This window comes from Streptomyces sp. NPDC098781 (assembly GCF_044759995.1).
Lineage (GTDB): Bacteria > Actinomycetota > Actinomycetes > Streptomycetales > Streptomycetaceae > Streptomyces.
In genome coordinates this window covers 940,213-994,571 of the sequence record NZ_JBIWAK010000001.1, presented here as the reverse complement: position 1 = coordinate 994,571, position 54,359 = coordinate 940,213, and the positions used below count along the sequence as shown (strand labels likewise).

55 protein-coding genes and 3 pseudogenes (1 of these 58 running past the window's edge) are annotated in these 54,359 nt (G+C 70.7%); 28 read left to right on the top strand and 30 right to left on the bottom strand.

What is annotated here, in order from left to right; genetic code table 11:
• Both ACIQWG_RS04275 and ACIQWG_RS04270 read left to right on the top strand, forming a co-directional pair.
• Nucleotides 1-318 carry the 3' portion of a tyrosinase cofactor gene (locus ACIQWG_RS04275; RefSeq protein ID WP_404089993.1) on the top strand. It extends 54 nt beyond the left edge of the window, so 318 of the gene's 372 nt are visible here — the last part of the coding sequence; its start codon lies beyond the left edge, outside the window; the stop codon is at nt 316-318.
• A gap of 34 nt (nt 319-352) precedes the next feature.
• On the top strand, nt 353-1,177 hold the full coding sequence (locus ACIQWG_RS04270) for a tyrosinase family protein (RefSeq protein ID WP_404089991.1): 825 nt from the start codon (nt 353-355) through the stop codon (nt 1,175-1,177).
• Here the strand turns inward: ACIQWG_RS04270 and ACIQWG_RS04265 are convergent, their stop codons facing one another.
• Both ACIQWG_RS04265 and ACIQWG_RS04260 read right to left on the bottom strand, forming a co-directional pair.
• Entirely contained in the window at nt 1,178-1,876 is a 699-nt protein-coding gene (locus ACIQWG_RS04265) for a ribonuclease H (RefSeq protein WP_404089989.1), read from the bottom strand.
• Between the two features lie 36 nt (nt 1,877-1,912).
• Nucleotides 1,913-2,716: a VOC family protein gene (locus ACIQWG_RS04260; RefSeq protein WP_404089987.1), complete on the bottom strand. Its 804-nt coding sequence runs from the start codon at nt 2,714-2,716 to the stop codon at nt 1,913-1,915.
• Between the two features lie 150 nt (nt 2,717-2,866).
• Here ACIQWG_RS04260 and ACIQWG_RS04255 point away from each other — a divergent pair, with 150 nt between their 5' ends.
• The 5 genes from ACIQWG_RS04255 (at nt 2,867) to ACIQWG_RS04235 (ending at nt 8,619) form a co-directional block, all read left to right on the top strand.
• The gene (locus tag ACIQWG_RS04255) at nt 2,867-3,874 is read left to right on the top strand and encodes a zinc-binding alcohol dehydrogenase family protein (protein ID WP_404090796.1); all 1,008 of its coding nucleotides are present in this window, start codon (nt 2,867-2,869) and stop codon (nt 3,872-3,874) included.
• Between the two features lie 311 nt (nt 3,875-4,185).
• Nucleotides 4,186-5,616, top strand: a complete 1,431-nt coding sequence (locus tag ACIQWG_RS04250) for a family 2B encapsulin nanocompartment shell protein (RefSeq protein ID WP_404089985.1) — start codon at nt 4,186-4,188, stop codon at nt 5,614-5,616.
• A gap of 16 nt (nt 5,617-5,632) precedes the next feature.
• Entirely contained in the window at nt 5,633-6,682 is a 1,050-nt protein-coding gene (locus ACIQWG_RS04245) for a family 2 encapsulin nanocompartment cargo protein terpene cyclase (RefSeq protein ID WP_404089983.1), read from the top strand.
• A gap of 50 nt (nt 6,683-6,732) precedes the next feature.
• Nucleotides 6,733-7,611, top strand: coding sequence for a geranyl diphosphate 2-C-methyltransferase (locus tag ACIQWG_RS04240; protein WP_404089981.1), 879 nt, complete (start codon nt 6,733-6,735; stop codon nt 7,609-7,611).
• Nucleotides 7,612-7,728: 117 nt separating this feature from the next.
• The gene (locus ACIQWG_RS04235) at nt 7,729-8,619 is read left to right on the top strand and encodes an SGNH/GDSL hydrolase family protein (protein WP_404089979.1); all 891 of its coding nucleotides are present in this window, start codon (nt 7,729-7,731) and stop codon (nt 8,617-8,619) included.
• 10 nt (nt 8,620-8,629) lie between these two features.
• On the opposite strand, the gene ACIQWG_RS04230 is transcribed toward ACIQWG_RS04235, so the two are convergent.
• Complete coding sequence (locus tag ACIQWG_RS04230) at nt 8,630-9,112, bottom strand: VOC family protein (protein WP_404089977.1); 483 nt, start codon at nt 9,110-9,112, stop codon at nt 8,630-8,632.
• Between the two features lie 124 nt (nt 9,113-9,236).
• Between ACIQWG_RS04230 and ACIQWG_RS04225 the strand changes: the two genes are divergently transcribed.
• The 3 genes from ACIQWG_RS04225 (at nt 9,237) to ACIQWG_RS04215 (ending at nt 11,779) form a co-directional block, all read left to right on the top strand.
• Nucleotides 9,237-10,451 carry an epoxide hydrolase family protein gene (locus tag ACIQWG_RS04225; protein WP_404089975.1) on the top strand — a complete coding sequence of 405 codons (1,215 nt, stop codon included), beginning with the start codon at nt 9,237-9,239 and terminating at the stop codon, nt 10,449-10,451.
• Nucleotides 10,452-10,536: 85 nt separating this feature from the next.
• Nucleotides 10,537-11,175, top strand: coding sequence for a ClpP family protease (locus ACIQWG_RS04220; protein ID WP_404089973.1), 639 nt, complete (start codon nt 10,537-10,539; stop codon nt 11,173-11,175).
• Nucleotide 11,176: 1 nt separating this feature from the next.
• Complete coding sequence (locus ACIQWG_RS04215) at nt 11,177-11,779, top strand: ClpP family protease (RefSeq protein WP_404089971.1); 603 nt, start codon at nt 11,177-11,179, stop codon at nt 11,777-11,779.
• Nucleotides 11,780-11,794: 15 nt separating this feature from the next.
• On the opposite strand, the gene ACIQWG_RS04210 is transcribed toward ACIQWG_RS04215, so the two are convergent.
• From ACIQWG_RS04210 to ACIQWG_RS04200, 3 genes are all read right to left on the bottom strand, one after another.
• Nucleotides 11,795-12,268: a helix-turn-helix domain-containing protein gene (locus ACIQWG_RS04210; protein WP_404089969.1), complete on the bottom strand. Its 474-nt coding sequence runs from the start codon at nt 12,266-12,268 to the stop codon at nt 11,795-11,797.
• A 131-nt stretch (nt 12,269-12,399) separates the two neighbouring features.
• Complete coding sequence (locus tag ACIQWG_RS04205) at nt 12,400-12,855, bottom strand: ATP-binding protein (protein WP_404089967.1); 456 nt, start codon at nt 12,853-12,855, stop codon at nt 12,400-12,402.
• Nucleotides 12,856-12,954: 99 nt separating this feature from the next.
• Entirely contained in the window at nt 12,955-14,082 is a 1,128-nt protein-coding gene (locus ACIQWG_RS04200; protein ID WP_404089965.1) for a DUF6777 domain-containing protein, read from the bottom strand.
• Nucleotides 14,083-14,238: 156 nt separating this feature from the next.
• On the opposite strand from ACIQWG_RS04200, the gene ACIQWG_RS04195 reads away from it, so the two are divergent.
• Nucleotides 14,239-15,528 (top strand): streptophobe family protein, encoded by a 1,290-nt coding sequence (locus ACIQWG_RS04195; protein WP_404089964.1) that lies wholly within the window; start codon nt 14,239-14,241, stop codon nt 15,526-15,528.
• 36 nt (nt 15,529-15,564) lie between these two features.
• Here ACIQWG_RS04195 and ACIQWG_RS04190 read toward each other — a convergent pair whose 3' ends face one another.
• From ACIQWG_RS04190 to ACIQWG_RS04175, 4 genes are all read right to left on the bottom strand, one after another.
• Complete coding sequence (locus ACIQWG_RS04190) at nt 15,565-16,596, bottom strand: serine/threonine-protein kinase (RefSeq protein ID WP_404089962.1); 1,032 nt, start codon at nt 16,594-16,596, stop codon at nt 15,565-15,567.
• Nucleotides 16,586-17,131, bottom strand: coding sequence for a hypothetical protein (locus ACIQWG_RS04185; RefSeq protein ID WP_404089960.1), 546 nt, complete (start codon nt 17,129-17,131; stop codon nt 16,586-16,588). The genes ACIQWG_RS04190 and ACIQWG_RS04185 overlap by 11 nt, the downstream gene beginning before the upstream one ends.
• Nucleotides 17,132-17,140: 9 nt before the next feature.
• A complete protein-coding gene (locus ACIQWG_RS04180) occupies nt 17,141-19,486 on the bottom strand; it encodes an FHA domain-containing protein (RefSeq protein ID WP_404089958.1) in 2,346 nt (781 codons plus the stop codon).
• 70 nt (nt 19,487-19,556) lie between these two features.
• A complete protein-coding gene (locus tag ACIQWG_RS04175) occupies nt 19,557-19,967 on the bottom strand; it encodes a hypothetical protein (protein WP_404089956.1) in 411 nt (136 codons plus the stop codon).
• A gap of 348 nt (nt 19,968-20,315) precedes the next feature.
• Here ACIQWG_RS04175 and ACIQWG_RS04170 point away from each other — a divergent pair.
• Nucleotides 20,316-20,546, top strand: a pseudogene (locus tag ACIQWG_RS04170) (nuclear transport factor 2 family protein); the annotation flags it as partial.
• Between the two features lie 366 nt (nt 20,547-20,912).
• Here ACIQWG_RS04170 and ACIQWG_RS04165 read toward each other — a convergent pair.
• The 3 genes from ACIQWG_RS04165 to ACIQWG_RS04155 form a co-directional block, all read right to left on the bottom strand.
• On the bottom strand, nt 20,913-21,764 hold the full coding sequence (locus ACIQWG_RS04165; RefSeq protein ID WP_404089955.1) for an alpha/beta fold hydrolase: 852 nt from the start codon (nt 21,762-21,764) through the stop codon (nt 20,913-20,915).
• 113 nt (nt 21,765-21,877) lie between these two features.
• Nucleotides 21,878-22,441 (bottom strand): TetR family transcriptional regulator, encoded by a 564-nt coding sequence (locus ACIQWG_RS04160; RefSeq protein ID WP_404089953.1) that lies wholly within the window; start codon nt 22,439-22,441, stop codon nt 21,878-21,880.
• Nucleotides 22,442-23,340: 899 nt separating this feature from the next.
• Nucleotides 23,341-24,024, bottom strand: a complete 684-nt coding sequence (locus tag ACIQWG_RS04155) for a VanZ family protein (RefSeq protein WP_404089951.1) — start codon at nt 24,022-24,024, stop codon at nt 23,341-23,343.
• Nucleotides 24,025-24,588: 564 nt separating this feature from the next.
• Here ACIQWG_RS04155 and ACIQWG_RS04150 point away from each other — a divergent pair.
• Both ACIQWG_RS04150 and ACIQWG_RS04145 read left to right on the top strand, forming a co-directional pair.
• Nucleotides 24,589-25,785 carry a sensor histidine kinase gene (locus ACIQWG_RS04150; protein WP_404089949.1) on the top strand — a complete coding sequence of 399 codons (1,197 nt, stop codon included), beginning with the start codon at nt 24,589-24,591 and terminating at the stop codon, nt 25,783-25,785.
• Nucleotides 25,782-26,435, top strand: coding sequence for a response regulator (locus ACIQWG_RS04145; protein ID WP_404089947.1), 654 nt, complete (start codon nt 25,782-25,784; stop codon nt 26,433-26,435). Before ACIQWG_RS04150 ends, ACIQWG_RS04145 begins: the two co-directional genes overlap by 4 nt.
• Nucleotides 26,436-26,732: 297 nt before the next feature.
• Here ACIQWG_RS04145 and ACIQWG_RS04140 read toward each other — a convergent pair whose 3' ends face one another.
• Nucleotides 26,733-27,305 (bottom strand): TetR family transcriptional regulator C-terminal domain-containing protein, encoded by a 573-nt coding sequence (locus ACIQWG_RS04140; RefSeq protein WP_404089946.1) that lies wholly within the window; start codon nt 27,303-27,305, stop codon nt 26,733-26,735.
• Nucleotides 27,306-27,533: 228 nt separating this feature from the next.
• On the opposite strand from ACIQWG_RS04140, the gene ACIQWG_RS04135 reads away from it, so the two are divergent.
• The 4 genes and pseudogenes from ACIQWG_RS04135 (at nt 27,534) to ACIQWG_RS04120 (ending at nt 29,702) form a co-directional block, all read left to right on the top strand.
• Nucleotides 27,534-28,253 (top strand): hypothetical protein, encoded by a 720-nt coding sequence (locus ACIQWG_RS04135; RefSeq protein ID WP_404089944.1) that lies wholly within the window; start codon nt 27,534-27,536, stop codon nt 28,251-28,253.
• Between the two features lie 607 nt (nt 28,254-28,860).
• Complete coding sequence (locus ACIQWG_RS04130) at nt 28,861-29,091, top strand: hypothetical protein (protein ID WP_404089942.1); 231 nt, start codon at nt 28,861-28,863, stop codon at nt 29,089-29,091.
• Nucleotides 29,092-29,234: 143 nt separating this feature from the next.
• Nucleotides 29,235-29,342 (top strand): annotated as a pseudogene (locus tag ACIQWG_RS04125) (nuclear transport factor 2 family protein); the annotation flags it as partial.
• A 72-nt stretch (nt 29,343-29,414) separates the two neighbouring features.
• On the top strand, nt 29,415-29,702 hold the full coding sequence (locus ACIQWG_RS04120) for a DUF1905 domain-containing protein (RefSeq protein WP_404089940.1): 288 nt from the start codon (nt 29,415-29,417) through the stop codon (nt 29,700-29,702).
• Here the strand turns inward: ACIQWG_RS04120 and mgrA are convergent.
• Nucleotides 29,692-30,684, bottom strand: a complete 993-nt coding sequence (mgrA, locus tag ACIQWG_RS04115) for an L-glyceraldehyde 3-phosphate reductase (RefSeq protein ID WP_404089938.1) — start codon at nt 30,682-30,684, stop codon at nt 29,692-29,694. The two genes, ACIQWG_RS04120 and mgrA, sit on opposite strands and share 11 nt — an antisense overlap.
• Nucleotides 30,685-30,821: 137 nt before the next feature.
• Between mgrA and ACIQWG_RS04110 the strand changes: the two genes are divergently transcribed.
• Both ACIQWG_RS04110 and ACIQWG_RS04105 read left to right on the top strand, forming a co-directional pair.
• The gene (locus tag ACIQWG_RS04110; protein ID WP_404089936.1) at nt 30,822-31,709 is read left to right on the top strand and encodes a LysR substrate-binding domain-containing protein; all 888 of its coding nucleotides are present in this window, start codon (nt 30,822-30,824) and stop codon (nt 31,707-31,709) included.
• Nucleotides 31,710-31,734: 25 nt separating this feature from the next.
• Nucleotides 31,735-32,238, top strand: a complete 504-nt coding sequence (locus ACIQWG_RS04105) for a DUF664 domain-containing protein (RefSeq protein WP_404089934.1) — start codon at nt 31,735-31,737, stop codon at nt 32,236-32,238.
• 29 nt (nt 32,239-32,267) lie between these two features.
• On the opposite strand, the gene ACIQWG_RS04100 is transcribed toward ACIQWG_RS04105, so the two are convergent.
• Nucleotides 32,268-33,338: an adenosine deaminase gene (locus tag ACIQWG_RS04100; protein WP_404089932.1), complete on the bottom strand. Its 1,071-nt coding sequence runs from the start codon at nt 33,336-33,338 to the stop codon at nt 32,268-32,270.
• A 48-nt stretch (nt 33,339-33,386) separates the two neighbouring features.
• Nucleotides 33,387-33,773, bottom strand: a complete 387-nt coding sequence (locus ACIQWG_RS04095) for a VOC family protein (protein WP_404089930.1) — start codon at nt 33,771-33,773, stop codon at nt 33,387-33,389.
• Nucleotides 33,774-33,907: 134 nt separating this feature from the next.
• On the opposite strand from ACIQWG_RS04095, the gene ACIQWG_RS04090 reads away from it, so the two are divergent.
• Nucleotides 33,908-34,366 (top strand): pyridoxamine 5'-phosphate oxidase family protein, encoded by a 459-nt coding sequence (locus ACIQWG_RS04090; RefSeq protein WP_404089928.1) that lies wholly within the window; start codon nt 33,908-33,910, stop codon nt 34,364-34,366.
• Nucleotides 34,367-34,485: 119 nt separating this feature from the next.
• Nucleotides 34,486-35,472: a sphingomyelin phosphodiesterase gene (gene sph, locus ACIQWG_RS04085; RefSeq protein WP_404089926.1), complete on the top strand. Its 987-nt coding sequence runs from the start codon at nt 34,486-34,488 to the stop codon at nt 35,470-35,472.
• Nucleotides 35,473-35,491: 19 nt separating this feature from the next.
• Here sph and ACIQWG_RS04080 read toward each other — a convergent pair whose 3' ends face one another.
• The 10 genes from ACIQWG_RS04080 to ACIQWG_RS04035 all read right to left on the bottom strand — a co-directional run bounded on the left by ACIQWG_RS04080 (nt 35,492) and on the right by ACIQWG_RS04035 (nt 45,918).
• Nucleotides 35,492-36,397, bottom strand: a complete 906-nt coding sequence (locus tag ACIQWG_RS04080; RefSeq protein ID WP_404089924.1) for an aldo/keto reductase — start codon at nt 36,395-36,397, stop codon at nt 35,492-35,494.
• Between the two features lie 37 nt (nt 36,398-36,434).
• Nucleotides 36,435-37,145, bottom strand: a complete 711-nt coding sequence (locus ACIQWG_RS04075; protein WP_404089923.1) for a chitinase — start codon at nt 37,143-37,145, stop codon at nt 36,435-36,437.
• A 255-nt stretch (nt 37,146-37,400) separates the two neighbouring features.
• Entirely contained in the window at nt 37,401-40,148 is a 2,748-nt protein-coding gene (locus ACIQWG_RS04070) for a fumarate reductase/succinate dehydrogenase flavoprotein subunit (protein WP_404089921.1), read from the bottom strand.
• 13 nt (nt 40,149-40,161) lie between these two features.
• Nucleotides 40,162-40,959 carry an ABC transporter ATP-binding protein gene (locus tag ACIQWG_RS04065; protein WP_404089919.1) on the bottom strand — a complete coding sequence of 266 codons (798 nt, stop codon included), beginning with the start codon at nt 40,957-40,959 and terminating at the stop codon, nt 40,162-40,164.
• Nucleotides 40,956-41,783, bottom strand: a complete 828-nt coding sequence (locus ACIQWG_RS04060) for an ABC transporter permease (RefSeq protein WP_404089917.1) — start codon at nt 41,781-41,783, stop codon at nt 40,956-40,958. The genes ACIQWG_RS04065 and ACIQWG_RS04060 overlap by 4 nt, the downstream gene beginning before the upstream one ends.
• Nucleotides 41,780-43,150 carry an ABC transporter substrate-binding protein gene (locus ACIQWG_RS04055; protein WP_404089915.1) on the bottom strand — a complete coding sequence of 457 codons (1,371 nt, stop codon included), beginning with the start codon at nt 43,148-43,150 and terminating at the stop codon, nt 41,780-41,782. The genes ACIQWG_RS04060 and ACIQWG_RS04055 overlap by 4 nt, the downstream gene beginning before the upstream one ends.
• A 28-nt stretch (nt 43,151-43,178) precedes the next feature.
• Nucleotides 43,179-43,406 (bottom strand): ferredoxin family protein, encoded by a 228-nt coding sequence (locus ACIQWG_RS04050; protein WP_356692750.1) that lies wholly within the window; start codon nt 43,404-43,406, stop codon nt 43,179-43,181.
• A gap of 62 nt (nt 43,407-43,468) precedes the next feature.
• A complete protein-coding gene (locus ACIQWG_RS04045) occupies nt 43,469-44,239 on the bottom strand; it encodes a GntR family transcriptional regulator (protein WP_404089913.1) in 771 nt (256 codons plus the stop codon).
• A 132-nt stretch (nt 44,240-44,371) separates the two neighbouring features.
• On the bottom strand, nt 44,372-45,565 hold the full coding sequence (locus tag ACIQWG_RS04040; RefSeq protein ID WP_404089911.1) for an RNA polymerase sigma factor: 1,194 nt from the start codon (nt 45,563-45,565) through the stop codon (nt 44,372-44,374).
• Entirely contained in the window at nt 45,562-45,918 is a 357-nt protein-coding gene (locus tag ACIQWG_RS04035; RefSeq protein ID WP_404089908.1) for a YciI family protein, read from the bottom strand. Before ACIQWG_RS04035 ends, ACIQWG_RS04040 begins: the two co-directional genes overlap by 4 nt.
• Nucleotides 45,919-46,168: 250 nt before the next feature.
• Between ACIQWG_RS04035 and ACIQWG_RS04030 the strand changes: the two are divergent.
• From ACIQWG_RS04030 to ACIQWG_RS04020, 3 genes and pseudogenes are all read left to right on the top strand, one after another.
• Nucleotides 46,169-47,210 (top strand): annotated as a pseudogene (locus ACIQWG_RS04030) (acyl-CoA dehydrogenase family protein).
• A 444-nt stretch (nt 47,211-47,654) separates the two neighbouring features.
• Nucleotides 47,655-49,181, top strand: coding sequence for an SDR family oxidoreductase (locus ACIQWG_RS04025; protein WP_404089906.1), 1,527 nt, complete (start codon nt 47,655-47,657; stop codon nt 49,179-49,181).
• A gap of 126 nt (nt 49,182-49,307) precedes the next feature.
• A complete protein-coding gene (locus ACIQWG_RS04020; protein WP_404089904.1) occupies nt 49,308-49,748 on the top strand; it encodes an SPW repeat protein in 441 nt (146 codons plus the stop codon).
• A 112-nt stretch (nt 49,749-49,860) separates the two neighbouring features.
• Here ACIQWG_RS04020 and ACIQWG_RS04015 read toward each other — a convergent pair whose 3' ends face one another.
• Nucleotides 49,861-50,628, bottom strand: coding sequence for an ArsR/SmtB family transcription factor (locus ACIQWG_RS04015; protein WP_404090794.1), 768 nt, complete (start codon nt 50,626-50,628; stop codon nt 49,861-49,863).
• A gap of 203 nt (nt 50,629-50,831) precedes the next feature.
• On the opposite strand from ACIQWG_RS04015, the gene ACIQWG_RS04010 reads away from it, so the two are divergent.
• Nucleotides 50,832-51,422 carry a hypothetical protein gene (locus ACIQWG_RS04010; protein WP_404089902.1) on the top strand — a complete coding sequence of 197 codons (591 nt, stop codon included), beginning with the start codon at nt 50,832-50,834 and terminating at the stop codon, nt 51,420-51,422.
• A gap of 30 nt (nt 51,423-51,452) precedes the next feature.
• On the opposite strand, the gene ACIQWG_RS04005 is transcribed toward ACIQWG_RS04010, so the two are convergent.
• Nucleotides 51,453-52,193, bottom strand: coding sequence for a phosphotransferase family protein (locus ACIQWG_RS04005; protein ID WP_404089901.1), 741 nt, complete (start codon nt 52,191-52,193; stop codon nt 51,453-51,455).
• A 70-nt stretch (nt 52,194-52,263) separates the two neighbouring features.
• Between ACIQWG_RS04005 and ACIQWG_RS04000 the strand changes: the two genes are divergently transcribed.
• On the top strand, nt 52,264-52,839 hold the full coding sequence (locus ACIQWG_RS04000; RefSeq protein WP_404089899.1) for an AAA family ATPase: 576 nt from the start codon (nt 52,264-52,266) through the stop codon (nt 52,837-52,839).
• A 70-nt stretch (nt 52,840-52,909) separates the two neighbouring features.
• A complete protein-coding gene (locus ACIQWG_RS03995) occupies nt 52,910-53,173 on the top strand; it encodes a GlsB/YeaQ/YmgE family stress response membrane protein (RefSeq protein WP_404089897.1) in 264 nt (87 codons plus the stop codon).
• Nucleotides 53,174-53,377: 204 nt separating this feature from the next.
• Here ACIQWG_RS03995 and ACIQWG_RS03990 read toward each other — a convergent pair whose 3' ends face one another.
• On the bottom strand, nt 53,378-54,337 hold the full coding sequence (locus ACIQWG_RS03990) for an NAD-dependent epimerase/dehydratase family protein (protein WP_404089895.1): 960 nt from the start codon (nt 54,335-54,337) through the stop codon (nt 53,378-53,380).
• Nucleotides 54,338-54,359 lie beyond the last annotated feature (22 nt).

The following is a 54,359-nucleotide window of genomic DNA, read 5'->3' as shown; positions in this document are numbered from 1 at the left end:
GCGGCCGGAGTCCAGCCGGCCATCGCCGCCACCCTCTCCGGCACCGGGCACGACCATCACGGCCCGTCGTCCTTCGACGAGGTCTACAAGGGCCGCCGGATACAGGGCCGGCCCGCCTCGGGCGGCGGACACGAGCATCACGGCGGCGGCTACGCCGTCTTCGTCGACGGGGTCGAGCTGCATGTGATGCGCAACGCCGACGGCAGCTGGATCAGCGTCGTCAGCCACTACGAACCGGTGCCCGACCCGCGCGCCGTCGCCCGCGCGGCCGTGGACGAGCTCCAGGGCGCGGCCCTGCTGCCCTTCCCCGCCAACTGATCAGCCGTACCAGCACTTTGGAGCACGTCCGACCATGACCGTCCGCAAGAACCAGGCCGCCCTGACCGCCGACGAGAAGCGCCGATTCGTCGCCGCTCTGTTGGAGTTGAAGCGCAGCGGCCGTTACGACACCTTCGTCACCACGCACAACGCCTTCATCGTCGGTGACACCGACAACGGCGAGCGCACCGGCCACCGTTCACCGTCGTTCCTGCCCTGGCACCGCAGATTCCTGCTCGACTTCGAGAGAGCGTTGCAGGAGGTGGACGCGTCGGTCGCGCTGCCGTACTGGGACTGGAGCACCGACCGCTCGATACGGTCCTCGCTGTGGGCGCCCGACTTCCTCGGCGGCACCGGGCGCAGCCGCGACGGACAGGTGATGGACGGGCCGTTCGCGGCGTCGGCCGGCAACTGGCCGATCAACGTGCGCGTCGACGGCCGTACCTTCCTGCGCCGCTCGCTCGGCACCGCCGTGCAGGAGCTGCCGACCCGGGCCGAGGTGGAGTCGGTGCTGGCGATGCCGACCTATGACATGGCGCCCTGGAACAGCGGGTCGGACGGCTTCCGCAACCACCTCGAAGGCTGGCGCGGCGTCAATCTGCACAACCGCGTTCATGTCTGGGTCGGCGGGCAGATGGCGACCGGTGTGTCGCCGAACGACCCGGTGTTCTGGATGCACCACGCCTACATCGACAAGCTCTGGGCGGACTGGCAGCAGCGGCACCCCGGCTCCGCGTACGTACCGGCCGCCGGGACACCGAACGTGATCGACCTCAACGACACGATGAAGCCGTGGAACGACGTGCGGCCGGCGGATCTGCTGGACCACACCGCGCACTACACCTTCGACGCGGCCTGATCAGGCGTCGGCCGTACGGCACTCCGGGTGGCCCCAGCCCTGGGCGTTCTTGGCGATGGACTCGCCGGCCGCGTAGCCGCGACCGCAGAGGCAGCGGCCGGGGAACTTGGCCTTGATGGTGCGCGAGGAGCTGCCGTTCTTCCGGGACGCGGACGCCGGGGACCGGCGGCGCGGCACCTTGGCCTGCGGGGTGTCCGGGGAGGGCGGCGGCTCGGGCGAGCCGAGTTCGCTGCCCGCGGACTCCTGCACGATGGCCGCCTGACTGGCTGCGCGGTCGGCGAAGTCGTTCAGCGGGTCGCCGTCGACCTGGTGGGCGGGGACGTAGCGGAACTCGACCGCGCGACCGTCGAGCAGCTCGTCGATGCGCACGACCAGGTCCTGGTTGGCCACCGGCTTGCCGGCGGACGTCTTCCAGCCGTTGCGCTTCCAGCCCGGCAGCCAGGTGGTGACGGCCTTCATGGCGTACTGCGAGTCCATCCGGATCTCCAGCGGTACGCCCGGGTCGGTCGAGGTGAGCAGGCGCTCGAGGGCGGTGAGCTCCGCGACGTTGTTGGTGGCCCGGCCGAGCGGGCCCGCCTCCCAGCGGGCCGGGGTCTCCGTCTCGTCGGCGACGACCCAGGCCCAGCCCGCCGGCCCGGGGTTTCCCTTCGAAGCCCCGTCGCACGCGGCCACAACACGTTCACGCATGGGTCCGATCATGCCATGGACGTGCCGGGTGCCAGGTCGCGGAGTCGGTCAGCTGACGTCGCTGAGCTTGGGCATCTCGCCCTCGGTGGTGGTGGTGTCGATCACCGAGAAGTTGGCGCCCTGTGGGTCGCTCAGCGCGGCGAACCGGCCGAACGGACTGGTCATGGGTCCGAAGCGGAGCACGCCGCCGAGCTTGGTGGCCTTGGCGACCGCGTCGTCGCAGTCCGGGACGTTGAAGTAGACGTTGATCCACGGCGGGATGTCGTACGGGAAGTCCTCGGTCATCAGCATCCGGCCCAGGACCACGTTCCCCTCGCCCAGCGTGTAGAGGCGGAAGTCCATGGTGTCGTCTTCCATCTGCTGCTGTCCGAAGCCGAAGACGGCGGGGAAGAAGGTGTCGGACGTGTTCGGTTCGCGGGTGAAGATCTCCGACCAGGCGAAGGCGCCGGGCTGGTCCATCGTCGTCTCGAAGCCCTGGTGCGTGCCGCTCTGCCACACACCGAAGACCACACCGCCGGGGTCGCGGGCCAGGCACATGCTGCCGAACTCGCCGACCGCCATCGGCTCCATCAGGATCTCGCCACCGTTCTCCCGGATGCTGGCGGCGGTGGCGGCGGCGTCGGAGGAGGCGAAGTACAGGCACCACTGCGACTGGCCCTCCTGGCCCGGCATGGGCGGGACGACCGCGGCGGCGGCCTTGCCGTTCGCATAGGCCTGGGTGTAGTTGCCGTACTCCGTCGACTCCTCGCCGAACGTCCAGCCCAGGACGTCGGCGTAGAAGGTCTTGGCCCCCTCGATGTCGGTGAACATCGCGTCGGCCCAGATGGGGGTTCCCTCAGGTGTTGCGGCCATGGCTGCGGCCCTCTCCCGGATCGCTGGGTTGTCCGGATTCTTACGCTAGTCACCGGGACGACGGGTCGCGCGCCGAATGTCCGGTTACGTTCCAGACTGGGTGGGACGGCGACCGGTCGACGGACGGGGCTCGGCATGGCGGACGGGACGATGCGCGCGTGGTCGGTGGTCGAGCCCGGGCCGGTCGAGTCGGGACCGCTGCGGCTGGTCGAGAAGCCGGTGCCGGTGCCCGGGGACGACGAACTGCTGGTGCGGGTGCGGGCGTGCGGGGTGTGCCGTACGGATCTGCATGTCGCCGAGGGTGATCTGCCGGTCCACCGGGCGGGCGTGACACCGGGGCACGAGGTGGTCGGGGTGGTCGCCGGTGCCGGGCCGGCGGTGGAGGGCTTCGACGTCGGGGAGCGGGTCGGGGTGGCGTGGCTGCGGCGGACCGACGGGGTGTGCGGCTACTGCGAGCGGGGCGCGGAGAACCTCTGCCCGGCCTCGTCGTACACCGGCTGGGACGCCGACGGCGGATACGCCGAGTACACGACCGTCCCGGCCGCGTTCGCCTACCGGCTGCCGGGTGTCCTCGACGACGTGACGCTCGCGCCGCTGCTGTGCGCCGGGATCATCGGCCATCGCGCGCTGCGGCGGGCGGCGCTCCCCGCGGGCGGGCGGCTGGGGCTGTACGGCTTCGGGGGCAGCGCTCATCTGTGCGCCCAGGTGGCGCTGGCCGAGGGCGCCACCGTGCACGTGCTCACCCGCGGGGCGGCCGCGCGGAAGCTGGCGCTCGACCTGGGTGCCGCATCGGCGCGCGACGCGTACGACGCTCCGCCGGAGCCGCTGGACAGCGCGATCCTTTTCGCGCCGGCCGGTGAGCTGGTGCCGGTCGCGCTGCGCGCCCTGGACCGGGGCGGGACGCTGGCGATCGCCGGGATCCATCTGAGCGACATCCCGGCGCTGACGTACGAGCGCGAGCTGTTCTACGAGAAGCAGCTGCGCAGCGTCACCTCCAACACGCGCGCGGACGGGCGTGAGTTCCTGGCGCTCGCCGCCGAGCACCGGGTGCGCGCCACGACGCACACCTATCCGATGTCGCGGGCGGACGAGGCGCTGCGGGATCTCAAGGCGGGGCGGTTCGACGGGGCTGCCGTGCTGGTGAACGACCTGTCCTGAGCCGCCCCCCGGCGCCCGACGGCACGGGCGGAGCACGGCTCGCGCTCCCGTGCGCCCGCCCGTCGGGATGATCGCGACCGGCGTGAGACGGCACGGCCGTGCGCCCTCAGCTTCCAGGGAGGGTTTGCGCCACCCAGGTGGTGAAACCGCCCCCTTCGCGCCGTACCGGGCCCACCACCGGCGCTGTTTGGCTTGTCTCTGCGGCGCGTACGACCCACCCGTGCCACCAGACCGCCGTCATCGCGCCCAGAGGCTGCCGTCGTCAACGACCACTCCGCTCACACCTCTGATCACCCTCCAGGGAGGGATAAGTGTCCGTACCCGAGAGTGCCACCGACTCCGCCCCCGACGACTTTGCCCCCGACGCCCCGCTCACCAGTCTCAGCACCCAGGCGGCACGACAGCTCGCCACCACCACCAAGTCCGAACCCCAGATGCAGGCCATCTCCTCGCGATGGCTGCTGAAGATGCTGCCCTGGGTGGACGTCAAGGGCGGTACCTACCGCGTCAACCGGCGACTGCAACTGCGCGTGGGCCGGGGCCGGGTGCAGTTCGACCAGAACGGCGCCGACGACATCAAGGTCATCCCCCAGACGCTCACCGAACTGCCGGTGCTGCGCGGCTACTCCGACATCGAGGTGCTCAGGGAGGTCGCCGGCCGTTTCCGGGTGCGCGAGGTCCGCGCCGGGCAGGTGCTGGTCGCGGCCGGCCAGCCGATCACGGAGGCCTACCTCGTCGCGCACGGCCGGTTCACCCGGTTCACCGAGGGCAAGTACGGCGAGGAGGAGATCCTCGGCGTCGTCACCGACGGCGACCAGATCGGCGACGAGGCCATCGGTCAGCCCGACCCGCTGTGGCTGAGCTCCATCCGGGCCGAGACCGCCGGTGTGCTGCTGGTGCTCCCGTGGACCGTGGTCCAGGAGATCACCGAGCGGTCGCCCTCGCTCGCGGCGCACCTGGAGGCGTACGCCGAACGGCAGGCGCTGCCCATGAACCGCAAGGGCGAGGCCGACGTCCCCGTGCAGGCGGGCCACATCGGTGAGCCGACCATCACCGGCGGCTACGTCGACTACGAACTCGCCCCGCGCGAGTACGAGTTGTCCCTGACCCAGACCGTGCTGCGGGTGCACACCCGGGTCGCCGACCTCTTCAACAACCCGATGAACCAGACCGAGCAGCAACTGCGGCTGACCATCGAGGAGATCCGCGAACGCCAGGAGTGGGAGCTGGTCAACAACCGGGAGTTCGGGCTGCTGCACAGCGCCGACTACGGGCAGCGGATCAGCACCTTCACCGGGCCGCCGACCCCGGACGACATGGACGAACTGCTGTCCATGCGCCGCAAGACCAAGCTGTTCATCGCCCATCCGAAGGCCATCGCGGCCTTCTTCCGGCAGTGCAACCGGCGCGGCCTGGTGCCCGGCACCGCGAATGTCGACGGGCACGAGATTCCCGCCTGGCGCGGGGTCCCGATCTTCCCGTGCAACAAGATCCCGATCAGCCCGCAGCACACCAGCAGCATCATCGCGCTGCGCACCGGCGAGGGCGACCAGGGGGCGATCGGGCTGTACCAGACCGGCATCCCCGAGGAGCACCAGCCCGGTCTGAACGTGCGGTTCATGGGCATCGACGCCAACTCGATCATCCGCTACCTCGTCACCGCCTACTACTCGATGGCGATCCTGGTCCCCGACGCGGTCGGGGTCCTGGAGAACGCCCAGATCGGCCGGACGGCCGAGTGACCGCTTGGAGCACCCGATGAGTACGACGGCCTCCTCGCCGTCCCTGCCCGGACCACCGAACCTCGCCCGGACCCTCCGGACCCGGCGCGGCGGAGCGATCCCCGGGCTCAAGTACCGGCAGGTCGCCCCGGCCGACCCGGAGAAGGCCGCGGAGGTCGACCGCAGGCTGGAGGAGTGGGCCGGCGGCCTCGACCTGTTCCCACCGGCCTGGTCGGGGGACTTCTCGGGGTTCCAGTTCGGCCGGGCGGTCGTGCTCCAGCATCCGGCGGCGGCCGACCTGGAACGGCTGACCGTGGCCGGGAAGCTGCTGCTCGCCGAGAACATCGTCGACTCCTGCTACTGCGAGGAGGACGAGGGCAGGGGAGCCTCGCGCAGCGGCCTCGGCGGGCGGCTGATCATGGCCCAGTCGGCGCTGGACCCGTACCACGGCCCCGCCGAGTTCCAGGAGCAGTGGGCGCACGGGATACAGGGGGACGGCCCGCTGCGCTCGTACCACTGGGCGCTCAAGGACTACTCCGGTGTCGCCACGCCCAGTCAGACCGACCGTCTCGTGCACGATCTCGCCCGGCTGCACATGGGCTATCTCGCCGAGGCGGCCTGGAGCGAGACGCGGTACGTCCCGCATGTGTGGGAGTACCTGGTGATGCGGCAGTTCAACAACTTCCGTCCGTGTCTGTCGATCGTCGACGCCGTCGACGGCTACGAACTGCCCGAGGCGCTGTACGCCCGCCCCGAGATCCAGCGCATCACGGCACTGGCCTGCAACGCCACCACGATCGTCAACGACCTGTACTCGTTCACCAAGGAACTGGCCTCCGACCCCACCCACCTCAATCTGCCGCAGGTCATCGCCGCCAACGAGCGCTGCGGCCTGAAGGCCGCCTATCTGAAGGCCGTCGAGATCCACAACCGGATCATGGAGGCGTTCGAGGAGGAGTCGGTGCTGCTCTCGGCCGGCTCACCGCTCGTCGAGCGCTACGCCCGCGGCCTGGACGACTGGGTGGCCGGCAACCACGAGTGGCACGCCACCAACAGCCACCGCTACCACCTGCCCAACTACTGGTAGAGCGCGATCGAATGACAGAACGTCACACGCACCAACGCGAGGAGTCACCGTTGACCATCGCCCCCGAAGCCCGCACCAAGGCGAAGTCGGTGCCGACCCAGTCCACGTACCAGACCCGCGTGGCGGACTACTGGAACGCCGAGGAGAACCCGGTCAACCTCGAGCTCGGCAAGCTCGACGACCTGTACCACCACCACTACGGCATCGGGGACGCCGACCGCTCGGTGCTCGACGAGCCCGACCCCGAGCTGCGCCGGGAGCGCGTCACCGCCGAACTTCACCGGCTGGAGCACGCCCAGGCCGAACTCCTCGCCGGCCGTCTGGGCCCCCTGTCCCCCGCCGACCGGGTCTTCGACGCCGGCTGCGGGCGCGGCGGCGGCAGTGTGGTGGCGCATCTGCGGTACGGCTGCCATGCCGACGGGGTCACCATCTCCGAGAAGCAGGCGGAATTCGCCAACGCGCAGGCCCGCAAGCGGGGTATCGACGACCGGGTGCGCTACCACCACCGGAACATGCTGGACACCGGTCTGGCGTCCGGGGCGTACGCGGCCTCCTGGAACAACGAGTCCACCATGTACGTCGAGCTGGACCTGCTGTTCGCCGAGCACGCCCGGCTGCTGCGCCGAGGCGGCCGCTATGTGGTGATCACGGGCTGCTACAACGACACGTACGGGCGTGCCTCTCGCGAGGTGTCCCTGATCAACGCCCACTACATCTGCGACATCCATCCGCGTTCGGAGTACTTCCGCGCGATGGCCCGCAACCGGCTGGTCCCGGTCCAGGTGCAGGATCTGACGGAAGCGGCGCTCCCCTACTGGGAGTTGCGGCGCGAGGCCGACCACCTGGTGACCGGCATCGAGGACACGTTCATCGACGCCTACCGCAACGGCAGCTTCCAGTACCTGATGATCGCGGCGGACCGCGTCTGACGGTGATCGGGCGCGCGTCGGCCACGGGTGTTCCGTGGCCGACGCGTGTCTTCCGCCTCGCGCCCGGCCGTGCTTGCCTGGGGAGCCGTTTTCGGTGTCCGGGGCGGGAGTCGCCGTATGCGCAGAGCGTGGATCGTGGGAGTACTGCTGTCCGCCGTGCTGCTCGGCGGATGCGGGGATCCGGTGTCGGGTCCGCCGGCCGAGCCGCCGACGGAGGTGCCGAGCGCCTCCGTCACCACACGGCAGCAGGCTCCCGCCTCGCGAAGTCCCCGCCCCGCGAAGGCACCCACCGTGCTGTATCTCGGGGACTCGCTCGCGATGGAGGCGCAGCAGGTGCTCGGGCAGGAGCTGCGCCGGGAGCTGCGGGCGACGTACCGGAGCGCGCCGTACTCGGGCACGACCCTGTGCGACTACCTGGAGGGCACGGGCAAACGGTCCCTGGTCCCGGCCGCGGACAAGGCGGCGACCCTGGTGCGCACGGTGCGCCCCGACTTCGTGGTGCTCCAGTTCTGGGGCAACGCGTGGGGTTACACGCCGTGCATGGACGGGATCACCCATGGCGCCTCCCCGAAGCGGTACTTCGAGCGGTACGCGGCGGACATGAGGCGGCTCACCGACCAGATCTCCGCCGCCGGGGACGCCCGGATCGTCTGGGTGCTCCAGGGGCCGGACCCGATCACTCCCGACCGGGTCCGACGGGTCAACGACCTGTACGAGGAGGGGGCCGCCGCCTCCGGTGATCTGGTCGCCGACGCGGGCGCGGCGCTGAGCGCGGCCGGGGCCCGCTACTCCTGGGTCCAGTACCTGCCGTGCACGGCGTACGAGCGCGCGCACGGCGAGTACTGCACCCAGCCGGGACGCGACCGCACCGCTCTGCACCGCGACGACGACTATCTGCACTTCTGTCTGGCGCCCACGACCTCCACGCCCAAGCCGTGTCCGGTCCGCTCCCCCGGCATCCGGCGGATCGCCCTGGAGATCACCCGGGCGATCCGCGGCAACGCGTGAGGCGTGGGGCTCACTCGCCCGCGTACGCCTTCTCCAGGGCGGCGATGTCGAACTTGTGCATCGCCATGAACGCCTTGGTCACACGGGCGGCCTTCTCGGGGTCCGGGTCGGTGACCATCTCGTCGAGCCGGTCCGGGACGACCTGCCAGGACACGCCGTACCTGTCCCTGAGCCAGCCGCACGGGCCGGGCTCGCCGCCGTTCTCGGTGAGCTTGTTCCAGTAGTGGTCGATCTCCTCCTGGTTCTCGCAGAAGATCATGAAGGAGGTCGCCTCGGTGAACTTGAACTGGGGCCCGCCGTTCAGCCCGAGGAACTTCTGGCCGTTGGCCGTGAACTCGACGGTCATCACGCTGCCGGCGGGCTGCATCGCCCCTTCGGGATAGCGCGCGACCTTGCCGACGCTGGAGTTCTTGAAGACCGAGACATAGAAGTGGGCGGCCTCCTCGGCCTGGCCGTCGAACCACAGACACGTGGTGAAACCGTCGCTTGCCATGACTACCTCCGGGAGCGTGGATCCGCTGTCATCCGTGTCGACCGATCCTCGCCCCGGAACTCATCGGTCGCAGGGCCCACTAATCCAGGTGGCCGCTACACCGTTCGGAACTAGCATCGCGGTCATGACCTCCTCGCCCGCCGGCCACGGCCTCCACCCCTTCCACATCGACATCCCCCAGAGCGACCTCGACGACCTGCACGACCGTCTCGACCGGACCCGGTGGCCCGACGAGCTGCCGGGGGTGGGATGGGCGTACGGCGTACCGTCGGACTACCTTCGCGAGCTGGTGAACCACTGGCGGCACACGTACGACTGGCGAGCGGCGGAGGCCCGGCTGAACGAGTGGCCGCAGTTCACAACCGAGATCGACGGCGCGCGCGTGCACTTCGCGCACATCCGCTCCCCCGAGCCCGACGCCACGCCCCTGATCATCACGCACGGCTGGCCGGGGTCCATAGTCGAATTCCTGGACGTCGTCGGTCCCCTGACGGACCCTGCCGCGCACGGTGGCGACCCGGCGGACGCCTTCCACGTGGTACTGCCGAGCATTCCGGGCTTCGGGTTCTCCGGGCCGACCCGGGAGACCGGCTGGGAGGCACGCCGGATCGCGGACGCGTGGGCCGAGCTGATGACGCGCCTCGGCTACGAGCGGTTCGGTGCCCAGGGCGGCGACTGGGGCGCGGGCATCTCACGCGAGCTGGGCCGCGTCCACCCTGACCGGGTGATCGGCATCCACCTCAATCTGCTGCCCGGGGCTCAGGCGGCCACCGAGCCGACTCCGGAGGAGCTGAAGGCGCTGAGCGCCGAGGAGGCCGAACGGGTGCTCGCCTCCTGGCGCCGGTGGGCTCGGTGGCTCCGCGACAGCACGGGCTACTTCCACGTGCAGTCCACCCGCCCGCAGACCCTGTCGTACGCGCTCACGGACTCGCCGGTCGGCCAACTCGCCTGGATCGTGGAGAAGTTCCAGGAGTGGACGGACTCCGAGCACCTGCCCGAGGAGGCCGTCGACCGGGATCGGATGCTCACGAACGTGATGCTGTACTGGTTGACGGGCACGGCCGGTTCGTCCGCCCGGGTCTACTACGAGCGCGCCCACGCCGAGGGAGACCGGGTCGCCGCGCCCCACGAACCCTCCACCGCCCCGACCGCGGTGGCGTCCTTCCCCGGCGACCCGCAGATCCCGCTGCGGCACAAGGCGGAGCGGACGGAGAACATCGTCCGCTGGACGGAGCTCGACCGCGGCGGGCACTTCGCGGCGATGGAGGAGCCGGATCTCCTGGTCGACGATGTGCGGGCGTTCTTCCGCCAGCTGCGGGAGGCCTCTGCCGTCAGCTGATCTGCCACGGGCAGAGAGATGCGCCTTCGGGGTCCCGCGAGGTCAACAGTGGAGTCACCGGCATCCATCACCACGAGGAGACCCGATGACTCCACTCTCGACGCTCCAGCCCCGGGCCGAGGAGGGCGACGCCCCGCCGACCCGGTTCGACGACCATCTCGCCGCCCAACTGCTGGGCCAGCGGATCGTGTTCCTCGGGACCGAGGTCACCGAGGCGTCCGCGAACCGGATCTGCGCCCAGCTGCTCCTGCTGTCGGCAGAGGATCCACGCACCGACATCAGCCTGTACATCAACAGCCCGGGCGGGTCCGTGTACGCGGGTCTCGCGATCTACGACACGATGCGGCTCATCCCGAACGACGTCTCGACGCTCGCCATGGGTTTCGCGGCCAGCATGGGCCAGTTCCTGCTCTGCGGCGGCGCGCCCGGCAAGCGGTACGCCCTGCCGAACGCGCGGATCATGATGCACCAGGGGTCCGCGGGCATCGGTGGCACCGCCGCCGACATCGAGATCCAAGCGGAGAACCTGGAGCACAGCAAGCGGACCATGGAGCGGCTCCTCGCCGAGAACACCGGCCAGACCGCGGAGACCATCTCGCGGGACGGTGACCGTGACCGCTGGTTCACGGCCGAGGAGGCCAGGGAGTACGGCATGGTGGACGAGGTCGTCCAGTCCCTCGCGGACGTGCGCCCGGCCGCCTCGAAGCGACGGATGGGGCTGTGACATGGGGAACTACACGATTCCGTACGTCGTCGAGCGGACCACGCACGGCGAGCGCTCCTCCGATGTGTTCAGCCGGCTGCTGTCGGAGCGGATCATCTTCCTGGGCACCGAGATCGACGACGGCGTCGCCAACGTCGTCATCGCCCAGCTCCTCCATCTGGAGTCCTCGGCGCCGGAGAACGAGATCGCGATCTACATCAACTCCCCCGGCGGCTCGTTCACTTCGCTCATGGCGATCTACGACACCATGACGTACGTGCAGGCGCCGATCTCGACGTTCTGCGTGGGCCAGGCGGCCTCGACGGCCGCCGTGCTGCTGGCCGGGGGCGATCCGGGGCGACGGTTCGTGCTGGAGCACGCGCGGGTGCTGCTCGGTCAGCCCGCCTCGGGCGGCAGCCGGGGCAGCATCTCCGATCTCGCCCTCCAGGCCCAGGAGATGGCCCGGATCCGCTCGCAGGTCGAGGAGGTGCTGGCCCGGCACACCGATCACGACATCGCGACGCTGCGCGCGGACATGGACCGCGACAAGGTGTTCACCGCGCCGGAGGCGGTGGCGTACGGGCTGGCCGACGAGGTGGTGAGCCGGCGCCTCGTGCGGGTCTGAGGCGCCGGCGCGGACTCACGCCGCCAGGCACATCCCGTCGTACGAAGAACCCGCCCGGCCGCGGCTGCCGCCCGGCACCCGGCGGGCGGTGACCCGGACGATCTCGCCCTGCGCCAGCGACAGCAGGTCACCGAGGCCGAGCCCCAGGGCGTGGGCGGCGGCCGCGAGCACCTCCGAGGAGGCCTCCTTGCGGCCGCGCTCCACCTCCGAGAGGTACGGCATGGAGATCCGGGCCGCGTCGGCCACGTCCTTCAGCGTCCGCTCCTGGGCGAGGCGTTCACGGCGCAGGACGTCGCCGACCAGGTCGCGCCAGAGGGGTTCCTTGGGCGCGGCTTGCGGCGTCCGCGGGGCTCCGGGCGGTGTGACGGGTGCGGCGGTCGTGGGGCGTTCGGACGGGGGGCTGGTCCTCCCGGGGCGCGTGGCCGGCGGGCGGGCGGCCGGTGGGCGCAGGGGGATGACGCGGGCTTCGTTCGGCGCTTGTTCGCTCACGTCCCCAGCCTAGGAGCGCGCGGCGCGAGGGGAAGGGGTCGGCGTTCCGCCCTGGGGGAAATCCACTGGAGCGCGGCGCCTCGACCACCGAGCACCGCGCGCGGGCCGCTGTCCTCGGGCAGGCCCGTGGGTCATTCGTCGCCCAGCCACATCACGGCCCGGACCCGCTTGCCGACCGGTACCCGCTCCACGGCCACCTCGGCCGCGAGCGCGTGCACGATCTCTAGGCCGTGCCGGCCGACCCGCTCCGGGTCCTTGGGGTAGCGGCGGGGCAGGGCGGAGCTGCTGTCGTACACGCAGACCGTCACCGCGTCGTCCGTGCCCTCCAGGTCCAGGATGTACGGGCCGTTGCTGTGCCGGTCGGCGTTGGTGACCAGTTCGCTGACCACCAGGAGCACCTTGTCCTCGGCGGGTTCGCCGATCGTGGCGCACCACTCGGTCCTGAGCCGGCCCAGGAACAGCGCGGCGAAGGACCGCGCCTCGGCGATGCATCCCGGTTCACCGCTGTAGTGCGCTGCCCGCCTCAGCGGTTCCACGGGCACGTCGAAACCAGTAGGAATCACTGCCCCGTCCACGTGCTCGATCATGCGTTTCTCTCTCGGAAGCCGGCACTGGCCGGATGCTGCTGCACCAGTCCTGTTACCCAGAGCCGGGACTTGCAGTCCAAGTGCAGGTGGCGCTGTACGTCACAGATCCGGTGACTGCGGCGCGGGCTCGCTGGGCGCCGACTCCGATGTGGTGGCGGGGTCCTCGTCCGGGGGTGGCGGGGCGGTCGTCCCGGACGGCTCGGGTTCGGTGGTCGTGGGTTCCGCGGGCGTGGTCTGGGTGGATTCCTCCGGAGTCGTCGGGGTGCTCGGCGGCGTCGGGGTCGACTCGCGCGCCGAGGGGGACGGCGGCTTCGGCCGGTCGGTCGGCCGGTCCTTGTCGCCGTCGTCGCCGCGCGCGCGGGCGATCCAGCCGTCGCCCTCGTCGTCGAAGATGACGAAGACGTTGATGACCGTCTTCGAGGGCACCACCACCACGACGTCCGAGGCGCGGTACGACGGCCAGGAGTCACCCGTCAGCTTCGGTGTGCCCTTCAGGGCGACCGGCGGGGTCAGCGGGTTGCCGCAGGCGCAGCGCACCCGGGGCACCCCCCGGTCGTCCACGAGGACCGCGGTGCCGGCCTGGAGGACGGCCTGGTAGCTGGTCGCGGCGCCGTCGACGTAGCCGTGGTTGGTGACGCGGGTGTCCAGGCGCAGTTGGACCGGGGTGAGCGAGCGGAGGTAGGAGGGGACGTCGGACGCCCCGACGCGGGCGACCGAGGCGAAGGCCCGGTTCTTCTCCGGGGCCGACCGGAGGTGGTCGACCTGCTTCTCCACGTCGCAGGCCGATACGTCACGACTGCCGCCGTACAGGCCGGGCGCGCCGCCGTCGACCCCGCGTACCGCGTTGGCGGGTGCCGACTCGGTGGCCGCGGACGGTGTGGCGGGCGCGGCGGAGCTGTCCTCGGCGGTGGAGTCGGTGAACGGGTCGGGACCGGTCTTGTCCGCGGCCTGGAGGAAGACCTCTCCGCCCGCGCCGGTGCCGCCGTCGCCGTCGCCGCGTGAGAGAACGACCGCCAGGACCACCGCGGCCACCACGACGGCGGCCAGCACCGCGATCCGGGGTGCCGACCGCCACCAGGGGCGGCGGGGTTCCGGGCCGGGCGGTTGCGCGCCGCCACCGCTGGGCGGGGGCTGCGAGGGCGGGCCGGAGGGCGGTTGGGAGGGGCCCGACAGGGGGCCCGAGGGCGGTCCTGTGGGGCCGCCGGACGACGGAGGTTCGACGCTCACGAAGCCTTCTTCCCGAAGCGGATCTGCCGCTTTTGCTGGTATCTGCGGCTTTTCGCAACGCTCCCATTCTCTGTTCCGATCCGGCACCACCCGCAAGCCGACGCGGACGGACCTCCCGGCAGGCGCGGCACCGGGGGGCTGCCTAGCGTGGGCAGGGTGAGCGCGCAGCCCCCTTCCCCTTCGGCCGTGGCCGCCCATGGCTGGGTGCAGGCGGTCGTGGTGGTGCTGGCCGGGGTGGTCGCCATGGGGGTGGTCTCCGCGCTGGGACTGTGGGCGGCCGGGGCGGCGGACCTCCCGGACGGCGCGTTCCCCCGGGTCGTGGCGGCGACGGTGGTCACGGCCGTCGGCGGCACGGTCGAGCTCTCGGGGAGCGTGGGAGGGCTGGCCGAGTCCGATGCCGGGCTGACCGTGATCCCGCTGTCCGTCACGCTCACGGGAGCCCTGGTGCTGGCCGCCGGCTTCCTGTGGCCGCTGCGGCACCGGGCGGTCGCCGGCGCCGCGGAGCTGGCGGGGTGGGCCGGGAGGATCGCCGTACTGTGGCTGGCCGCCCTGCTGGCGCTGGCCTTCTCCGCCCGGCAGACGTTCCGCCTGTCGCTCGGCGACCTCGGACAGGAAGAGCTGGGCGACCTCGGCGACCTGTTCGGCATCTCCCCCGAGGTCGGCTTCACCACGGACGTCCCCGGGACCGTGCTCTTCGGCCTGCTGTGGCTGGCCGGCGTGTTCGTGCTGGCCCTGCTGGTCTCGCGCGGGGCCCCGCTGCCGGGCCGGCTGCTGCGCTTCCAGGAGTCGGTCCGTCCGGCCGCCTACGCCATGGTGGCGCTGTTGCTGGCGTACGTCGTCCTGGGTGTCGTCATCGGGCTGGTCGTCGCGGCGACGCGCGGGCATACGGCCGAGACGTTCGCGGTGATCCTCCTCGGGCTGCCGAACCTGGTGTGGCCGGCCCTGACGATCGGTCTCGGCGCGACCTGGAACGGCCGGGTGGACGGCCCGTTCGGGCTGCCCATGCCGCATGTGCTCGATGAGGTCCTGCGCGGCAAGGAGGTCACCGAGCTGAATCTGGGCACGCTCGCCGAGCACGACGGGCGGGTGTGGTGGCTGGTCGTCGTGGACGCGGTACTGCTGCTGGCCGCCGCGTTCGTGATGGCGAGGCGATCACCGGCTCGGATCCGGGCCTGGCAGCACGCCGTGCACATGGCGGTCGCCCTGGCGCTCACGGTGCTGATGATCTGCCTGCTCGGCCGGATCTCCGCGCACTACGGCCTGTCGGTCCTGGGCATCGGCGACCTCGGCGGAGACCTGGGCGGCGAACTGTTCTTCGACCCCGAGACGTGGTCGGCCCTGGGACTCGCGCTGTTGTGGGGGCTGGTCACCGGGTTCCTGGGCGGGCTGGCGGCGCGACGGGTCCGGCACCGGGGTGAGGTGCCGGCGGGGTCGGTGGGTCGCTGAGCGGGGGGCCGTTCACGGGAGCGTACGGAACACCCCTCACCGCCGGAACACAGGCTCCGCCCAGCGCGGCGGCGGCTTCGGCGCGTTCCTCGCGGAGCGCCCCGGTGTGCCCGGTTCCTGACGCGCGGACTCTTCCCGCAGTGCCGCGACCTTCAGGTCGACCTCCGTCGGCGCGTGACCCTGCCCCGTGCCGCCCGCCACGGCAGCCCGCAGTTCGGTGACGAAGCCGAGGCAGGAGTCCTGGCGCTGGTCGGGGCTCTTGGCGAGGGCCTTGTCGAAGACGGCGTCGACGGGTGCGGCGAGGTCCGGGCGGGCGTCGGTCAGGGGTGGGGGCTCGTCGTACTGGTGGGCCCACAGCAGGGCCATGTCCTCCTCGCGGCGGAACGGCGGATGGCCGGCCAGGCACTCGTAGAGCACACAGGCGAGCCCGTAGACGTCGCAGCGCGCGTCGACCGGCTTGCCGGAGATCTGCTCGGGAGCCACGTAGTCGAGGGTGCCGACGAACTGGCCGACGGTGGTGAAGCCGGTCAGGGACAGGGACTTCTTCGTCAGGCCGAAGTCGGTGAGGTAGACGTGCTCGGGGTGGTCGCTGTCGGTGCCGCGCGCGACGAGGATGTTGCCGGGCTTGACGTCCCGGTGCACCAGCCCGTGTTCGTGCGCCGCGTCGAGCGCGGAGGCGACCTGCGCCGCGATGCGCAGCACGGTTCCCGGCGCCAACGGGCCCTGCCGGTCGAGGAGATGACGCAGGTCCCGGCCGGCCACGTAGCGCATCGCGATGTACAGGACGCCGTCCGTCTCGCCGGCCTCGAAGACCGGCACGATGTGCGGGTGGTCGATCGCGGCGGCCGCCCGGGACTCGTGGGTGAAGCGGCGCCGGAAGGTGTCGTTGCGGGCGAGTTCGGGGGCGAGGAGCTTCAGGGCGACGGTGCGGTCCAGGCGCAGGTCCCGGGCGCGGTAGACGACGGCCATGCCGCCGCGGCCGATCTCGCGCTCGATCCGGTAGCCCGCGACCTGCCGGCCGACGAGTTCGGAGGGCCGGCCCGAGAACAGGCCGGTGTCACGGGCCATCGGGTGTCACGACCTGGGTCGAGGTGTGGTCGGGCTCGTCCTCGGCGCGCGGCCCCTCGTCCGTCGCATAGGTACTCAGCCGGGTGCCGTCGGCGTACACCCACCGCCCGTGCTCGGCGTCGTACAGCCACACCGACTCCCCGTCGACGACGACCCCGATCCGCAGCCCCTGCGTACGGGCGCGGAACGCCTCGCCGTCCAGGCCGCCGGCCGCGAGGTCCTCGACCGCGGAGCGGTAGCCGGCGAGTGCCCGCTCGGCGCGGGCCAGCAGGGGACGCGGGTCGGCGGTGCGGGCGAGCGGGCCGGAGGCGGTGGTGGGCGGGTCCTCGGGTACGGCGACCAGGAAGCGGCCGTCGACCCAGGCCGACCAGCCGTTGGCGCACAGGATGTGCCCCCAGTCGCCACGCCGTTCGACCAGTTGAACCGGCAGCAGCGGGTCGAGGGGCACGGTGGGCCGGGCGGGGTCGGGAGCCTCCCAGGCGGGCATGCCATGCCCGGGGACGACGTGGGTGGGCCGGAAGCCGGGGGAAGTCATCGTCCGGGCCTACTTCCGCATCACGGCGGGTTCGCCCCGACGCAGCAGCCGCGAGACGAGGAACCCGAAGACCAGGCAGAGCACGACCAGCATGGCCACGTTGAGCAGCCACACCCCGACCGAGTGCTCGAACAGCGGATCCTCGGTCAGGTCGCCCGGCACGATCCGGACCAGCCCGACGGTGCCGGCCATCGCGCCGAGCGCCCACCGCGAGGGAACCAGCCAGGCCACCTGTTCGAGGCCGGGGACGCCGTGCAGTTTGAGCAGGGCTCCGCAGAAGACGACCTGGACGATGGCGAGCAGCACCAGCAGCGGCATGGTCACCTCCTCCTTGCGCACCAGCGCGGAGACGACCAGGCCGAGCATCATCGCGGTGAAGGCCAGCAGAGCCACGGCGACGGCGATTTCGACGAGCGGCGGCAGCAGCACGCCGTCGCCGCCGGGAGCGTCGAGATCGACGCCGAGCAGGGCGACCAGGGTGAGCACGACGGCCTGGGCCACGGTGATCGTGCCGAGGACGATCACCTTGGACAGCAGATACGCCGATCTGGACAGGCCGACGGCCCGCTCCCGTTGGTAGATGACGCGCTCCTTGACGATCTCGCGCACGGCGTTCGCCGAGCCCGTCAGGACGCCGCCGACACACAGGATCAGCAGCGCGTTCATCGCCGAGTCCCGGGTCAGCTCGCCGCCCGCGAGGGCGCGGGCCATCGCGCCCATGACGAAGGGCAGGGCGATCATGATGATCAGGAAGGTGCGGTCGGCGCTCAGCGCGGCGGCGTACCGGCGCACCAGTGTGCGCAGCTGGGCACCCCGGCCGCGGGGGCGGGGCGGGCGGCCGACCGCGACCGGGCCGGAGCCGGACCGGCGCGGCTGCGCGGTCGCGTCGGCGATGTACTGCTGGTGGTAGAGCGAGGCGCGGTAGTCGCCGGCCCAGTCGCGTTCCTGGTCGCGCTCGAAGGCCTCGAAGGCCTCCGGCCAGTGCGCGAAGCCGAAGAAGGGCAGGGCCTCGTCGGGCGGCCCGTAGTAGGCGATACGACCGCCGGGCGCCAGCACGAGGAGACGGTCGCAGACGTCGAGGCTGAGCACGCTGTGGGTGACGACGATGACGGTGCGGCCGTCGTCGGCCAGGCCGCGCAGCATGTGCATCACCGAGCGGTCCATGCCGGGGTCGAGCCCGGAGGTCGGCTCGTCGAGGAACAGCAGCGAGGGTTTGGTCAGGAGTTCCAGGGCGACGCTGACGCGTTTGCGCTGCCCGCCGGACAGGCTGTGCACGTGCTGCCCGGCCCGCTGCTGAAGGCCCAGCTCCTGGATGACCTCGTCGACCCGGGCCCGACGTTCGGCCTTGGCGGTGTCCTGGGGGAAGCGCAGTTCGGCGGCATACGACAGGGCGCTGCGGACGGTGAGTTGGGCGTGCAGGATGTCGTCCTGCGGGACCAGGCCGATGCGCTGGCGCAGTTCGGCGTAGTCGCGGTAGAGGTCACGGCCGTCGTAGAGCACGGTGCCGTGGTCGGCGGGGCGCTGTCCGGTGAGGGCGTTCAGCAGGGTGGACTTGCCGGCGCCGCTCGGGCCGACGACGGCGAGCAGGCATTTCTCCCCCACGGGGAAGGACACGTGGTCCAGGAGGGTCTTGCGGCCGTGGTCGACGGTGACGGCGAGGTCCTGCACCTCCAGGGAGATCTCGCCGGTGTCGACGTACTCCTGGAGCTGGTCCCCGACCAGGCAGAACGCGGAGTGGCCGATGCCGACGATGTCGCCGGGGCCGATCGGGGCTGCGGTGACCGGGCGGCCGTTGAGGTAGGTGCCGTTGTGGCTGCCGAGGTCGGCGATCTCGTATGTGCCGTCGGCCAGGGCGCGCAGCTCGGCGTGGTGGCGGGAGACGACGAGGTCGTCGATGACCAGGTCGTTGCCGGCGGCACGGCCGATGCGCACGGTGCGGGTGGGCAGTGGCCGGACGTTGGTGGGCTGCCGGAAGGTGCCGGTGTGTCCCGGCATGGAGACGGCCGAGGGGCGTTCGGGCTCCCGGGTCGGGGCCGGGCGGTCGAGCAGGACCGCGCGCGGGCCGTCGGTGGGGTTGCCGAAGCGGATGACGGTGCCGGGGCCGACGTCCCACTGCTGGACGGGGTGGCCGTCGGTGTAGGTGCCGTTCGTGCTGTCGGCGTCGGCGATGATCCAGCGGCCGGCCTCGGGGCGGAGGACCGCGTGGTGCCAGGAGACGCGGGAGTCGTCGATGACGATGTCGCTGAGCGGATCGCGGCCGACGGAGTAGTCGCGGCCCGGGGTCATCACGGTCGAGCCCGACTCGGTCTCCAGGACGAGTACGGGCGCAGTCGGTGCGACCGAACGCTCCGCCATGCCAGGATTCTATCGATCTGCCCCTGTATGCGCCTGCCTGCGCGAGGGCGCCGGCCGTCCGGACGGGAGGTCAGGCGACGGGTACGACCAGCCCCGGGACGGTCCGCTGCATGCGCAGTGCGTCCACCGACTCGGCGAGCAGTTCGTATTCGGTGGTGTCGTCGCTCACAGCGATGCGCACCAGCCGTCCGGCCGCCAACTCGTCGGCGACCAGTTCCTGCTGGCCGACGTCGCCGCACCAGGTGCGCAGCACTGCGGGGACGTCGGGCACGGTGTCGGCGACCGGGACGAGCGAGCTCGGGGGAAAGTGCTCGGCCTCCGGTCGCGGGTCTAATCGCTCGGCGATCCAGGACGCCCGGTCGCGCAACCACCACAGGGCGAGGGCCAGGGTGGGTGCCCGGTAGGTCCCGAGGGGGACTCCGATGCGCCGCCCGCCGCAGACGCCGTACGCGGTGACATGGCAAAGGAACTCGTCGTGCACGTAGCCTCCCCCGTGGTGCCGTGTTCGCCTGTCGGCGGACCTCGCTTTCGGTGCGGCTCGTGAGCGGTGCGTAAGGGCGTCGTCGCCCCATGTGAAGCGCCCTCGTAGTGAGTATGTTCACTACTGAAACACTGTCACCATGACTTTCCGGCCAGTCTCCTGGCATATTCACAGCATCTGATGGCCGAAATGGGCCGGGTACACGTCAAGCAACGTGGTGAGCGACTCATGACCTCGGGCGTAATCGAGATTTCCGGCGCGGGCGGGCATCGTTGCGGGTGCCGGGTCGCCGCGAGGGGGCTCCGGATCCGCAGCAGTGGTGACGACCTTGATGGAGGCCGATCGCCCGTGTCCGCGAACACCGATCGATACGAGAGCGCCGTCGCCCGCTACTTCGAGGCCTGGAACGCCGGCGAGCCGGAGGAGCTGTCGAAGGCGGTCGCGGCCGCCCGGGCCGGGGGCGGCACCTACACCGACCCGCTCTCGGACGTCGCAGGTCATGCGCAGATCGAGGCGGTGATCGCGGCCGCCCATGAGCAGTTCCCCGGATTTGTCTTCCGGCTGACGGGCGCAAGTGATTACGCCGTAATCACGCCGCGGTCGGGTACCTCGGCTCTGCGGGACACCACCAACCCTCTCGACTGACCAGCACCTCACCCACCGCCATCCCGCGCCCCGGGGGCACCCCGAGGCGCGGTGCACCAGCCGACCCATGCCGGTCGAGGGGACCTCTGGTGGCACGCCGAGGACGGGCAGCGGAACCTCAGCGAGGACTGGTTCGAGAAGCACGAAGTGAGCGCGTACCACTGGACGCAGGACGGCGTCCCGCTTGCCCTCCCGGAGGCCGACCTCCGACGCGACAGCTGGGCTTTCAACCCGCCCATCGCCATCTCTGCTCGATCGCCTACCCGTGCAGTGGCCCGGAAATGCTCACCAGTCGCCCGGCTACTGACGACCGAGGAAGGTGTTGACGTCGGCGGCGAACTCCTTGTGGTGCTGGAAAAGGAATCCGTGAGCAGCATCGGAGTAGATCTTGATCTGGGCGTCGGGCAGCAGGCCGGCCAGCAGATGAGAGTACTTCGGCGGGATCATCGGGTCGCTGTCCCCGTTGGCGACGAGCACCGGCTGCGTGATCCCCTGGAGCCGCTGAAGCCTGGCATGGTCGGGGATGCCCCAGTGAGTCACCGCGTCGTACTGGGCGAGGCGGGTCTGCCACGTGGTGGGCTCGTCATGCCCATCGGTTCGCCCGCCGAAGATGCGGCCGGCTGCGGCCTGACCAGCCTCCTGTCCTGCGGGGGTGCTCGTGAAGAAGACCCTCATGTAGCCCTCCGGCGACGGCTCCTGCCCGCCGACCGCTGCGATGACGTCCGGGTGCCAGCCGTGGATTCCCGTAGCACCCTGCGGCGCTGCGGAGGCCAGGATGATTCGGTTGACCAGGTCAGGGCGGTGAAGTGCGATCTCCTGGGCAACGAAGCTGCCGAGGGAGAAGCCGAGCAGGTCGACCTTGTCCAGGCCCATCGCGTCGACGAACTCGATGGCGTCGGCGGCCATCGCGGCGACCGTGTTCGGGGTACGCCCGCTGCTGGCACCCACGCCGGTGTTGTCGAATGTGATCACTCGGCGCTCCTGCGCCAGCGCGTCGATGAGCGCGGGGTCCCAGTTGTCCAGGTTGCCGCGGAAGTGCTGCAGCAGAAGCAGGGGCAGCGCGGCGGTGCTTGAGCCGACGCTGCGATAGGCGTAGTCCACGCCGTTGTCCGCACTGACAGTCTGCGTCTGGATTGTCGAGTAGGTGGCCATGGGATCTCCACGTGTGAGTTTCGGTGCTTTGCGGCAGCCGGACCGCGCCGCTTTTAGATTACATCTAGCATCTAAAGGGCGTCCAGGTGCCACGCCAGGTGGCGACGCCCTGATCAATCGCGCACAGACAGGGCCTGGCGCGCGGCGTGAAGGAATGCGTCGGACAGCGACGAGCCGTGAGTGGCCCGAGCAAGGAGAAGGGCACCGACCATGGTGGCCAAGCAGACCAGACCATCCTCTTCACCTTCTACGGCGAGCCACTCGGCGAAGTCACGCACGCCATCGGCGTAAACCCGATGCACCGCGGCATCTCCCCCGTCGCGGGCAATGTCCACAGCAAGCCCCGCAGTGGGGCAGCCATCGGCGGCAGCGTCGCGGTGCTCGTCCGACAGATACCAGTCGATCAGGGCCTGGCGGGCGGCGCCGCGCCGCCCCGCATGCGCATCGTCCTGTTGCGCCCGGATCCCCTCCTGCTCGGTGAATGCCCGGGCGGCGGCCTCTGCGACCAGCGCCTCCTTGGAGGCGAACTGCTTGTAGAACCCACCATGAGTCAACCCGACAGCCTTCATCACATCGGCGACGCTGACGTCCGTCCCCTGCTCCCTGAACAGCCGGGAAGCTGCAGCCACCACGCGCTCGCGGTTCTCCTGTGCCTGCGCCTTGGATACGCGCCCCATTGAGAGCTCCCACCCGCTTTAGATGACAAGTGTCACCTATTCTAGGCCGTCAGGGCCGCTGGGCGGATCCCCCAGTCACCTGAGGCGTCGTCGGTCAGCCGGCCGCGCAGGTCGGCGACGCTTCTCGTGCGTCCAGCAGAGCAGGAGGTGACACCGTGACGTAGCGGTGGACCTGCTGTTCGGAGGCTTCTCGTCGCATGCCGGCGGAAGTCCGGCCGGATAGCTGTCGGCAGGCCGGCAGCGTCGGTGGGAAACGTCTGGCGTCGAAGCCAGCATCAGAGGCCCTTCAACTGGGAGCGGCGATACAGGGCCGAAGCATCACGGATGCCTGCGGCGTCGTTGTTCAGCCACCCATTCGGCTAGAGCGAGGGCATGAGCCCCTCGAAAAGAGCATGAACGTGCAGCCGTAGGGACTCACCGACGTATGGGGCACGGAACGCATCGGGGGTGACGACGGAAACCGGGCAGGCCCGCCCCGGCCCGGTGGCGTGCAGATACTCGCCATTGGAGGCAGAGCGTCCCATCCCTGTACCCCACTCGTGCGTTCCGGTGCTCTCGTCCTCCAATTCGGCTGCCTCCTCGTGTGATTGCCTCGCGCACGTGTAGTGCAATGCCAGCCGTCCGTCCGCAGCGCCGGCGACACTGCGGCCAGCGGACACCGGCCCCGAGTGCGTCGAGGTGCGGTAGCAGCTGCCAGTGACTGCATGCCCGAAGGGCAGTGGGCAGCCGGAGGACCACTGCCCTCCAGGCAGGGGATCGGCGCCATCCGTTACCTGATCGTGGGCCCATCACCTGGCTGGCCATACCCGCGGACTCTCCCGCGGGGATTCGCGCCTACACCTTCTGGCGGCACACGCGGGACAAGGACACGCACGGACGCGCGGTCCATGCTTGTGAGCTCACCTCGGCTGGACCTGGCTGTGGGTCACCGCACCGAGGCTTTGTACTCCGGTCGCCAGAACGGAACCGGGCAGCGCCAGGCGTTGCAGGAGGTCTTTCAGGAAGGAGACCTTGGACGCCTGCCGGACGATCCAATACCCCAGCATGCAGCCGAGGGCATTGACGATCACGTCGTTGACATCGGCTCCGCGGTAGTTGTTGAAGAGAACACATCCGAGTACCTGCGCCACCTCGATGGCGAGACTGAACGCGGCTCCGAGGGCGAGGGCTCGCCGCGCGGAAGTGACCTTTCCTGACAGGATTGGGAGCGCCATCCCCAGCGGAACGGTCAGGATCACGTTGGGTATGGCACTCGAGTCCAGGGTGACCAACGGCAGCCAGTTGACCTGGTTGTACCAGACCATGTGATCCGCGTACTTGCCATACATGATCTGGAAGGGGAAGAACGTGAAGCCAAGTACACCTGCGATGTAGATCGCCGTCAGCATCCGGACAGGCACGTACTTCCAGTCCCACCGCGGCCCCGCCTTGCCGCGCGCCGCCCGCAGGGCGAGGAAGGCAAGAAACAAGGCAATCAGGGGCGCGAACACTGGTATCGCCTCAAATCGCAAGTTGACATCGCCCATGTTTGATTCCTCCAGAGTTGTGTGTGACTGCGCCAGCGCCGCCAGGTGGCCGAGCACGCAATCTCCAACGCTTGCGACGCGGGTTTCGCCGGTCGCGTGCTCCCGCCGGGGATGGATGACGAACCGATGACCGGCGCAGATGACCCTTCCGCAACGACGTCGGGAAGCGGATCCGGCGAAAGGAAGATCCTGCGGTGGCCGCTACGACTTTCGGCCGACTGACAGACAGGCTCTCCGTCACGCGAAGGAATGGCCGGTGCCGCGGGTAGCGGGTAACGGGTAACAGCAAGACGGCAAAGGTGGTGCAGCAAAGCGCCGCTCGGGTTCGGAGGCGGGCCCCGATGGGCCGCTCAAACGTGCTGGCGGAGTGGACGTCTGCCAGAGCCGGTCAGAGCCGGCCTTCCGTACCAGCCGGGGCGCCTGCGCGCGACGCACCGCGAGCAGCATCGTGAACTCGGTGAAAATGACCGATGCCGATCATGACATGCTGCCGGTATGACGGAGAGCGGAAGCACCCGTTGGGCGACAAGTCTGCTGGACCGCCCCGCGCACCAAATCCCGCGAAAGACCCATCCAGGGCGGCCGGACAAAGGCCGAGCAGTTTCTGTCGCCGTCCGTCACATGTGGGCACGGACGCGGCCCCTGCTGCCCTGGGCGGCATGGCTGCTCTGGCTGACGGCACTCCTTGCGGAGCTGCGGTACGACTACGGGGCCAATCTGATCGGCTCCCACGGGATGGCCTTCGCCAAGCTGCTCGTCGCTCTGTTCGCCGTGGCCGCAGTCTTCGTCTCCCCCTGGCTCGGTGCCCGGGTGCTGCCAGTGGTCGGAGCACTGGCGGCGGCGGCGTCACTGGTTGTCTCGGCCGTCCTGCGCGGCGGAAGCGAAGACGGGAGCGCCTCCAGCACTGCCCACGGATTCGCCGAGCCGTTCGCGCTGTTGTGGCTGTTGATGCTCATCCCCCTGCGTGGACGGCGGTGGTGGATGTCGTGGGCTGCCCCTCCCCTCATGTGGGCGGCCATCGTGCTCCGGCCGATCGCGGTCCGTGTCGGAGACATGAGCCTCATCATCGCTCTGTTCTTCGCTGTCGGAGCGACGACGGTTCTCGGTGCCGGCGTCGTTTGGCGTCTGATCCGGGTGGATCGGCGGCGCCGGGCGGAGTCACTGCGCATTGAGCAGCGCACGGAGTTCGCGCGCGACCTGCACGACTTCGTCGCCCACCATGTGACCGGCATCGTCGTCCAGGCACAGGGCGCGCTGGCGATCGCCGGGCGACGGCCGGAACTCGTGCGGCCCTCGCTGGAACGGATCGAGCAGGCTGGAGCGGAGGCTCTGACCTCCATGCGGCACATGGTGGGGATGCTGCGCGACACCGGCGGCGGAGAAAAGGAACCGGCTCTCGCACCACTTGCGGGCATCCCCGAGATCCGTGTGCTCGTCGCGGGTTTCTCGGCAGTCGGCGGCGCGCGAGCTCGGCTCGAGCTGGAGGGCAGCTTCGACGATCTGCCCGTGGAGATCACCACCACCGCACACCGCGTGGTCATGGAAGCGCTGACCAACGTGCGTAAACACGCGCACGGTTGCACCAAGGTGCAGGTGTGCGTGGCCCGGTCCGCGGGCGCGGTCACAGTAGGGATCAGCGACGACGGACGGCCGCGCGGGAGCAGCCACGGCTCCGCCGGCGGCTTCGGGCTGAAAGGCCTCGCCGAACGAGTGCGTCTGATCGGCGGCAGTATCCAGGCGGGCCCGGAGGTAGGCGGTGGTTGGGCTGTCGAAGCCACTCTCCCGGCCACCCCAGTTCCGATCGGAGCGCCCCGATGACCATCCGCGTACTGATAGCCGACGACCAAGCCATGGTTCGTGCCGGGTTCGCGATGATCCTCGCCGCCGAGGACGACATCGAGGTCGTCGCCGAGGCCGCGGACGGCCTGCAGGCAGTGGAACTTGCGGAGCGGCACCGCCCCGACATCGTGCTGATGGACATCCGGATGCCCCGCCTCGACGGCCTCGAAGCGCTGCGCCGCCTGGCCCGCCCCGGTGTCGTCAACCCGCCCAAAGTCGTCATCGCTACCACATTCGATGACGACGAGTACGTCTACCGCGCCCTGCGCGACGGCGCCAGCGGATTCCTCATCAAAGACTCCGGTCCCGCCCTGCTGGTCGAGGCCGTCCGGGCGGCGGCTTCGGGTGAGGCGCTGGTCAGCCCCTCCATCACGGTACGGCTGCTGCGCACCCTCAATAGTGCGGCGACCACCCGCCGAACCGCGCACTCCGCACTGTCGACCCGCGAACTGGACTTGGTTCGTTTGGTGGCCCAGGGACTGACCAACGCGGAAGTCGCCACCGAACTGTCGATCACCGTGGGCACGGTCAAGACCCACCTGGGCAACGTGCAGACCAAGCTGTCCGCCCGGAACCGCGTGGAGATCGCCGCCTGGGCATGGGAAACCGGACTCATGAACCGGCACTGACCGCGACTTGTCATGCAACAGCGCTACAGTCCGGCGGCGAGTGCGTGCGCACATCACTGGCGCCGTCACCTACGAGCCTGACCTGCTGGTTCCCTGTCGTGGCCGCAGTTCCGCCGGTCCCCTCACCGCTGGCCTCGGCCCAGGAGGAGAACGCCGAGGCAGAGCACGGCAGCGGCCTGCTCATCGTGGAAGTGGTGGCCAGCACGTGCCAACGGCCGCAGCACGACAGGCTTGGTGGACCTGCGTGTCCCGGGCATGTGAACGGCCTGCCTGCATCCAGCGCTGATGGCCGGTCGTTCAGCGCAGGACGACGCCGAAGACGACGGTGAAGAAGGACTCGAACGCCTTCGACGACTTGTCGGAGCGCGCCGAGACAAGCGCTCCCTCCCAGGCGCCGAGGATGAACCGCGCGATGGTGTCGGCCTCCATGGCCTTGGTGACCTCGCCCGCCTGCTGGGCTTCGGCGATCGCCCCGCTCAGGGCGTTGCACCACTGCTGCAAGCTGTCCTGTACGGCCTTCCGAACAACCTCGCTGTGGTCGGCGATCTCGGTGGCCAGATCACCGATGAGACAGCCCCGGCTGAACCCGTAGGCGAGACTCTCGTCGCGCAGGGCTTCAAAATGCTGACGCAACCGGACGAGGGGCGGCACGCTCGTGTCGCCGAGGGCCGTCAGCCCACGGGTGGCCCCGTACCGCTCCACGGCGACGACAGCCAGGGCTTCCTTGCTCTCGAAATGGTTGTAGAAGGAGCCCTTGGGCGCGCCTGCCGCGCCGGTGATGTCCTTCACCCCGGCCGCGGTGAAACCGAAGATGTGGAACTGCTCGACCGCCGCATTGACGATGTTCTCACGCAGGCTGGCTCTGGCCATCTTAACTCCCAAGGTAATACGACCAACCGTCTCATCATAGCCTGCGACCCTCTAGATCACAGGAGACCTTGCACCGTGTTCCCGCGCAGGGACCACGGCGAGCGCGCGAGTCGGTTCGGCGGCGCCAGTTCACCACTTGCGCATTTCAAGACGACCGGTCATTATCGAGCATCGGATACCCGAGGCCGCCACCGAGAGGCGACGGCGTACACCAGAGAGGACCACGTCATGAGTGATCTCACGGCCCATGTCATCAGGGCGCACGGCGGTCTGGACCGCTATGCCCAGTACGAGTCGGCCACCGTCGACTTCCGCTCCGGAGGGGTGCTCTGGGCCCTGAAAGGCAAGGAGGGAATACTCGACCGTGCTGCCGTCCGAGTCGACCTTCATCGGCAGCACGCAAGTCACTACCCCTTCACCGCACCAGGGCTTCGCTCCTCCTTCACGGCCGACCGGGTGGCCGTGGAGAGTGACGACGGCGAGGTGCAGGCTGAGCGACTGGCTCCCCGGGACGCGTTCGCCGGGCACACGCTCGAGACCCCTTGGGACGACCTGCACGTCGCCTACTTCGCCGGTTACGCGATGTGGACGTACCTGACGTCCCCGTTCACCTTCGGTTCTCCCGGCTTCCGGACCGAGGAACTGCCGCCCGTCGTTGAGGGTGACGAGCAGTGGAATCGGCTCAAGGTCACCTTCCCCGACGAAATCGCCACGCACAGCCGGGAGCAAGTCTTCTACTTCGACCAGGAAGGACTGCTCCGCAGGCACGACTACACCGCAGAGGTCATCAATGCTGGACCGGCCGCGCACTACGCCTTCGACCACAGGGAGTTCGGCGGGATCACACTTCCCACCAGGCGACGCGTCTACCCACTGGGAGAGGACGGGGTGGTGCAGCGCGACATCGAACTCATCACCATCGACATCGAAGACGTCAAGTTCGCCTGATGTCGACATCTGGTCGAGCGGCGTCCATGCTGCCATGCCCCAACGAACGTCAGGCCGGGCTTGGGCAGGCGCGCTGATCACGCTGGCCTGGGCCGCACGGAGAACGCAGCGGCATACATCAAGGAAATAGCCAGCGGTGGCGTGGACTACGCCGTCGACACAACCGGAAGTCGGCTGTCATCCGGTCCCTGCTGGGCCGGCTCGGATCCCGTGGGCACGCAGCTCCGGGTCTGGCCGTGCCGGACACCGAAGCGGCCATCGACATCGGCAGCCTCATAATCGCGGCCGCCGAGATCAGCATGGTCATCAAGGGGCGACGTGGTCCCGCACGCATTCATCTACGACCATCTAGATCGACCAGGGCGGCACAGTCCCCCCGCGCCGTCCGCATACGCAGCGTCGGAGAACGATGGCCGACACCTGGACGCCCAGCACCTCAGTGCCGCTCCGGTCTGCGCGAAGGGCCAGATGACCCGCCGGGTGTACCTCGGCGCGGCCATCCGGTCGCTGTGGTCATCTGGTGCGCCCGACCACACCTGGCTAACGGTCGTCACCCACCGTCCCAGAAGTCTCCCGCCAGGCCCGGGCCGTGGGCCATGACGGGTTCATGGCTGGAGCGCAACGCGTTGTCATCGGAGTCAGCGCCGGGGCGGTGGCGGCGCTCGCGGCTGTGTTCTCCGCGCTCAGTTGGGACCGGGCCGATCAAGTGGCCGGGGTCATCTCGGCGCCGGCGGGTGTGGCCGGGCTGGGGGCCGCCGTGTGGGCGGCCCAGGTGAGCCGGGGCAGCGGCGGACAGGGAACCATCCGTGTGTCTGACACCGGCAGGGCGGTCGCCTGACCCGCCGGGACGGCGACGACCACGACCGCCTCGATCAGGTCGGCTTGGAAAGCTGGCGGCACCTGACCTGGCGCCACCTCCTTCGCCGTATCTGGTCCACCGTCACTGCCAACTCCGACCGCCGTTTGGGATCGTCTCCTTCAGCCGCCGGCTCCGCGGCCGTGGCCGGCTCCGACGTGATCACGCTGGACGCCGAGGGACGGATCACCATGGTCCTCGGCTTCTTCGACCAGCTGCCCGCCGGCGCCTGACCGATGAGTTCTCCGTCTTGCGGCGGTCTTGTCCAGTGAAAGCCGGAGAGACCGCCGCGAACGGAGGACATCATGACCACAGGTGCGCGCGTGGAAGCGGAATTCACCGCCGTCCTGCGCAAGAGCCCGAGCAAGGGCGGCTGGACCTATGTCGTATGGCCGGAGTCCGTCGAGTTCTTCGGCACCCGCGGACTGGTCAAGATCAGCGGGACGATCGACGGACATCCGTTCCGCAGTTCGTTCATGGCCCTCGGGGACGGCACCCACAAGCTCCCCGTGAAGGCGGATGTGCGCCAGGCCATCGGGAAGCAGGAGGGTGACTCCGTCACCGTTCGGCTGACCGAACGGCTCAGCCCTTGAGCACCTCTTCGATGCGGGCCAGCTCCTCCGCGTCGAAGTCGAGGTTGCGGGTCGCGGCGACGCTGTCCTCGATCTGCCGCGCGCTGCTGGCACCGACCAGCGCCGAGGTCACCCGGCCGCCGCGCAGCACCCAGGCCAGGGCGAGCTGGGCCAGGGTCTGGCCACGGGATGTGGCGATCTCGTCTAGCGCGCGCAGCTTGCCGAGCAGTTCCTCGGTGATCGCGTCGGCGTTCAGGAAGGGGCTGCCGCTCGCGGCCCGCGAGTCCTTCGGGATGCCGTCGAGGTAGCGGGAGGTCAGCTGCCCCTGCGCCAGCGGGGAGAAGACGATCGAACCGACCTGGAGTTCGTCCAGGGTGTCGAGGAGTCCCTCTTCCTCGGGGCGGCGGTTGAGCATCGAGTAGGCCGGCTGGTGGATGAGCAGCGGGGTGCCGAGCTCGCGCAGGATGCGGGCGGCCTCGCGGGTCTGCTCGGGCGAGTAGTTGGAGACGCCGACGTAGAGCGCCTTGCCCTGCTGCACGGCGGAGTGCAGGGCTCCCATCGTCTCCTCCAGCGGAGTCTCCGGGTCGGGGCGGTGCGAGTAGAAGATGTCGACGTAGTCCAGGCCCATCCGCTTCAGGCTCTGGTCGAGCGAGGACAGCACGTACTTGCGCGAGCCCCACTCGCCGTACGGGCCGGGCCACATCAGATAGCCGGCCTTGGTCGAGATGATCATCTCGTCGCGGTACGGCGCGAAGTCCGCCTTGAGGGCCTCGCCGAACGCCGACTCGGCGGCCCCGGGCGGCGGGCCGTAGTTGTTGGCCAGGTCGAAGTGGGTGACGCCGAGGTCGAAGGCGCGGCGCAGGATGGCTCGCTGGGTCTCGACCGGGCGGTCCGGACCGAAGTTGTGCCACAGTCCGAGGGAAAGCGCGGGGAGCTTCAGACCGCTGCGTCCGGTGCGCCGGTAGGGCATGTCCGCGTAGCGGTCGGGGTGTGCGGTGTACAACGCGACTCCAGAGGGGTTGGCACACGAGGGGAGGCTCCGCAGAGCCGGTGTTCCGGTTGCCGTCCATGCTGTCGCGACCTGCGTGCAGTGGTCCAACAGGTAAATCAGATGGGATTCAGCGGCTACGCTGCTCAATCATGGAACTGCGCCATCTCCAGCACTTCGTGGCGGTCGCCGAGGACCAGCACTTCACCCGGGCGGCCGAGCGCCTGCTGGTGTCCCAGTCCGGCCTGTCGGCCTCGATCCGGGCCCTGGAGCGGGAGTTGCAGACCCCGCTGTTCGTCCGTACGACCCGCAGGGTGACCCTCACTCCGGCGGGCCGCGCCCTGCTCTGCGAGGCGGAGCGGATCCTGGCGCAGGTGCGGGCCGCCCATGAGGCGGTCGCCGCGGTGCAGGGCGTGCTGCGCGGGATGCTGGCGCTCGGGTCCGAGCAGTGCATCGCCGGGGTGCATGTGGCGGGGCTGCTCGCGGCTTTCCGGCGGGAACATCCGGACGTGGAGATCTGTCTGCGGCAGGCCGGCTCCGGCGCGCTGGCGGAGGAGGTCGCGGCCGGGCGGCTCGATCTGGCCTTCGCCGTGCGGACGGCGCAGGAGGACACCGACCAGTTGCGCGTCGTACCGCTGACCAGCGAGCCGATGACCGTGCTGTGCCATCCGAGCCACCGGCTCGCGACCGCCGGGGCACCGGTCACCCCGGAGGAGCTGGGCGGGGAGGTCTTCGTCGACTTCCACCCGGACTGGGGGCCGCGCCGGGCGACCGATGCCGTGTTCGCCGCGGCGGGCGTGCGGCGGACGGTGTCCCTTGAGGTCAACGACGTGCACAGTCTGCTGGACCTGGTGGACGAGAACCTGGGCATCGCCGTCGTGCCGCGCCACTTCCGGCACAAGCGGCCGGCCCTGACCGCGCTGCCCGTGAAGGGCACCGGCGAGACCGTCTACGAGACGGTGGCCCTGCTGCCGCCGGCACAGGCCACGAGCCCGGCGGCCCGGGCGCTGATGGCCCTGCTGGAGACCGAGGGCGCCTGACGGAAGGGTGCGCGATGGTGGATCCATGCATGCCAAGGACATCCTCATCGACGGGTTCAACCGCATCCAGGAAGAAGTCCACGCCGCCGTCGAGGGTCTCGACCCCGACGCCCTGCACAGCCGCCCGACCCCCGACGCCAACTCCATCGCCTGGCTGGTCTGGCATCTGACCCGGGTCCAGGACGATCACATCGCCGACGCCTTCGCACTCGACCAGGTGTGGCTGACCGAGGACTGGCAGAAGACCTTCGGGCTCGATCTGCCGCGCCACGACACCGGCTACGGCCACACCTCGGCGAAGGTCGCCAAGGTGCGGGTCGACTCCGGTGACCTGCTGACCGGCTACCACGACGCCGTGCACGCGCGGACGCTGGGGGCGCTGCGCGAGGTGGCCGCCAAGGACCTGGAACGTGTCGTGGACGAGCGCTGGGATCCACCGGTCACCCTCGGCGTACGGCTGGTCAGCGTCCTGTCCGACGATCTCCAGCACGTCGGACAGGCCGCCTACGTCCGCGGGCTCGTGTCCTAGGTGTCCGACACCCGCGCCCGCGGGCTGTTTCAGAGTTCGGCCGCGTAACCCGGCAGAACGACGTCCTCGATGAGGGCCTTGCGCTCGTCGAACGGGATGAACGCGCTCTTCAGGGCGTTCACGGTGACCGTGCGCAGGTCCTCGACCGTCCAGCCGGCCTCCTCGACCAGCAGCGACATCTCCCGGGTCATCGTCGTGCCCGACACCAGCCGGTTGTCGGTGTTGAGGGTGACCCGGAAGCCGAGGTCCTTCAGCGCGGTGATCGGGTGCCCGGCTATGGAGGTGGCGGCGCCGGTCTGGAGGTTGGAGGTCGGGCACATCTCCAGCGCTATCCGGCGGTCGCGCACCCAGCCGGCCAGCCGGCCGAGCTTGCCGTCGACGATGTCGTCCGTGATGCGCACGCCGTGGCCGATGCGCTGGGCGCCGCAGATCTGCACGGCCTGGTGGATGCTGGACAGGCCGTCGGCCTCACCGGCGTGGATGGTGAACGGCACGCTCTCGCGGCGCAGGTGCTCGAAGGCGGCCAGGTGGTCGGCGGCGGGGAAGCCGGCCTCGGCACCGGCGATGTCGAAGCCGACGACACCGGCGTCCCGGAAGGCGACGGCCAGGTCGGCGGCCTCGCGCACCCGGTCGAACATCCGCATGCCGCACAGCAGGGTGCCCACGCGCACCGGGGTGCCCGCCGCCGCGGCCTTGGCCATGCCCGCCGCCAGGCCCTCCTGGACGGTCTCGACGACCTCGGCCAGGGCCAGCCCGCCGTTGGTGTTCAGCTCGGGGGCGTAGCGCACCTCGCCGTAGACGACACCGTCGGCGGCCAGGTCGAGGACGTACTCCTCGGCGGTGCGCAGCAGGCCCTCGCGGGTCTGCATCACGGCGAGGGTGTGCTCGAAGGTGGCGATATAGCGGACCAGGTCGCCGGAGTTCGCGGCGTCGAAGTACCAGGCGGCGAGCTCGTCGGGGTCGGTGGTGGGCAGGGTGTGGCCGACCGCTTCCGCGAGCTCCACCACGGTGGCGGGGCGCAGGCCGCCGTCCAGGTGGTCGTGCAGGACGGCCTTGGGGAGGCGGCGGATCACTTCGGCGTCTACGCGCGTAGCGGTCATGGCGTGGTCTTTCCTCGATCGGGCGGTTCGGAGAGGGCGGGAGGCGGGTCAGCCGACAGGCTGGAGCAGGTCCCAGCGGTTGCCGTACAGGTCCTGGAAGACGGCGACCGAGCCGTACGGCTCGTGCCGGGGCTCCTCCAGGAAGGTCACGCCCGCGGCGAGCATACGGGCATGGTCACGGGCGAAGTCTTCGGTGTGCAGGAAGAACCCCACGCGCCCGCCGGTCTGGTCACCGACCCGGGCGCGCTGCTCCTCGCCCTTGGCTCGGGCCAGCAGCAGCGCGGTGCCCTGGTCGCCGGGCTGGACGACGACCCAGCGGGAGCCGTCGGGACGCGGGGTGTCCTCGACGAGCCGGAAGCCCAGGGCCTCGGTATAGAAGCGGATCGCCTCGTCGTAGTCGTCGACGACGAGGGTGACCAGGGCGATACGGCTCATCGGGACCTTCCGGGGCAGGCGGTTGACGGGAGAGGTTATACGTAAAACCTCGGCGGCGCCAGTCATGACCGGGACCACGGTCCTACGCCTGCCGCCCGAGGCGCGAGGAGCCGCCGATCACTAGCGTTCCGGGCATGACGATCATGAAGGAACCGCGCACGGCCGAGCACCGCAAGCGGGACGTGCTGGACCGGCTGGAGCGGGAGACCGACATCTGGGTGGCCACGGCGGACGCCGACGCGGTGCCGTGTCTGGTCGCGCTGTGGTTCGTCTGGGACGGCGAGGCGCTCTGGATGGCCACACGCCCGGGCAACCCGACGGGCCGCAACCTGCGCGCCGGGCGCCGGACCCGGCTCGCCTTCGGCGACACGAGCGACGTCGTCCTCATCGACGGCGATGTGGAGGTCCACGACCGCGACGACGTGCCGGCCGAGGCGGCCGAGGCGTTCCGCGCGAAGACGGGGTGGGATCCACGCGGCGACTCCGCGCGGTACGCCTTCTACCGGGTGCGCCCGCGCGCGGTGCAGGCGTGGCACGGGCAGCGGGAACTGCCGCAACGGCATCTGATGCGAAACGGAACGTGGCTTGTCTGAACAAGTTCTCTGCGTACGTCCCTACGCCATCCAATTCCCGCACACGTGTTACCTAGGGGTAATCCCTGCTGATTTGATGTGCGACGCCACTCAACCCCCTTCGATCACAGGGAGCTCCAGTGACGCTCAACGCACATCGCCGTGCACAGGGTTCGGCCGTGCTCGCCCTCTCGCTCGCCACCGCCGGTCTCGTGGGCGCGGCGCCCGAGGCGACGGCCGCCGAGCAGGCCCCGCCGCTCAAGGTGCTGTCGTACAACGTCTTCCTGTTCAGCAAGACCCTGTACCCGAACTGGGGCCAGGACCACCGGGCCGCCGAGATCGCCAAGGCCCCGTTCACGCAGGGCAACGACGTCGTCGTGTTCCAGGAGGCGTTCGACAACTCGTCCTCGGACGCGCTGAAGAGCTCGCTCGCCGGCCGCTACCCGTACCAGACCCCGGTGGTCGGCCGCTCCAAGAGCGGCTGGGACGCCACGGGCGGTGCCTACTCGGCGACCACGCCCGAGGACGGCGGGGTCACGATCCTCAGCAAGTGGCCGATCGTGCGCAAGGAGCAGTGGGTCTACAAGGACGCCTGCGGGGCCGACTGGTGGTCCAACAAGGGCTTCGCGTACGTCGTGCTGAACGTCAACGGCACCAAGGTGCACGTCGTCGGCACACACGCCCAGTCGACGGACCCGGGCTGTGCCGCCGGGGAGGCCGCCGCGATGCGCAGCCGGCAGTTCAAGACGATCGACGCGTTCCTGGACGCCAAGAACATCCCGGCGAACGAGCAGGTGCTGCTCGCCGGTGACCTGAACGTCGACTCGCGTACGTCGGAGTACGCCTCGATGCTCGCCGACGGCGGGCTGGTGGGGGCCGACGCCCGCACCGGGCACCCGTACTCCTTCGACACGCAGGACAACTCCATCGCCCGCGACCGGTACCCCGACGACCCGCGCGAGGACCTGGACTACGTCCTGCACCGTGCGGGTCACGCCCGGCCGGCGATCTGGAAGAACGACGTCGTCAAGGAGCAGAGCGCGCCCTGGACGGTGTCGAGCTGGGGCACGGACTACACGTACACGAACCTGTCCGACCACTACCCGGTGACCGGGTACACGGGCTGAGTCTCACCGAAGGGCCGGCTCAACCGACCTGCTCGCGGGCCGCGTTGAGCCGGGCCAGTTCGTCGGCGGTCAGGCGCAGGGCGCCGGCGGCCACGTTCTCGGCGAGGTGTTCCGGGTTGCCGGTGCCGGGGATGGCCAGGACGTGCGGGCCCTGGTGCAGGGTCCAGGCGACGCGCACCTGGGCGGGGCTCGCGCCGTGCGCCCGCGCCACCGCGAGCACCTCGTCGTCGTGGGCGGCGGTCGCACCCCGCTCCCCCGCGTCCCCGGCGACGGCGTAGAACGGCACGAACGCGATGCCCTGCTCGCCGCACCGGCGCAGGAGTTCGTCGCCCTCGGGGTCGGGCCGGTCGAGCGCGTACCGGTTCTGCACGCTCACCACCGGCGCGATGGCCTGCGCCTCGGCGAGATGCCGTGGTTCCACGGCGGAGATGCCGAGGTGCCGGATCAGGCCCGCCTCCCGCAGCTCGGCCAGCGCGCCGAAGTGCTCGGCGATGGAGTCCTGTCGCGTGCGGCGCAGGTAGGCGAGGTCCAGGTGGTCGCGGCCGAGCTGGCGCAGGTTCTCCTCGACGTGGCCGCGCAGTTGGTCGGGGCGGGCCGCGGTGCCCCAGTCGCCGGAGTAGTCGCGGAAGGGCCCCACCTTGGTGGCGATCACCAGGCCCTCGGGGTACGGCGCCAGCGCGCTGTTGATCAGTTCGTTCGCGGAGCGCGTCGCCGAGAAGTAGAAGGCGGCCGTGTCGATGTGATCGACGCCGAGCTCGACCGCCTTGCGCAGCACCGCGATCGAGCGTGCCCGGTCGCTCGGCGTGCCGTGGTGGAAGGCGGCGCTGCCCGTGAGCCGCATCGCGCCGAAGCCGACGCGGCTCACGGACAGGTCGCCGAGCTTCCAGGGGCCCGCGGCGTCCGCGGTGATCGTTTCGGAGGTCATCAGCGGAGTCTGGCACACGCCACGGGCACACGGAGCGTCAGCAGTAGAGGTTGCCGCCCGGGGAGACGCCGAGGATCGAGGTGAACCGGTTGTAGGCGTCGACGCGGCTCTGCACCTGGGCCGGGTTCTTGCCGTCGCACTCCAGGGAGCCGTTGATGGAGCGGATGGTCTGGCCGAAGCCGGCCTGGTTCACCATGGCGTTGTGGGGGGTCATGGTGCCGGGGCCGGACTGGGTGTTCCAGTACCACAGGCCGGTCTTCCAGGCGACGGCCGACTCGTTCTGCACCCGCCAGGGGTTGTTGAGCAGATCGATGCCGAGCGCGTCACCGGCGGCCTTGTAGTTGAAGTTCCAGCTGAGCTGGATCGGGCCACGGCCGTAGTAGGCGTCCTGGCCGGCGGGACAGCCGTAGGGCTGGCTCCGGTCGCAGTAGTGGGGATAGTTGGCGGTGTTCTGTTCGACGATGTGGACGAGCCCGCCGGTCTCGTGGTTGACGTTGGCCAGGAAGGCGGCTGCCTCCTGCTTCTTCACGGTGTCGCTGCCGGTGTTCGCGAAGCCGGGGTAGGCGCTCAGCGCGGCGGTCAGACCGCTGTAGGTGTAGAACGAATTCCGGTTCGGGAACATCTGGTTGAACTGCGCCTCGCTGACGACGAACCCGGCGGCGGACGCGCTCGGGGCCGGCTGGAGCAGCAGCGCTGCGCTGCCCAGGGTTAGCGAGGAGACAAGTGCGGCTATGCGGCGCCTCGACACAGGATCAACTCCTTTGCGGAGCACGGCCGCACCCGTCCAAGGGCAGGAGGAACCAGCACCTTGTGCGCACGCACCGACGGTGTCGGTCACGGCGTGGGGGCGGCCGTGGTGGGGGGTGTTGGGGAGACACTCAACCGCTTTGGTCTGTACCAGTCAAGGGTGTAGACCAGACAAGGTATAGACCAAAGCCGTGAGAGCCGCGGAGCGCCGCTGGGCCCAACGCGCCTCGACGCTCCGGGATTCGAAGGCACCGGTTCAACGCGCCGCGCGTCCCGCGTACGCACGGACGTCGGCGTCCGGGTCCTCGACCGCGGTGGCCAGTGCGGCACGGGCTTCCTCGTGCGCGGCATGGCGCAGCAGAGCGAGCACGGCGGCCTTGCGCACATCGGCGTCCGGGTCGCCCAGCAGCCCCGCCAGCGACGGAACGCCGTGTTCCGGTGCCGTCCCGCCGAGGGCCTTGGCGGCCCCGGCACGGACCTGCCAGGCCGGGTCGGCGAGCGCCGCCGTCACGGTGGCCAGGAGTGCGTCCGGGAGGCCGAGGACGCCGAGTGCTTCCAGGGCCGCGGCGCGCACCAGGGCGTCGGGGTCGTGGAGCAGGCCGTGCAGGGCGGGGACGTCCCCTTCCCGCGGGGCCAGTGCGGCGAACCCGCGCGCCACGGCGACCCGTACCTCTCGGGCGGTGTCGCCGGCCGCCGCGGACAGAGACTCGGCCGCGTCCACCGACACCAGGGCCCGTACGGCGGCCAGCCGCACATCGATCTCCGGGTCGTGGCCGTGCCCGGCGAACAGCGCCGCGTCCCCGAGCCGCAGGGCCCGCAGGACGTCCAGTGCCGCCGCGCGGACCGTGGGGTCGGGCGACGTCAGGGCCGACACCAGCGGGGCCCGCAACTCACCGTCGGCGGGCAGGACTTCGGCGAGCTCCCTCAGCGACGACGCGGCCGCCGCCCGCACCTGCCCGTCGTGGTCGTGCAGGGCGTGGGCCAGCGCGGGGCCGGCTCCGAGCGGGGCCGTCTCGGTGAGCGCCGCCACCGCGCCGAGCCGCACGGCGGGGTCCGTGTCCTTCAAGTAGGGCTCCAGGGCGGGGAGATCGGGTTCCTCCTCGGTGAGCGCGACGAGTTCGAGGAGCCGTTCCCGGGCGGATTCCGACGAGGTTCCGTGCGTCGTGCCGGTGGCGGGGCCGGCGCTGCCCGACGGTTCGTCGGACGCTGCCGGCGGTGTGTCCGCCCGTCCCGCCGTCGCGGTCGGCAGCGGGTGCACCTCCCCCAGGTGACGGGAGGGGCCGCCGGTGGGGGTGAACTCGGACACGGGGACGAGATACGGATCGACGGGACGCGCGGTGAACTCCATCGCCCCGGTCGGGCTCTTGCGCAGATCGAGGTGGTGCAGCCAGGCCGTGTCGTCGCGGCGCGGATGGTCCAGGCGCTCGTGGTAGAGGCCCCAGCGGGACTCGGTGCGGGCCAGCGAGGACCGGGCCGCCATCTCCGCGCAGTCACGGATGAACGACACCTCGGCGCAGCGCATGAGTTCATGCGGGGTGCCCGCCCCCATGCCCGCGATCTCGTCCCGCATCCGCTCGAAGTGCTCCAGCGCGAGGGAGAGCCGGGCTCCGCTCTTGGGCGGGGCGACATAGTCGTTGACGAAACGGCGCAGCTTGTACTCGACCTGGGGTTGTGGCGGGCCCGTCGGGTTGCGCAGCGGCCGGTAGATCAGCTCATGGGCCTCGGCCAGCTGCGCACGCGGCAACTCGCCCTGGTACGCGGTGTACTGGGCGGCGTCCGCGCCCGCGAGGTCTCCGAAGACGAACGCGCCGATCATGTAGTTGTGCGGTACGCAGGCCAGGTCACCCGCCGCGTACAGGCGCGGCACGGTGGTGCGGGCGTGGTCGTCGACCCGTACGCCGGAGGCGGAGTGTCCGCCGCACAGTCCGATCTCGGAGATGTGCATCTCCACGTCGTGCGTGCGGTAGTCGTGGCCGCGTCCGGCATGGAAGGTGCCGCGGGTGGGGCGCTCGGTGGAGTGCAGGATCGACTCCAGCGCCGACACCGACTCCTCGGGGAGATGGCTGAGCTTGAGGTAGACGGGACCGCGGTCGGAGGCGACCTCGGCGGCGAACTCCGCCATCATCCGCCCGGACCAGTAGTCGGAGTCGACGAACCGCTGCCCGTGCCGGTTCACCTGGTAGCCGCCGAAGGGGTTGGCGACGTACGCGCAGGCCGGGCCGTTGTAGTCCTTGATGAGCGGGTTGATCTGGAAGCATTCGATACCGGTGAGCTCGGCGCCCGCGTGGTACGCCATGGCGTAGCCGTCGCCGGCGTTGGTGGGGTTCTCGTACGTGCCGTACAGATAGCCGCTCGCGGGCAGTCCGAGCCGGCCGCATGCCCCGGTCGCGAGGATGACGGCGCCGGCGCGCACGGTCACGAAGGCGCCCGTGCGGGTGTGGAACGCGGCGGCGCCGACCGCCCTCCCGCCGGCGGTCAGGACCCGCACCGGCATCAGCCGGTTCTCGATCCGGATCCGCTCCCGGTTCTCCCGCCTGCGCAACTGCCGGTAGAGGACCTTCTTGACATCCTTGCCCTCGGGCATCGGCAGCACGTACGAGCCCGAGCGGTGCACTTGCCGGACCGCGTACTCGCCGTGCTCGTCCTTCTCGAACTTCACCCCGTACGACTCCAGGCGCCGGACCATCTCGAAACCCCGGGTGGCGGTCTGACGGACCGTCGACTGGTCCACGATGCCGTCGTTGGCGCGGGTGATCTCGGCGACGTAGTCGTCCGGTTCGGCGCGGCCGGGGATCACGGCGTTGTTGACCCCGTCCATGCCCATGGCCAGCGCACCGGAGTGCCGTACGTGGGCCTTCTCCAGCAGCAGGACGGACGCGCCGCGCCCGGCGGCGGTCAGTGCGGCCATCGTGCCGGCGGTGCCGCCGCCGATCACGAGGACGTCGCAGGTCAGCTCCTCGGCCGAGTCGAGGGAGGGGATCTCCGTCAGGGGGGCGGGGGTCATGGCGGGGCGCCTTTCAGGACGTACGGGGGCCGAGGGAGTCGAAGATGTCGCGGCGCAGAGCCACGGTCGCGGGGTCGTCGCGGGCCCCGCGGTCACGGGGCCGGGGCACCGTCCGCACCCCGGTGAGTCCGCCGTCGCCGAGCAGGGCGACCCGGTCGCCGAGGAACAGGGCCTCGTCCACGTCGTGCGTGACGAAGACGACGGTGGCGCCGGTGCCGTGCAGGGCCTCCACCAGCAACTGCTGCATACCGGCCCGGGTCTGCGCGTCCAGGGCACCGAACGGCTCGTCCATCAGCACGGCGCGCGGCTGTCCGGCGAGTGCGCGGGCGAGCTGTACCCGCTGGCGCTGTCCGCCGGAGAGGCGGTGCGGCAACTGCCGTTCCCGGCCCGCCAGTCCGACCCGGTTCAGCCACTCCCGCGCCCTGTCCCGGCGCTCGGCTCGGCCCAGTCCCCTGATGGCCAGGGGCAGTTCGACGTTGGCGCGGGCCGTGCGCCAGGGCAGCAGCGCGTCCTCCTGGAAGACCAGCGCCCGGTCGGCGCCGGGCCCTGTGATGGGCCGCCCGTCCCGCGTGACCTGGCCGGCGAGCGGCGGCAGCAGCCCGGCCAGGGTGCGCAGCAGGGTCGACTTCCCGCACCCGGACGGGCCGACGACGGTCAGCGTCTCGCCCGGCGCGGCTTCGAGGTCCAGCTCGTGCAGCACGACGGCACGCGGCCGTCCGAGCTGGGCGCCGGTGAGGCCGAGCCGTGCCCCGAACGGCGGCCCGCCGGTCCGCGAGGCCGTGGTCGCGATGTCCGTTCCCGTGCTCGTCATGTGGCCCTCCCCTCACGCCGCGGCAGCCAGTGCGTCAGCCTGTGCCCCAGCAGTTCCACCAGCGTGGACGTGAGCCAGCCGAGCAGGCCGATGCTGACGATGCCGGTGAGGACGCCCGGGTAGTCGATGACCGTGTAGTCCTGCCAGGTGCGGTAGCCGATCCCGTACTCGCCGGAGATCATCTCCGCGGAGATCACACAGATCCACGAGACCCCGATCCCGACCGACAGCCCGCCGAAGATCCCCGGCAGCGCGCCGGGCAGCACCACGGAGGCGAGCACCCTCCACCGTCCGCCGCCCATGGTCAGCACCGCCTCCTCCCACACCGGTGCCAGCGCCCGCACCGCGTGCCGGGTGGCGACCAGCACCGGGAAGAAGGCCGCGGTGAAGGTGATGAAGACGATGCCCTGCTCGTTGGTCGGGAAGAGCAGGATCGCCACCGGTACCAGCGCGATGGCCGGAACGGGCCGCAGCACCTCCAGGACCGGCCCGATCAGGTCGGCGGCCCACCGGGAGCGACCGACGGCCACGCCCGCGGCGACGCCGAGTACCGCCGCCAGCAGGAAACCGGTGACGATCCTGCGCAGGCTGTCGGTCACGTCCTGCCAGTAGGCCCCGTCACCGAGCCGCCGCCCGAACTCCCGGGCCACGTCGGTGACGGACGGGAACTGGTCGAAGCGCAGCCACAGCTGGACGTCGAGCGTGGTGAGCAACTGCCACAGCGCGAGCGCCGCGAGCAGTGACAGGACGCGGACGACGGGCCGGAACCGGTGTGCGCGCCGTACGGGCACCGGGGCACGCGTCGGAGTGGTCAGCGCGGTCATGAGGCGTGCCCCAGTGCGGCCGAGTAGGAGACGGTCCGGGCGCCGGGGTGGGCCTGGATGAACGCGCGGGCGGCGGAGGCGGTGACGAAGGGGCTCAGCTCCTGGCCGTGCCGGACCCAGACGGCCCGGTCCGCGTACCAGCGGGTGCCGGTGGTGGCGTCCGGGACGTAGGCGGCGCGCACCCGGCCCTTGTGCGCGGCCACGAATCGCAACAGCGCGGCGGGCGATTCGAACGCCCGGGTGCGGTCCTCGCCCTTGAGCCAGACCTCGCCGCCGGAGGGTTCGGGGGCGGCGGCGAGCTGCTTCGGGTACGCGCTGCCGAGCACCCGTTTCAGCGGGCCGTCGTCGACGAAGGCGTCCACGTCCACGTCGCCCACGAGCTTCGCCGAACGCAGCACCGGGACGTCCTTCTTGAGCGCGGCGACGAGGCCGGGCTTGAGGGCGGGATCGAAGGTGGCGATGCCGCCCCTGCCGTTGTAGAGGTAGACGACCTCGGGAGGCAGACCGGTGGCGGCGGCGACCTTCTCGGCGGCCTGGACGGGGTGATCGTTCAGATAGCGCGTGGCCTCGATCTGCGCGGTGAGGAAGGCGTCGAGCACCTTCGGCCGCTGCTCGGCGAAGTCCTCGCGGACCGTGACGCCGTGGAAGGTCGGCAGGTTCAGCTCCGCCCCGTCGTACAGCGCCTTCGCCTTGCCCTGGAACGCGAGCAGCCCGGGCCAGGCCACGAATTGCGAGAGGGCGTCGGCGCTGCCGGCCTGGAGTGCCGAAGCGCCCACCGACGGCTGCTGGTTGAGCTTGCGGATGTCCTCGTCCGGGTCGAGCCCGGCCTGCTGGAGGGCCCGTACGAGGGTCCCGTCGGCCGCCGAGCCGACGCTGGTGGACACCCTCTTGCCCCGCAGGTCCTTCAGCGACCCGAGCGTGGACTGCGGGGCGGTGACCACGGTGTTGAGGGCGCCGCGCAGGTTGTAGCCGGTCACGGACACGAGCCGGGTGGGGCGGTTCAGCTGCTCGCCCCGGGCGGCGTTGATGAGCAGCGGGAAGTCGCCCATGGAACCGATGTCGGTCTTCCCGGCGGTCATCTGGGCGGTGATCGGGGCGCCGGTGGCGTAGTCCTGCCAGTCGACCTTGTAGGTGATGCCGTCGCGCTCGCCCTGTGCGGCGAGTTCGCGTTCGAAGTAGCCGAGGGAGCGCAGCAGGGTGCCCGCGGTGACGGTGTTGATGGTCTTGGACTGGTAGCCGACGGTGACGGTGACGTGGGTGGCGTCGCCGGCGGACGCGTCGCCGCACCCGGTGAGGAGGGTGCCGAGGAGGGCGGTGGAGAGCAGGGCGGCGGGGGTCGTGTGCTTCTTCGCGGGCGTGCGTTTCATCGCGCGGGCGCGTTTCATCGGTGGCCTTTCACCGCAGCAGGTAGGGCATGTTGACCGTGACGGCCCCGGTGGGGCAGCGTGCGGCACACGGGCCGCAGTACCAGCACTCGTCGACGTGCATGTACGCCTTGCCGCTGTCGGGGTGGATCGCCAGGGAGTCAAGCGGACACATGTCGACGCAGAGCGTGCAGCCGTCGATGCACTTCGACTCGTCCACGGTCACGGGCACGTCGGCCCGCTGGGGCACCAAGGGCATGGCTGTCTCCAGTGAGGTACTGCTCGGGGCGGGAGAAACGCCTCGCGGGATCGCGAGGGCGTTCAGAGGGAGCGGCGCAGCAGGCCGCTCATCGCGATCCGGTCCCCGCGGAACCGGATGAACTCCAGGTCCACGGGCCTGCCGTCGCACAGGTGGGTGAGGCGCTCCAGCATCAGTACGGCGGTGCCGCGCGGCGCCTGGAGCACGGTGGCGGAGTGCGCGTCGGCGTTGACGGCCTCCAGGGTGATCTCCGCGTGTCCGAGTGGTTGCCCGGTGGTCTGCTCCAGCAGCCGGAAGACGTCGGTGTTCTCCAGGTCGGCGCCGATCAGTTCGCCGCCGATGTCCAGCGGCAGATAGGTGAGGTCGAGCGAGAGCGGCAGCCCGTTGAGGCTGCGCAGCCGCTCGATGTAGAGCACGTCGGTGCCGGTGGGCAGGCGCAGTCGTGCGGCCACGGGTGCCGGCGCGGAGACGGGGCCCATGGTGCGTACCTCGTTGGTGACCCGGCCGTGTTCCCGCAGGGTTTCCGCGAGTCCCATCAGCCGGTCGAGGCCGTGCGGGTACTTCTCGGCGACGACGACAGTGCCGACGCCGGGCTGCCGTTCGACGAGCTGCTCTGCGCGCAGCAGGTCCAGGGCGTGCCGGACGGTGTTGCGGGACACCTGGTAGTCGGCGGCGAGCACGTCCTCGTGGGGCAGCGCGCCGCTGGGAAATCCTCCGGTCAGGACCAGGTGCCGCAGCAGATCCGCGAGCTGCCGCGCCCGGTCCGCACGCAGCCGTCGGCGGCGTGCGGCGGCGAGCGGCGCGGTGTGCTCGCGGGTTCGTTCGGCTGGCATGCGGTGACCATACCGACGGTGTCCGCCCAGTGGTGTTACTGCGTCATTGCGCCACCTGAGTACCCTTCACCTCGCCTGTGACCTGGCACTTCTCGGGCGAGGGACGCACATTCGCCACTACTGCCGCAAGGCTCACCCACCGACGAGCTCCCCGCGCCGGCGTTCGAGGTAGCCGCGCTCGGCCGGGTTCTGCGTGAGCTCGACGGCCCTCTCGTACGCCCGTACCGCTTCCGTGCCACGGCCGAGGCGGCGCAGCAGGTCCGCGCGGACGGCGTGGAAGACGTGGTAGGTGTCGAGGTCCAGCGCGTCCACGAGGTCGAGCGCCGGGGCCGGGCCCTCGACCTCGGCCACGGCTACCGCCCGGTTCAGGGCCACGACCGGGCTGGGGGCGACGGCCATCAGGTGGTCGTAGAGCTGTCGGATCTGTTCCCAGTCGGTGTCCCGCGCGGTCGGTGCGTCACTGTGCACGGCCTGGATCGCCGCCTGGAGCTGGTACGGCCCCGGCTTCCCCCGGCGCAGGCATCGGCGGACGAGCGACTGGCCCTCGGCGACGAGGTCACGGTCCCAGAGGCCCCGGTCCTGCTCCGGCAGCGGCACGAGCGTGCCGTGCTCGTCCTGCCGGGCGGGCCGGCGGGACTCGACCAGGAGCATGAGCGCGAGCAGCCCGGTCGCCTCGGGCTCGTCCGGCATGAGTTCGGCCAGCAGACGGCCGAGGCGTACGGCCTCCGCACACAGGGCCGCGTCACCCTCGTACCCCTGGTTGAAGATCAGGTAGACGACGGCCAGCACTCCGCTGAGCCGGTCCGGCAGGTCGGCGTCGCGGGGCACGCGGTACGGGATGCCGGCGTCGCGGATCTTCGCCTTGGCCCGCACCAGGCGTTGCGCCATGGTCGGTTCGGGCACCAGGAAGGCCCGGGCGATCTGAGCGGTGGTCAGACCGCCGAGCAGCCGCAGCGTGAGCGCGACCCTTGCCTGGACGGCCAGGGCGGGGTGACAGCAGGTGAAGACGAGCCGGAGCCGTTCGTCGCGCACGGGGCCCTCCTCGCGGGGTGCGTCGGGGGCGTTCAACAGGGCCGCCTGGGCCTGGCGTCGGTCCCGCGTGGCCTCCCGGCGCAGCCGGTCGACGGCGCGGTTGCGGGCGGTGGTGATGATCCAGCCGGCCGGGCTCGGCGGCACGCCCGTCTCCGGCCAGCGTCGCAGGGCGATGGTGAAGGCGTCCTGGACCGCTTCCTCGGCGAGGTCGATGTCGCCGAGGAAGCGGACCAGGACGGCGACCGCGCGGCCGTACTCCGCACGGAAGACGGCCTCGACGTCCGGGACCGTCACCGGTCCTCGGCTTCGCCCATGAACGGCCTGACCTCGATCGGCAGGGTGGTCGCCAGGGCCAGCTTGCGGCCCCATTCGAGAGCCGCGTCCAGGTCGGGCGCCTTGATGAGGCTGATGCCGCCGAGCATCTCCTTGCCCTCGGCGTACGGGCCGTCGGTGACGAGGACGTCGCCGTCGCGGGGGCGCAGCACGGTGGAGGACTCCGGTCCGTGCAGGCCCCCGGCGAACACCCAGGCGCCCGCCTCGCGCAGCTCCCGGTTGAGTGCGTCGAGGTTCTTCTCGATCTCGCCGAGGACGTCCGGGGCGGGCGGTCCCCCGACGGGCTGGATCACATTGAGCAGGTAGTACTTCATCACGGGCTCCTCGGGCGTTGTGGCGGTCCTGTTCGGGTGCGGGGCTGTCTCGGCGGCGGGCCTCTCGGGTGAGGGGCTCTCTCAGCCGGCGGGCCCTCTCGGGTGAGGGACTCCCTCGGGTGACGGTGCTTCTCGGGTGACCGTGCCTCTCGGTGACCGTGCTTCTCGGGGGGGCGGTCCCTCACCTCCTACACGAACGACACGCCCCCGGATCGACACCCGGCACGACCACGCCGGAAGAATTTCCTCCATGACCACCACGGACCACCCGCTCGTCACCCGCGCCCAGCACCTCGCGAACGACCTCCTCGCCCCGCAGGCCGAACTCGTCGATCAGGAGGGCATCCCCGCGAGCCATATCGAGGCGATCAGGCGCTCGGGACTGCTGGGGGTGAGCGCGCCGGAAGCGTACGGCGGCTGGGCGGCACCCGCGGCGGTGGCGCGGCGTACGGCGGAGATCCTGGCCGGAGCGTGCTGCTCGACATGGTTCGTGCAGACCCAGCACCACACACCGGTCGCGACGCTGGCCGGGTGCGACGGCCCGGTACGGGAACGGTTGCTGGGTCCGCTGGCCCGCGGTGAACTGCTGTCCGGGGTGGCGTACGCGCATGTGCGGACGTTTCCGCTTACGCCGGTGCGCGCCGCTCGGGCGCGGGGCGGGTGGCGGTTCGACGGGTCGGTGCCCTGGTACACCGGCTGGGGTCTGAACGACGTGATGCTGCTCGCCGGTGTCACGGAGGCCGGCGAGGTGCTCTTCGCCTTCACCGAGGCCCGTGAGCAGTCAGGTCTCCGGGCCTCGGAGCCGATGCGCCTGGCGGCGCTCACCGCGTCCCGCACGGTGGCACTGGAACTGGACGGACTGTGGCTGCCGGAGGAGAGCGTGGCACTCCGCAAGCCGTACGAGGAATGGGCCACAGCGGACCGGGCGCGCACGGTCAACGCCTCCCCGGCGGTCTTCGGGATCACCGACACGGCCCTCGCCTTCCTGGACGAGGAAACCACCGGACCCTTGCGCACCCGCCTGGACGAAGTCCGTCGCAGGGCCTACGAGTTGGCCGACCACCCCGTGGCGAGCGAGTACACCGCCGAACGTCTGGCCCTTGCGCATCGAGGCGGCCGAGCTGATGCGCACGGCCACCACCGCGGCGGTGGTGGCGGGCGGCGGCCGGTCGATGCCGCTCACCGCCAGGGCGCAACGCCTCGCGCGGGAGGCCCTGTTCCTCCTGGTGCAGGGCCAGACGGCGCTCTCACGCGAGGCCCACCTGGACGTACTGGTGGCCCGCTCGTCCTAGGGCCGCGCGCTCAGTCCTCGTCGCGCGTCGGGACGACGACCAGGAAGGCGTCCGCCTTCAGGTCCATCACGACCGTCGCCGGCTCACCAGTGGCACGCCGCTGCGCCGCGTACTCCTCCGCCGGCCACGATCCGCGCGGAGCTCCCGCGGGAAACCGCTCCAACACCTTCGCGCCCATAGCGGCAGACACCTCCAGAGTCGGACTTCATCTCGCCCGTCGACCACTTGCCTCGTACACTTCGCCTTCCCGCCATCGGCGGGAGCATGTTCACCTCTTCGTGTTTTCTCCGAGGGGCGGGCGCACACCCTCGCAGCGCCCATGACCGCCGACGCCCCCAATGTCGATGTGCTGTCCGTGGGGTGCGGACCACGGTCGAGCGCGAAACCATGGTCCGGACGGTCCATCCCGCCGTCAGTGAACCGGCACGTGAGGACCGAAGGCCTATGGAGCACGACGACGCGCGTGAGGGACTGCGGTGCCTCGTGACGGGCGCCACCGGGTACATCGGCGGGCGCCTCGTGCCCGAACTGCTCGACGCCGGGCACCAGGTGCGCTGCCTGGCCCGCTCCCCCGAGCGGCTGCGCGACCACCCCTGGGCCGGCGACGCGGAGGTGGTACGCGGAGACGTCACCGACGCCGCGTCCGTCGCCCGTGCCGTCGAAGGCATCGACGTGGCGTACTACCTGGTGCACGCGCTGGGATCCGGCAAGGACTTCGAGGAGACCGACCGCAGCGCCGCGCGGATCTTCGCCGACCGGGCCCGGGCCGCGGGCGTCCGGCGGATCGTCTATCTCGGCGGGCTCACCCCCGCCGGCGTGCCCGAGCACGCTCTCTCGCCGCATCTGCGCTCGCGCGCCGAGGTCGGACGCATCCTGCTCGCCTCCGGGGTGCCGACCACCGTACTGAGGGCAGCCGTCATCATCGGCTCGGGTTCCGCCTCCTTCGAGATGCTGCGCTATCTGACCGAGCGCCTGCCCGTGATGGTCACCCCCGGCTGGGTGCACACCCGCACCCAACCGGTGGCGGTCCGCGACGTGCTGCGCGCCCTCGTCGGCAGCGCCTCCATGCCCGCCGACGTGACCCGGAGCTTCGACATCGGAGGGCCGGACGTGCTGACGTACCGGGAGATGATGGTCCGGTACGCGGCGGTCGCCGGTCTGCCCCGCCGGGTCATCCTGGCCGTGCCGGTTCTCACGCCTCGGCTGTCCAGTCTCTGGGTCGGTCTGGTCACCCCGGTCCCCTCCTCCATCGCGCGGCCGCTCACCGAGTCCCTCCGCCACGAGGTGGTGTGCGCCGAGCACGACATCGCCCATTACGTCCCCGATCCGCCGGGACATCCGGTCGGCTTCGACGAGGCCGTACGGCTGGCCCTGCGCCGGGTGCGGGAGGCGCGGGTGACGACCCGGTGGTCGTCGGCGTCGGTGCCCGGCGCCCCGAGCGACCCGCTTCCCACGGACCCCGACTGGGCCGGCGGAAGTCTCTACGCCGATGACCGGGAGCGTCGGGTCGACGCCGCCCCCGAGGCGCTGTGGCGGGTGATCGAGGGGATCGGCGGCGAGAACGGCTGGTACTCCTTCTCCCTCGGGTGGGCGGTGCGCGGCTGGCTGGACCGGCTCGCGGGCGGGGTGGGGCTGCGCCGAGGACGCCGGGACGCGACGCGGCTGCGGGTCGGTGACTCCCTGGACTTCTGGCGGGTCGAGGCGATCGAGCCCGGCCGGCTGCTGCGGCTGCGGGCGGAGATGCGGCTGCCGGGGCTGGCCTGGCTGGAGATGCGCGTCCTCACGGACAGGGACGGCCGCACCAGGTACCGGCAGCGCGCCCTCTTCCACCCCCACGGGCTGCTCGGCCAGGCCTACTGGTGGAGCGTCTCGCCCTTCCACGCGGTCGTGTTCGGCGGCATGGCCCGCAACATCGCGCGGGCCGCGGCGAGCGCGAGCGTCCCGGCGCCGGACCGCACCCGGGCCCCCTGACCCACCGGCCCGCACTTCGCCCAGCCCTACACATAAAGAAAAAATAAGCGCAGAATGGCCCGTAGGCGGCGCCAACCGCACACCGCACCAGACGCGGTCAGGCCTGCGAGTCAAAGGAGACGAGTCATGGCCAACGTCTCGCCCACCAGAGGTGACATAACCAGCCACCCCGACGTATCCGAAATGCGGGACCGCTACGCCCGTATGCTCGGCGGCCGGGATGTGACGCTCCTGGACGGACCGGTGTTCCTGCTCGGTCTGTACTGCGCCGTGTCCCCCTGGATACTCCACTACACGACGAGCCAGCCCCCGCTCGTGACCCACAACCTGATCGTGGGGATCGCGATCGGCCTGCTGGCCCTCGGCTTCACCCGGGCGCCTGAGCGCATGTACGGCCTGAGCTGGGCGTTCTGCGCGATGGGCGTGTGGATGATCATCGCGCCGTGGGTGGTCGGGGACAGCCCGGACGCCGGTGTCGTGGTGAACAACATCATCATCGGCGCCCTGGCCGTGGTCCTGGGGCTGATGTGCGCCGTCACGGCGGCCAAGAGCGCCCCCAGGCCGTAGCGGCACACCGGAGAGACCGTCCCGACCGGCCGGTCCGCGCCTGCGGACCGGCCCTTCCGCGTCCGTCCAGGAACGACACCCTGCGGACGACAGCCCTGCCGACGGCACCCGCTCAACGGGTCGGCATCAGCCACGGCTCCTGGGGCAGTACATGGCCGGTCTCCAGGAGCGACTTGAGGTTGGACAGCACGGCCGGCCAGCCGGACGACACGTCGGCGCGCGCGCCCTCGTCCGGCAGGTCCTCGTGGGTCACGGTGAGCCGGACGATCTCCGCGTGCTGCTGGATGTCGAAGGTGACCCTGGAGTACTTGTCCTCCTGGCCCTCCTCCTCCGGCGCCGCCCAAGTGGTGACCAGACGGGTGGGGCGTTCGCTCTCCACGACGGTGCCGACCACGTCGGCGACGCCCGAGCCGTCCGTACGGACATGCTCCCAACGGGAGCCGCGCCGCCAGTCCGAGACGTTGCTGTGGCCCCAGTAGGCGGCGGTCAGGTCGGCGTCGGTGAGGGCGTCCCAGACCTTTTCGGGCGTGCTCTCGATATAGGTGACGTAGACGAATGTGGGCTTGTCGGTCATGGCTTCCTCAGCTCGTCGTTTGACGGCCCCCAGCACGCGCAGGCGCGGGCGCTCGAACTTGTCGATCCATCGCTCCTGGATCTCGTGGAGCGGGACCGGATTGAGGTAGTGCAGCTTCTCCCGCCCGCGCCGCACGGCGGTGACCAGATGGGCGGCCTCCAGGACGGCCAGATGCTGGGTCACCGACTGGCGCGTCATGTCGATCCGCGCGCACAGCTCCCCCAGCGTCTGCCCGTTGTCCTCGTGCAGCCGGTCCAGGAGCCTTCTGCGTGTCTCGTCGGCCAGCGCCTTGAAGACCTTGTCCATGGCGGGGTCACTGTCTGATCGCACACTCAACGTTATGCAGGCAATCACCTGCATGTCAATCGCGAGCAGGCCAGGATGAGCGCTTTATTCGTTTCGCGCCCTATAAGCCAAACGACTGTTACATGACGTATGGGTGCCCTTGATGGGCGATCCGTAGCTTCGAACGCGTCGGAACGAACCCCACCGAAGGGAACGACTCACTGATGCGCGCCCCCCGCACCCTGCGCACCACCCTCATCGCCGCCGGCGTGACCACGGCCCTGTCCGTCTCGGCCGCCGGCGTCTTCGCCGCCGAGGCGCCGACGTCCACCACCGTCCCGCCGGCGGCCCACCCTTCCAAGGCCGAGCGCACCTATGTGACCACGGTCGAACTCGCGGACAAGGTGAGCAGGGCGAAGATCTACAAGACCGGCGAGAACCGCTACGAGGCGGAGATCTGGGCCAAGGGCGCGAGGTACGGAACCCTGTACACCCAGGGCCTTCCCACCCACGCCCAGCACAACGGGCTGCACGTCACCCTCCACCCGAACGGCAAGGTCACCTCCTGGGTCGAGCACGCGGAGGCTCAGCAGCAGCGACAGCTGATCGGCACCGCGACGCTGGCGGACGGGACGACCACGGCCAAGATCCACCGCATCGCCGACGACCACTACGAGGCCGACCTCGCCACCGACGGCACCCGACTGGACACCCTCGTCGCCGACGGCCGCACCGCGTACGGCGAGAACAACACTTTGCATGTCGCCCTGCGACCGGACGGCCGACTGACGTCCTGGCTCGACGAGTCGCCCTGACGGAGACCGTCCTCACGCGCGCGCCCGGCATCAGCGCAGGAACGCCCCCAGCTCACGCCGGTGTTCGGCCGTCCAGGCGTACGCGTTCCGCACGTCGTCCACGGCCCCGCGCTCCCGCAGCCCCAGCATGGACGCCTCGCCGCGCGCCGCACCCTCTTCGATGCCGCGCAGGCAGCGGTCCTGCCACCACAGGATGACGTCGACGATCCCCTCGCCGCCGAGGCAGGGTCCGTACGCGTCGAGGACCAGCGCGATCCGCCGAGCCGCCTCGGCCACATCGCCGACTCCCGGTCCCAGGTCCAGGTACTGCCAGCACAGATGCGCGAGGTCGTGGACGCGCTCGCCGGGCGCGGCCAGGTCCCAATCGATGAGGGCGGTCGGCCACCAGTCGCCGTCCTCCACCGTGTACACCGTGTTCTTCGGAGCGAGGTCGTTGTGGCATACGACGTCCAGGCCGGCGGCGAGCGGCGTTCCGTGCGTCATGTCATGGACGGCACGGACCAGTTGGACCACCCGCAGGAGCCCGGCGTCGGTGCACGCCGCCGCACGTTCCCGAGGGGTGATCGCGACCCGCCCTTCGACGTAGCCGAACACCTCCCGTCCCTGCTGGTCGGTCCCGAGGTGCCGCGGTGCCCCCTCCCAGCCGCGGGACTCGAAGTGGGCGAGCAGCTCCCGGACATACCCCGACCGCTCGGACGGCCGTCGCCGCACCGTCGTCCCGACCCGCACGACCTGGTTGACGGCTCCGCCACCGAGCACCCTCTCCTCCATGCGCACCTCCAGCGATCACCAGCCACAAATCCACTCGCCAACCATGCCCGCCGCCAGGCACCCTCCCCACATGGACCAGGTGGAGGTGCTGCTCATCGGCGGCCGGGCCGGGGTCGGGAAGACCACCGTCGGCTGGGAGGTCTCGGCCCGGCTGAGGATCGCGCGGGTCGCGCATGCCGTGATCGACGGCGACTTCATGGGAGCGGTCCATCCGGCACCGGCCGGTGACACCCGTCGGGCCGGCATCACGACACGGAACCTCGCCGCCGTGTGGGCGAACTACGCCGAGCTCGGCCACCGGCGTCTGGTCTACACGAACACGGTGAGCGTGCTCGACGAAGCCACGCCCATCTTCCGCCGAGCCCTGGGCGACGACGTCCGGTTCGTACGGGTGCTGCTGACCGCCACCGACGAGACCGCCGAACAGCGGCTGGCCGGGCGCGAGCTCGGGTCCGAGTTGGCACACGAACTCGCGGGCAGTGCGCGCAAGGCGCGGCTCCTGGACCAGCGGGCCGCCGCGGACGTGCTGCGGGTGGTGACCGACGGCCGCTCGGTGGTCGACATCGCCTTGGAGGTGGTGGCCGCCACCGGATGGGTCGTGGACGGAACCGGGACCGCCACCGGCCCCGCGCCGGACGCCGGTTGAGGCGGAACGGACTGTCCCTCGCTCCACGGGGAACTCGGACTACTGCGGGGACAGGAGGAAGAGGGGCGATATGGAGATCTCGGGCATCATCAGTGCCATCGTGATCGGCATCATCATCGGTGTGCTGGGGCGACTCGTGGTTCCTGGTCGTCAGCGCATCGGCATTCTGTGGACGATCCTCGTCGGCATCGTGGCCGCGCTGATCGGGTCGGCGATCGCGGCCGGTCTCGACGTCGGCGACACCGACGGTGTGGACTGGGTCGAGTGGCTCATCCAGATCGGCCTCGCCGCAGTGGGCGTCGCCGCACTGGACCGGACGAAGGCGCGCCGCTGACAACGCGGCCGAACACACGGGACGGCAGCGCGCGCGTCATGTGAGACCCGCGGCGGCCCCGCTTCACGGCAGGGCCGTCGCGGGCTGTCGTGTGCGCAAGGGCGGCATCAGGCATCGGTCCGCCGACCCGAACTCCCGGGCCCCACACGGGACATGACCTCCGGTGCCCCCTGGGACCCCGGTCGGCCATGTCGCTGAGACCGGTCACCGTCCGGCGAGCAGTTGCTCGTACCAGGTCACCGTGGCGTCGATCGTGTCCGCGAGCGGGGTGGGCGTGACGCCGAAAGCCTGCTCGAAGGCCGAGGAGTCCACGATCTGGGGCTCGGTGTGCTGGTAGAACATCTCGGCGTACTCGGCCATGACCTGCTCGTCGAACGGGCCGAAGGGCCGGGGCTCGGGCAGAACCACGACGTTCAGGGCCTGGCCCACCCGCTTCTCGATCATCCCTTGGATCTCGCGGGTGGTGACGGCCGGCGCCGTCGGCAGATGCCAGACCCGCCCGTCCCCCTCCGGACGCTCGCCGAGGGTGGCGAGACCCGCGGCCACATCCTCGATGTTGGTGTAGCTGTGCGGCAGGTCGATGTCGCCGAGGGCCAGGACGTCCCCTCCCGTGAGCGCGCCCGGGAAGGCGGCCCCGCCGAGCGAGGAGTTCAGCACGCCGGGCCCGACGAAGTCGGCGGAGCGGGCGAGGACCACCCTGGCTCGTCCCTCGCGGTGCGCGGCGAGGTACTTCTCGTCCAGCTCGGCACGCATCCGCCCCTTGCGGCTCGTCGCGTTCCACGGAGAGTCCTCGGTCATCACCGCTCCCCCGGTCTCGCCGTACGGGTAGAGCGTGTCGAGTACGACGAGTCGCGCGCCGGAGGCCTCCACGGCACCCAGGATCGCCTCCTGGATCCGAGGCATGACCTCGACCTGGAGGTGATAGCCGACGTTGACCGCGTGGTAGACGACGGCGGCTCCGGCCGTGGCGGCCCGGGCCCCCTCCGCGGTGCTCACATCGGCGGCGAACCGCTCCACTCCGTCCGGCGCGGGACCCTCGCCCTTGCGGTCGACGAGACGCACGGGGTGCCCGCGCCGGACCAGTTCCCGGGCGAGGGCGGTGCCGGCGGGACCGGAGCCGAGCACGGCGTGCAGGGAGCGGGTCCGGTCGGTGGTGGCGTTCATGGTGACTCCTTCTCGACTTCTC

Excerpts from the sequence above, each read along its gene's own strand:
- ACIQWG_RS04005 (WP_404089901.1), bottom strand. The coding sequence starts at position 52,193 with ATGGAGGAGAGGGTGCTCGGTGGCGGAGCCGTCAACCAGGTCGTGCGG.
- ACIQWG_RS04015 (WP_404090794.1), bottom strand. The coding sequence starts at position 50,628 with ATGGACAAGGTCTTCAAGGCGCTGGCCGACGAGACACGCAGAAGGCTC.
- ACIQWG_RS04110 (WP_404089936.1), top strand. The coding sequence starts at position 30,822 with ATGGAACTGCGCCATCTCCAGCACTTCGTGGCGGTCGCCGAGGACCAG.
- ACIQWG_RS04160 (WP_404089953.1), bottom strand. The coding sequence starts at position 22,441 with ATGGGGCGCGTATCCAAGGCGCAGGCACAGGAGAACCGCGAGCGCGTG.
- ACIQWG_RS04265 (WP_404089989.1), bottom strand. The coding sequence starts at position 1,876 with ATGATCGGACCCATGCGTGAACGTGTTGTGGCCGCGTGCGACGGGGCT.
- ACIQWG_RS04225 (WP_404089975.1), top strand. The coding sequence starts at position 9,237 with ATGACCTCCTCGCCCGCCGGCCACGGCCTCCACCCCTTCCACATCGAC.
- ACIQWG_RS04215 (WP_404089971.1), top strand. The coding sequence starts at position 11,177 with ATGGGGAACTACACGATTCCGTACGTCGTCGAGCGGACCACGCACGGC.
- ACIQWG_RS04270 (WP_404089991.1), top strand. The coding sequence starts at position 353 with ATGACCGTCCGCAAGAACCAGGCCGCCCTGACCGCCGACGAGAAGCGC.
- ACIQWG_RS04235 (WP_404089979.1), top strand. The coding sequence starts at position 7,729 with ATGCGCAGAGCGTGGATCGTGGGAGTACTGCTGTCCGCCGTGCTGCTC.
- ACIQWG_RS04230 (WP_404089977.1), bottom strand. The coding sequence starts at position 9,112 with ATGGCAAGCGACGGTTTCACCACGTGTCTGTGGTTCGACGGCCAGGCC.
- ACIQWG_RS04130 (WP_404089942.1), top strand. The coding sequence starts at position 28,861 with ATGGCTGGAGCGCAACGCGTTGTCATCGGAGTCAGCGCCGGGGCGGTG.
- ACIQWG_RS04090 (WP_404089928.1), top strand. The coding sequence starts at position 33,908 with ATGACGATCATGAAGGAACCGCGCACGGCCGAGCACCGCAAGCGGGAC.
- ACIQWG_RS04145 (WP_404089947.1), top strand. The coding sequence starts at position 25,782 with ATGACCATCCGCGTACTGATAGCCGACGACCAAGCCATGGTTCGTGCC.
- ACIQWG_RS03990 (WP_404089895.1), bottom strand. The coding sequence starts at position 54,337 with ATGAACGCCACCACCGACCGGACCCGCTCCCTGCACGCCGTGCTCGGC.
- ACIQWG_RS04260 (WP_404089987.1), bottom strand. The coding sequence starts at position 2,716 with ATGGCCGCAACACCTGAGGGAACCCCCATCTGGGCCGACGCGATGTTC.
- ACIQWG_RS04070 (WP_404089921.1), bottom strand. The coding sequence starts at position 40,148 with ATGACCCCCGCCCCCCTGACGGAGATCCCCTCCCTCGACTCGGCCGAG.
- ACIQWG_RS04100 (WP_404089932.1), bottom strand. The coding sequence starts at position 33,338 with ATGACCGCTACGCGCGTAGACGCCGAAGTGATCCGCCGCCTCCCCAAG.
- ACIQWG_RS04020 (WP_404089904.1), top strand. The coding sequence starts at position 49,308 with ATGGCCAACGTCTCGCCCACCAGAGGTGACATAACCAGCCACCCCGAC.
- ACIQWG_RS04140 (WP_404089946.1), bottom strand. The coding sequence starts at position 27,305 with ATGGCCAGAGCCAGCCTGCGTGAGAACATCGTCAATGCGGCGGTCGAG.
- ACIQWG_RS03995 (WP_404089897.1), top strand. The coding sequence starts at position 52,910 with ATGGAGATCTCGGGCATCATCAGTGCCATCGTGATCGGCATCATCATC.
- ACIQWG_RS04065 (WP_404089919.1), bottom strand. The coding sequence starts at position 40,959 with ATGACGAGCACGGGAACGGACATCGCGACCACGGCCTCGCGGACCGGC.
- ACIQWG_RS04220 (WP_404089973.1), top strand. The coding sequence starts at position 10,537 with ATGACTCCACTCTCGACGCTCCAGCCCCGGGCCGAGGAGGGCGACGCC.
- ACIQWG_RS04000 (WP_404089899.1), top strand. The coding sequence starts at position 52,264 with ATGGACCAGGTGGAGGTGCTGCTCATCGGCGGCCGGGCCGGGGTCGGG.
- ACIQWG_RS04045 (WP_404089913.1), bottom strand. The coding sequence starts at position 44,239 with ATGCCAGCCGAACGAACCCGCGAGCACACCGCGCCGCTCGCCGCCGCA.
- ACIQWG_RS04035 (WP_404089908.1), bottom strand. The coding sequence starts at position 45,918 with ATGAAGTACTACCTGCTCAATGTGATCCAGCCCGTCGGGGGACCGCCC.
- ACIQWG_RS04120 (WP_404089940.1), top strand. The coding sequence starts at position 29,415 with ATGACCACAGGTGCGCGCGTGGAAGCGGAATTCACCGCCGTCCTGCGC.
- ACIQWG_RS04060 (WP_404089917.1), bottom strand. The coding sequence starts at position 41,783 with ATGACCGCGCTGACCACTCCGACGCGTGCCCCGGTGCCCGTACGGCGC.
- ACIQWG_RS04245 (WP_404089983.1), top strand. The coding sequence starts at position 5,633 with ATGAGTACGACGGCCTCCTCGCCGTCCCTGCCCGGACCACCGAACCTC.
- ACIQWG_RS04185 (WP_404089960.1), bottom strand. The coding sequence starts at position 17,131 with ATGACTTCCCCCGGCTTCCGGCCCACCCACGTCGTCCCCGGGCATGGC.
- ACIQWG_RS04010 (WP_404089902.1), top strand. The coding sequence starts at position 50,832 with ATGCGCGCCCCCCGCACCCTGCGCACCACCCTCATCGCCGCCGGCGTG.
- ACIQWG_RS04205 (WP_404089967.1), bottom strand. The coding sequence starts at position 12,855 with ATGATCGAGCACGTGGACGGGGCAGTGATTCCTACTGGTTTCGACGTG.
- ACIQWG_RS04190 (WP_404089962.1), bottom strand. The coding sequence starts at position 16,596 with ATGGCCCGTGACACCGGCCTGTTCTCGGGCCGGCCCTCCGAACTCGTC.
- ACIQWG_RS04135 (WP_404089944.1), top strand. The coding sequence starts at position 27,534 with ATGAGTGATCTCACGGCCCATGTCATCAGGGCGCACGGCGGTCTGGAC.
- ACIQWG_RS04150 (WP_404089949.1), top strand. The coding sequence starts at position 24,589 with ATGTGGGCACGGACGCGGCCCCTGCTGCCCTGGGCGGCATGGCTGCTC.
- ACIQWG_RS04055 (WP_404089915.1), bottom strand. The coding sequence starts at position 43,150 with ATGAAACGCACGCCCGCGAAGAAGCACACGACCCCCGCCGCCCTGCTC.
- ACIQWG_RS04180 (WP_404089958.1), bottom strand. The coding sequence starts at position 19,486 with ATGGCGGAGCGTTCGGTCGCACCGACTGCGCCCGTACTCGTCCTGGAG.
- ACIQWG_RS04025 (WP_404089906.1), top strand. The coding sequence starts at position 47,655 with ATGGAGCACGACGACGCGCGTGAGGGACTGCGGTGCCTCGTGACGGGC.
- ACIQWG_RS04080 (WP_404089924.1), bottom strand. The coding sequence starts at position 36,397 with ATGACCTCCGAAACGATCACCGCGGACGCCGCGGGCCCCTGGAAGCTC.
- ACIQWG_RS04165 (WP_404089955.1), bottom strand. The coding sequence starts at position 21,764 with ATGGCCACCTACTCGACAATCCAGACGCAGACTGTCAGTGCGGACAAC.
- ACIQWG_RS04095 (WP_404089930.1), bottom strand. The coding sequence starts at position 33,773 with ATGAGCCGTATCGCCCTGGTCACCCTCGTCGTCGACGACTACGACGAG.
- ACIQWG_RS04105 (WP_404089934.1), top strand. The coding sequence starts at position 31,735 with ATGCATGCCAAGGACATCCTCATCGACGGGTTCAACCGCATCCAGGAA.
- ACIQWG_RS04255 (WP_404090796.1), top strand. The coding sequence starts at position 2,867 with ATGCGCGCGTGGTCGGTGGTCGAGCCCGGGCCGGTCGAGTCGGGACCG.
- ACIQWG_RS04050 (WP_356692750.1), bottom strand. The coding sequence starts at position 43,406 with ATGCCCTTGGTGCCCCAGCGGGCCGACGTGCCCGTGACCGTGGACGAG.